46 protein-coding genes, 1 pseudogene and 2 CRISPR repeat arrays (1 of these 49 running past the window's edge) are annotated in these 57,671 nt (G+C 71.0%); of the genes and pseudogenes, 37 read left to right on the plus strand and 10 right to left on the minus strand.

Annotated elements, in window-relative coordinates; genetic code table 11:
* The 29 genes from AB0469_RS25710 to AB0469_RS25850 all read left to right on the plus strand — a co-directional run.
* The coding region (locus AB0469_RS25710; RefSeq protein WP_366453797.1) for a hypothetical protein at positions 1-1,104 on the plus strand (1,104 nt) is incomplete at its 5' end.
* 525 nt (positions 1,105-1,629) lie between these two features.
* Positions 1,630-2,523 (plus strand): hypothetical protein, encoded by an 894-nt coding sequence (locus AB0469_RS25715; protein WP_366453798.1) that lies wholly within the window; start codon positions 1,630-1,632, stop codon positions 2,521-2,523.
* A gap of 49 nt (positions 2,524-2,572) precedes the next feature.
* The gene (locus AB0469_RS25720) at positions 2,573-2,842 is read left to right on the plus strand and encodes a hypothetical protein (protein WP_366453799.1); all 270 of its coding nucleotides are present in this window, start codon (positions 2,573-2,575) and stop codon (positions 2,840-2,842) included.
* Entirely contained in the window at positions 2,839-3,951 is a 1,113-nt protein-coding gene (locus tag AB0469_RS25725) for a conjugal transfer protein (RefSeq protein ID WP_366453800.1), read from the plus strand. Before AB0469_RS25720 ends, AB0469_RS25725 begins: the two co-directional genes overlap by 4 nt.
* A 13-nt stretch (positions 3,952-3,964) precedes the next feature.
* Positions 3,965-4,249 carry a hypothetical protein gene (locus tag AB0469_RS25730; RefSeq protein WP_366453801.1) on the plus strand — a complete coding sequence of 95 codons (285 nt, stop codon included), beginning with the start codon at positions 3,965-3,967 and terminating at the stop codon, positions 4,247-4,249.
* Positions 4,246-4,881, plus strand: a complete 636-nt coding sequence (locus AB0469_RS25735) for a hypothetical protein (RefSeq protein WP_366453802.1) — start codon at positions 4,246-4,248, stop codon at positions 4,879-4,881. Before AB0469_RS25730 ends, AB0469_RS25735 begins: the two co-directional genes overlap by 4 nt.
* A 14-nt stretch (positions 4,882-4,895) precedes the next feature.
* Positions 4,896-7,439, plus strand: coding sequence for an ATP-binding protein (locus tag AB0469_RS25740; RefSeq protein ID WP_366453803.1), 2,544 nt, complete (start codon positions 4,896-4,898; stop codon positions 7,437-7,439).
* On the plus strand, positions 7,436-9,757 hold the full coding sequence (locus tag AB0469_RS25745; RefSeq protein ID WP_366453804.1) for a hypothetical protein: 2,322 nt from the start codon (positions 7,436-7,438) through the stop codon (positions 9,755-9,757). Before AB0469_RS25740 ends, AB0469_RS25745 begins: the two co-directional genes overlap by 4 nt.
* Entirely contained in the window at positions 9,754-10,914 is a 1,161-nt protein-coding gene (locus tag AB0469_RS25750) for an NlpC/P60 family protein (RefSeq protein ID WP_366453805.1), read from the plus strand. The genes AB0469_RS25745 and AB0469_RS25750 overlap by 4 nt, the downstream gene beginning before the upstream one ends.
* 202 nt (positions 10,915-11,116) lie before the next feature.
* Positions 11,117-12,277, plus strand: a complete 1,161-nt coding sequence (locus AB0469_RS25755) for a PQQ-binding-like beta-propeller repeat protein (RefSeq protein ID WP_366453806.1) — start codon at positions 11,117-11,119, stop codon at positions 12,275-12,277.
* 298 nt (positions 12,278-12,575) lie between these two features.
* A complete protein-coding gene (locus AB0469_RS25760; RefSeq protein WP_366453807.1) occupies positions 12,576-13,961 on the plus strand; it encodes a hypothetical protein in 1,386 nt (461 codons plus the stop codon).
* Positions 13,962-14,238: 277 nt separating this feature from the next.
* The gene (locus AB0469_RS25765; RefSeq protein WP_366453808.1) at positions 14,239-14,697 is read left to right on the plus strand and encodes a hypothetical protein; all 459 of its coding nucleotides are present in this window, start codon (positions 14,239-14,241) and stop codon (positions 14,695-14,697) included.
* Positions 14,694-16,868 (plus strand): ATP/GTP-binding protein, encoded by a 2,175-nt coding sequence (locus AB0469_RS25770; protein WP_366453809.1) that lies wholly within the window; start codon positions 14,694-14,696, stop codon positions 16,866-16,868. Before AB0469_RS25765 ends, AB0469_RS25770 begins: the two co-directional genes overlap by 4 nt.
* Positions 16,869-16,882: 14 nt before the next feature.
* The gene (locus AB0469_RS25775; RefSeq protein WP_366453810.1) at positions 16,883-17,824 is read left to right on the plus strand and encodes a replication-relaxation family protein; all 942 of its coding nucleotides are present in this window, start codon (positions 16,883-16,885) and stop codon (positions 17,822-17,824) included.
* A 923-nt stretch (positions 17,825-18,747) separates the two neighbouring features.
* Positions 18,748-19,452, plus strand: coding sequence for a helix-turn-helix domain-containing protein (locus tag AB0469_RS25780; protein ID WP_366453811.1), 705 nt, complete (start codon positions 18,748-18,750; stop codon positions 19,450-19,452).
* Between the two features lie 46 nt (positions 19,453-19,498).
* A complete protein-coding gene (locus AB0469_RS25785; RefSeq protein WP_366453812.1) occupies positions 19,499-19,918 on the plus strand; it encodes a hypothetical protein in 420 nt (139 codons plus the stop codon).
* A gap of 589 nt (positions 19,919-20,507) precedes the next feature.
* Entirely contained in the window at positions 20,508-21,110 is a 603-nt protein-coding gene (locus AB0469_RS25790; protein WP_366453813.1) for a hypothetical protein, read from the plus strand.
* Positions 21,111-21,490: 380 nt separating this feature from the next.
* Positions 21,491-21,976, plus strand: coding sequence for an ATP/GTP-binding protein (locus AB0469_RS25795; RefSeq protein ID WP_366453814.1), 486 nt, complete (start codon positions 21,491-21,493; stop codon positions 21,974-21,976).
* Between the two features lie 33 nt (positions 21,977-22,009).
* Positions 22,010-22,705, plus strand: coding sequence for an SAF domain-containing protein (locus tag AB0469_RS25800; RefSeq protein ID WP_366453815.1), 696 nt, complete (start codon positions 22,010-22,012; stop codon positions 22,703-22,705).
* A complete protein-coding gene (locus AB0469_RS25805) occupies positions 22,702-23,625 on the plus strand; it encodes a hypothetical protein (RefSeq protein ID WP_366453816.1) in 924 nt (307 codons plus the stop codon). Before AB0469_RS25800 ends, AB0469_RS25805 begins: the two co-directional genes overlap by 4 nt.
* The gene (locus AB0469_RS25810) at positions 23,618-25,183 is read left to right on the plus strand and encodes a CpaF/VirB11 family protein (protein ID WP_366453817.1); all 1,566 of its coding nucleotides are present in this window, start codon (positions 23,618-23,620) and stop codon (positions 25,181-25,183) included. Before AB0469_RS25805 ends, AB0469_RS25810 begins: the two co-directional genes overlap by 8 nt.
* Positions 25,180-26,100, plus strand: a complete 921-nt coding sequence (locus tag AB0469_RS25815) for a type II secretion system F family protein (RefSeq protein ID WP_366453818.1) — start codon at positions 25,180-25,182, stop codon at positions 26,098-26,100. The genes AB0469_RS25810 and AB0469_RS25815 overlap by 4 nt, the downstream gene beginning before the upstream one ends.
* Complete coding sequence (locus AB0469_RS25820) at positions 26,097-26,987, plus strand: type II secretion system F family protein (RefSeq protein ID WP_366453819.1); 891 nt, start codon at positions 26,097-26,099, stop codon at positions 26,985-26,987. The genes AB0469_RS25815 and AB0469_RS25820 overlap by 4 nt, the downstream gene beginning before the upstream one ends.
* Positions 26,988-27,004: 17 nt before the next feature.
* Positions 27,005-27,190 carry a hypothetical protein gene (locus AB0469_RS25825; protein WP_366453820.1) on the plus strand — a complete coding sequence of 62 codons (186 nt, stop codon included), beginning with the start codon at positions 27,005-27,007 and terminating at the stop codon, positions 27,188-27,190.
* A gap of 33 nt (positions 27,191-27,223) precedes the next feature.
* Positions 27,224-27,652 carry a TadE/TadG family type IV pilus assembly protein gene (locus tag AB0469_RS25830; protein ID WP_366453821.1) on the plus strand — a complete coding sequence of 143 codons (429 nt, stop codon included), beginning with the start codon at positions 27,224-27,226 and terminating at the stop codon, positions 27,650-27,652.
* Positions 27,649-28,092, plus strand: a complete 444-nt coding sequence (locus tag AB0469_RS25835; RefSeq protein WP_366453822.1) for a TadE family protein — start codon at positions 27,649-27,651, stop codon at positions 28,090-28,092. Before AB0469_RS25830 ends, AB0469_RS25835 begins: the two co-directional genes overlap by 4 nt.
* On the plus strand, positions 28,089-28,547 hold the full coding sequence (locus AB0469_RS25840) for a pilus assembly protein TadG-related protein (RefSeq protein ID WP_366453823.1): 459 nt from the start codon (positions 28,089-28,091) through the stop codon (positions 28,545-28,547). The genes AB0469_RS25835 and AB0469_RS25840 overlap by 4 nt, the downstream gene beginning before the upstream one ends.
* An 8-nt stretch (positions 28,548-28,555) precedes the next feature.
* Positions 28,556-32,113, plus strand: a complete 3,558-nt coding sequence (locus AB0469_RS25845) for a LysM peptidoglycan-binding domain-containing protein (protein ID WP_366453824.1) — start codon at positions 28,556-28,558, stop codon at positions 32,111-32,113.
* Between the two features lie 90 nt (positions 32,114-32,203).
* A complete protein-coding gene (locus AB0469_RS25850; protein ID WP_366453825.1) occupies positions 32,204-33,724 on the plus strand; it encodes a hypothetical protein in 1,521 nt (506 codons plus the stop codon).
* 1,252 nt (positions 33,725-34,976) lie between these two features.
* A CRISPR array of direct repeats spans positions 34,977-36,046; the repeat unit is 29 nt; unit sequence GGGGCGATCCCCGAACGCGCGGGGCCTAC.
* Positions 36,047-36,346: 300 nt separating this feature from the next.
* Here the strand turns inward: AB0469_RS25850 and AB0469_RS25855 are convergent.
* The 5 genes and pseudogenes from AB0469_RS25855 to casB all read right to left on the minus strand — a co-directional run.
* Positions 36,347-36,583, minus strand: a pseudogene (locus AB0469_RS25855) (exonuclease domain-containing protein); the annotation flags it as partial.
* A complete protein-coding gene (gene cas6e, locus AB0469_RS25860) occupies positions 36,487-37,641 on the minus strand; it encodes a type I-E CRISPR-associated protein Cas6/Cse3/CasE (protein WP_366453826.1) in 1,155 nt (384 codons plus the stop codon). The pseudogene AB0469_RS25855 and the gene cas6e, both read right to left, overlap by 97 nt.
* A complete protein-coding gene (cas5e, locus tag AB0469_RS25865) occupies positions 37,638-38,495 on the minus strand; it encodes a type I-E CRISPR-associated protein Cas5/CasD (protein ID WP_366453827.1) in 858 nt (285 codons plus the stop codon). Before cas5e ends, cas6e begins: the two co-directional genes overlap by 4 nt.
* On the minus strand, positions 38,492-39,919 hold the full coding sequence (locus tag AB0469_RS25870; RefSeq protein ID WP_366453828.1) for a type I-E CRISPR-associated protein Cas7/Cse4/CasC: 1,428 nt from the start codon (positions 39,917-39,919) through the stop codon (positions 38,492-38,494). The genes cas5e and AB0469_RS25870 overlap by 4 nt, the downstream gene beginning before the upstream one ends.
* Before the next feature lie 66 nt (positions 39,920-39,985).
* Positions 39,986-42,127 (minus strand): type I-E CRISPR-associated protein Cse2/CasB, encoded by a 2,142-nt coding sequence (gene casB / locus AB0469_RS25875; protein ID WP_366453829.1) that lies wholly within the window; start codon positions 42,125-42,127, stop codon positions 39,986-39,988.
* Between the two features lie 64 nt (positions 42,128-42,191).
* On the opposite strand from casB, the gene cas3 reads away from it, so the two are divergent.
* The 5 genes from cas3 to AB0469_RS25900 all read left to right on the plus strand — a co-directional run bounded on the left by cas3 (position 42,192) and on the right by AB0469_RS25900 (position 49,745).
* A complete protein-coding gene (cas3, locus tag AB0469_RS25880; protein WP_366453830.1) occupies positions 42,192-45,098 on the plus strand; it encodes a CRISPR-associated helicase Cas3' in 2,907 nt (968 codons plus the stop codon).
* 180 nt (positions 45,099-45,278) lie between these two features.
* Positions 45,279-46,222: direct repeats of the CRISPR family, unit length 27 nt; unit sequence AGGCCCCGCGCGTTCGGGGATCGCCCC.
* 314 nt (positions 46,223-46,536) lie between these two features.
* On the plus strand, positions 46,537-47,781 hold the full coding sequence (locus AB0469_RS25885) for a helix-turn-helix transcriptional regulator (protein WP_366453831.1): 1,245 nt from the start codon (positions 46,537-46,539) through the stop codon (positions 47,779-47,781).
* 119 nt (positions 47,782-47,900) lie between these two features.
* Positions 47,901-48,479 (plus strand): hypothetical protein, encoded by a 579-nt coding sequence (locus AB0469_RS25890; RefSeq protein ID WP_366453832.1) that lies wholly within the window; start codon positions 47,901-47,903, stop codon positions 48,477-48,479.
* Positions 48,476-48,979 carry a hypothetical protein gene (locus tag AB0469_RS25895; RefSeq protein ID WP_366453833.1) on the plus strand — a complete coding sequence of 168 codons (504 nt, stop codon included), beginning with the start codon at positions 48,476-48,478 and terminating at the stop codon, positions 48,977-48,979. Before AB0469_RS25890 ends, AB0469_RS25895 begins: the two co-directional genes overlap by 4 nt.
* Complete coding sequence (locus AB0469_RS25900) at positions 48,972-49,745, plus strand: hypothetical protein (RefSeq protein ID WP_366453834.1); 774 nt, start codon at positions 48,972-48,974, stop codon at positions 49,743-49,745. Before AB0469_RS25895 ends, AB0469_RS25900 begins: the two co-directional genes overlap by 8 nt.
* A gap of 182 nt (positions 49,746-49,927) precedes the next feature.
* Here the strand turns inward: AB0469_RS25900 and AB0469_RS25905 are convergent, their stop codons facing one another.
* From AB0469_RS25905 to AB0469_RS25925, 5 genes are all read right to left on the minus strand, one after another.
* Complete coding sequence (locus AB0469_RS25905) at positions 49,928-51,526, minus strand: IclR family transcriptional regulator C-terminal domain-containing protein (protein ID WP_366453835.1); 1,599 nt, start codon at positions 51,524-51,526, stop codon at positions 49,928-49,930.
* Positions 51,519-52,139 (minus strand): hypothetical protein, encoded by a 621-nt coding sequence (locus tag AB0469_RS25910; RefSeq protein ID WP_366453836.1) that lies wholly within the window; start codon positions 52,137-52,139, stop codon positions 51,519-51,521. Before AB0469_RS25910 ends, AB0469_RS25905 begins: the two co-directional genes overlap by 8 nt.
* 599 nt (positions 52,140-52,738) lie before the next feature.
* Positions 52,739-53,749: an XRE family transcriptional regulator gene (locus tag AB0469_RS25915; RefSeq protein ID WP_366453837.1), complete on the minus strand. Its 1,011-nt coding sequence runs from the start codon at positions 53,747-53,749 to the stop codon at positions 52,739-52,741.
* A 585-nt stretch (positions 53,750-54,334) separates the two neighbouring features.
* Entirely contained in the window at positions 54,335-54,568 is a 234-nt protein-coding gene (locus tag AB0469_RS25920) for a DUF397 domain-containing protein (protein WP_366453838.1), read from the minus strand.
* On the minus strand, positions 54,565-55,413 hold the full coding sequence (locus AB0469_RS25925; RefSeq protein WP_366453839.1) for a helix-turn-helix transcriptional regulator: 849 nt from the start codon (positions 55,411-55,413) through the stop codon (positions 54,565-54,567). The genes AB0469_RS25920 and AB0469_RS25925 overlap by 4 nt, the downstream gene beginning before the upstream one ends.
* A 480-nt stretch (positions 55,414-55,893) precedes the next feature.
* On the opposite strand from AB0469_RS25925, the gene AB0469_RS25930 reads away from it, so the two are divergent.
* The 3 genes from AB0469_RS25930 to AB0469_RS25940 all read left to right on the plus strand — a co-directional run.
* Positions 55,894-56,331, plus strand: a complete 438-nt coding sequence (locus AB0469_RS25930; protein WP_366453840.1) for an ATP-binding protein — start codon at positions 55,894-55,896, stop codon at positions 56,329-56,331.
* Positions 56,332-56,432: 101 nt separating this feature from the next.
* Positions 56,433-56,666 carry a hypothetical protein gene (locus tag AB0469_RS25935; protein WP_366453841.1) on the plus strand — a complete coding sequence of 78 codons (234 nt, stop codon included), beginning with the start codon at positions 56,433-56,435 and terminating at the stop codon, positions 56,664-56,666.
* 305 nt (positions 56,667-56,971) lie between these two features.
* A protein-coding gene (locus AB0469_RS25940) for a hypothetical protein (RefSeq protein WP_366453842.1) crosses the window boundary here: on the plus strand, positions 56,972-57,671 show its 5' portion. The gene runs 344 nt beyond the window's last position; only the first 700 of its 1,044 coding nucleotides appear in the window; its start codon is at positions 56,972-56,974; its stop codon lies off the right edge, out of view.

The following is a 57,671-nucleotide window of genomic DNA, read 5'->3' on the forward strand; positions in this document are numbered from 1 at the left end:
ATCTACCAGGCGCGGCTCCAGGCCCGGTACGGGCGGGCGTGGCGGCGCAAGGCACCGGTGGAGGCGCTGATGCCGCTGAGGCTGGCCCGGATCGGTGTCCCGCTCGCGCAGACTGCTTCCGCCGGCCTGACCGCAGCCGGTCTGAGCCCGGTCCTGCTCTCGCGCCCCGAGCCTGTGCTGGCGGAGGAGCCGGAGTTGACGGCAGCGCGCGGTGTGCCCGAGCTGCCTCCGACTGACCAGTCGCCCTTTGAGGAGGTTCCCGTCCCGGAAGCGGAATCTCCGACCCGCGCCGAAGACCCGGCTCCGGACGCCTGGGATGCCGTCCCCGAACCTGCCCTCGTCGACCTGACGAAGGCAGGGCGGGACTTCATCGGGCAGTACGGCGTGGTCCCGTCCGCGGAGCAGTTCGCGGCGTTCCTCGCGCGGGACTACGGCCTGACCGACCAGGACACCGGCGGCCTTCTGCCCGATGCCCTGCTGGAGCCGGTGCTCGCCGAGCTCCCGGCGGCAGATGCCGAAGCGGCCGTACTCCCGGCGCCCACACCGGCGGCCCCGGAGCCGGTGACCGACGCGCAGGCGGCTTCGGGGCTGGCGTACGAGGAGCAGCCCGGTGCGGGGGAGCCGCACCCCTTCTTCGGAGAGCAGAGCAGTGACCGCGGTCTGTCGCACCCGTCGGCCGAGCCGGTGCAGCTGCCCGTCGGAGCGGTCCCCGCGCCGACGGCTTCGGTGACCGAGGCGGGCCCGGCCGTACCCGCGGGCCGTTCCTTCGAGCAGCCTGTCCTCTCGGCGCCGGCCGAGGCGGAGGGCCGGGACTGGGTGGCCGAGGTGGCCGTGTCGGGTGAGGCGACCGCTCGGGTGCCGCGCCAGCAGGCCGATGAGGTGCCGGCCGAGGCGGACCCGATCCAGCGCGACGTCGAGCTGGTGGCCTCCTGGCTGATGGAGGCCGAGGAGGCCGGGAAGAAGCTGTCGGGGGCTGAGGTCGCCCGGCGCCTGGAGGTCTCGCCGAAGACGGGCCAGCGCCGCGTGCTCGAAGCGAAGCAGTACCTGGAGGAGCAGCGTCGGCAGCAGGGCCGGGCGCACCTCCGTTCCGTCGGCAGCAGCTGACCGATTCCGCTTCGGGCACGGTGACCGGTCACCGGCCCCCGCTCCCGGCCGCCCCGCGCAGCCGTCCCGCCGTGACCGATCCGGTGCGTGACCGATCGCGCAGCCAGTGCCGTGACCGATGGCCGAACCCGCCCGGGACCGGGCCCGTGACCGATGACCGGTCCCGCTCGTGACCGATTCCGGGCCCGGTGACCGGTGACCGATCGAGGCCCCATCGGTCACCGGTCATGACCGATCCGCGGCCATCGGTCACCCCTCCGCAGCGCCCTGCCACCCGCCCCCTGGGCAAGCCTTCACCCGGGAATCCCGAGGCTTGCCCACCCCCCAGGCAGGCTTGCCCACAGTTGCATGGACCGGTCACGAGGAGGCTTGCCCAACCCCCCACCAGGCTTGCCCAATCGGTCACGGGAGGCTTGCCCAGCTAGAGGGCAAGCCTCCCATCTGCGCTTTTAGGGCCGAGGGCAAGACTTTGGGCAAGCCGGTCTGAGGAGTGTGTACGGCACGAGATCCGAAAGGAGACGTGCCGTGCACGACGCTTCGCACCCCGCCGCCGGCGGCGGGTACTTCGACCGGCTGGACGCCGACTGGGCCGCGCTGTGCGCGGACCCGGCCCTGCGCCAGGCCGTGACCGACTGGGTGACCGATGGCCACCTGACCGACGAGCTCGCGGCCGTGACCGATTCCTGGGCCGGCTCCTGGACGCCCGAGCGGCTCCTCGCCGCGCTGCGCCCGGCAGGCGACGGCGTGACCGATGCGCTGACCGATGCCGTTCTGCGCGCCCTCCTGAAGCGGGCCGCCGGCCGTGACCGATCGGCCGTCCTCGCCGGCCGCGTCATCGTCCAGGCGATGCTCCCCGCCGTCTTCCGCATCACCCGCGGGCAGGTCCGTACGACCGGCGGCCGCACCCGCGACGCCGTCGGTCACGTGACCGTGACCGCCCTCTACGAAGTCGCCCGCGCCGGCCGCATTCACCTCCGCCCTGGCCGGCCCGCCGCCAACCTCGCGCTCGACACCCTGCGCCGGGTACTGGCCGAGCTCGCCGCCGAGCAGAGCCCGGAGGGGGAGGACCTGGCCGCCGCCGCGTACATCGCCGACCGGGCGCCGGGCCCGTACGAGATCGCCCGCGCCCGCACCGTCCGCACGGCCGCCGCCGAAGCCGGCCTCCACGCGGGCCCGGCCGACGACGCCGCGAGTGCCCCGGCCCGGCTGGAGCTCCTGGAGCTCCTCCTCGACGCGGTCCAAGGCGGCGCGCTGTCGACCGCGGACGCGCAGACGCTGGCCTGGCACCACATCAGCGGCGGCATCCCGGACGCCGAGGCCGCCGTCCGCGCCGGCACCACGGCCGGCGCCTGGCAGCGCCGCCGCTCGCGGGCCCTGGCCCGCCTCACAGCATCCCTCCAGCCCGAGGCCGCGGCATGAAGTGGACCACCGCCCCGGCCACCGTCCGCTCCCCCTTTGGAGATGCGTCTTGACCACACCCGCCGCCGCGACGTCGCTGGACGCGGACGAGGAGCGCGTCACCCGCGCCCAGCGTCTGCTCATCCACCTCGGCGCCGCCCTCGTCGCCCACCCCTTCGACACTGGCACCCACGCCAAGCTCCGCGCCTTCCTCGACGAGGACGCCGAGCCCGTCCTCGCCTCGCTCGACGTACTTCGCCGCCGGCCCGAAGCGGAACTCCGACACCGGATCGCCGAGCTGGCCGGCCACAACCTGCGCTCGGCCGGAGGCACGGCATGAGCCCCGCCCTCACCGGCCGCCGGAAGCCGGCCGCGCCGGCCAAGCCGGAGACACCGGCCGTCGAGGAAGCCGAGGCCGAACAGGACGCTGGCTGGGTCGGCGGCTGGTCGACCGGCGCCCAGGCCAACTACGCCGCCGTGCTCCGCTGGCTCGTCTGGGGCCTGATCGCACTCGGACCCCTCCTGGGCGCGCTCGCCTACCTCTCTGTCCCCGCCACGACCACGGCGCCCGCCCCGAAGAACGCGACGTCGGCCCCGGCCGCGAACGGCGGCCAGGGCGCGGCCGGCTTCGCGTCCCTTTTCGTCGCCGCCTACCTGTCCGCCGGCCGGGGCGACGAGCCCAAGCTCGCCGCCTACTACCCGCTGGCCGGCAGCCTTCAGCTCGAAGGCGTCTCTGGCCAGCGCCGCGGGGAGCAGCTGACCGTCGTCCGGCTCCGGCAGACCGACACCGCGGTCTGGTCGGTCACCGTCGCCGCCCGCGTCACCGGCGCGACGCCGACGGCCACGCCGTCCGCGCAGACGGGCGCCTCCCCGAGCCCGGCGGCCGCGACTGACGCGGTGCGCTACTTCCAGGTGCCTGTGGCCACCGGGCCCGGCGCCGGGGGAGCGACCTCGTACACCGCGCTCGCGCTGCCGGCCGAGGTGGCCGCACCCGAGCGGGCCAAGTCCCCGGAGCTGGTCTACGGCCCGATGCGCCCGGCGCTGCCGACCGACCCGCGCACCCAGGCGGTCACCAGCTTCCTGTCCGCCTACCTCACCAAGGGCGGCGCCGAACTCGACCGCTACCTCGCTCCCGGCACCCGCCTGGCCGCTCCGTCCCCGGCCCCGTACACCGGGGTCGCGGTGGACCAGCTCGCGGTCGAGGGCGAGAGCGGCGGCGAGCCGGTCGTGGCCGTCCCCGCCGACGGCACCACCCTGCGCCTGCTCGTCACCCTCCGGGCCACCGGCCAGGACGGGGCGCGCCTCCCGCTCACCTACGCCCTCACCCTCAAGGCCCGCGCCGGCCGCTGGGAGATCGCCAGCCTCGACGGCGCCCCGGCCCTCACCTCACCCACTGCCGCCCCGGCCGCCTCCGGCGCACCGCGCCCGGCCACCACCCCCACCGCATAGAAGGAGCACGCTCATGCAGGAGACCATCACCATGGCCGCGGGCTGGATCCAGACCGGCACCGGCCTCGGCAACGACATCAAAGGCCTGATCTTCGACGTCGCCATCCCGGTCCTGTGCGGGATCTTCGTGCTCGTCGTCGGCTGGAAGACCAAGGCACCCGGCCCGACGATCATGGCCGTCATCTTCGCGGCGATCGTCTGGGGCCTGTCCGCCAACATGGCCACCCTCAAGAACAAGACCAGCGAGGACATCGTCCAGTACCAGGGCGGCCCCGCAGCTTCCCGGAGTGACCAGTGACCGAGGCCTCCGCTGGGAGCGGCGGCGAGCTGGACTTCGAGCTGATCGGCCGCTGCTACACCAAGGCGCGGCGCGCACCGCTGGTCCACGGGGTGATCCGGGACGTCAACGGCGGCCGGGGGATCCGGCTGCCCGGCGGCCCCTACACCCTGACCCAGCTCGCCGGGATCATCTCCACCGTCGCCGCCCTGATCCTGACCCGCCCGCTGTGGGGCGGCCACGGCTGGCTCGACGTCGCCGTCCTCCTGGTCCTGCCCGCGGCCGTGGCGTTCGTGCTGCGCCACCTGCACGTCGACGGCCGCAACCCGGCGGCCGCCCTGTTGAGCATCGCCCTGATGCTGGCCGCGCCCCGGCGCGGCCAGCTCCGCGGCCGGCCCTACCGCCCGGCCCGGCCGACCCGCGGCGATACCCGCATCCACCTGTCCGCCGACGAACCGCTCGCCGAGCCCGCCGTCGCGGCGAGCGTCACCTGCCCTGCTCCGGCCCCCGCACCAGGCCTCCGGCGCAAACCCGCCCGGCCCGTCCCTGCGGAGCCGTCGACCCCTGCCGCCGAGCCCGTGGTATCTGCCGCTGCGGTGGCGTCGGGGGTGCAGGCCCTTCTCGCCCGCCGTGCCCCCACGAACCTTTCCTGACTGGAGACCTGACGATGCGCCTGCCGATCCGGCATGTCCAGAACAACTTGATCTTCACCACCCACGGCACGGTCTGGGCCGTCTGGCGCGTCGCCGCGACCAACTACAGCTACGCCCCGGCCGCGGTGAAGCGCCGCCGCCTCAAGGCCTTGGAGGGCCTGTTCAAGGCGATGACCGGCGAGCCGATGCTCATGTCGCTGTGCCCGCAGATCGACCCGACGGCCGTGGTCCGCGCGATGGTCGACGACATCGACTTGGCCCGGGCCCCGCGCTACGAGAGTCTTGGGCACGCGGTCCTGGACCAGCTGGAGACCATGGAGCTGACCGGTCGCACCGACTGGCTCGCGCTCCCGCTGCCCCCGCTGTCTAAGAAGGACGCGGTTCTCTCTGCGTTCCGGGCGGCGCGGGCGGAGGTCTGCCTGCAGCTCGGGCTGATGCCGGCGGCCGTCTCCGACGCGGAGGTGCGCCGACGCCTGGAGCAGGCCCAGCGGATCCAGGCCCAGTGGCCCACGGGTGTGTCGATGCGGCCGGCGTCCGAGGCGGAGATCCTGTGGATCTACGGCCACTCCGCGCGCCGGGGCCTGGCGGAGCCGTTCCTTCCGGACGGCACCGAGACGCTGGTCCGCGGCCGCGGACGGACCGTCGCGGCGCTGGGGGAGATCCTCGTCGCCGAGGGCGGCGCCGACCTCACCACCGGCCCCGCGCTGCCGGCCAACCCCTTCACGCGGCGCTTCGTCCAGGTCTCCAGCGAGTGGGGCGACTCCTACCAGGCTCTCCTGGCGTTGAGCGAGATGCCCGAGGCGTTCGCCCTCCCGGGCGCCGCCTACCTGCAGCAGCTCGACGACCTGGCCTATCCCGTCGACTGGACCGCCCGCCTGGTGATCGTGCCCGGCTCGAAGGCGGAGCCGAAGGTGCGTAAGAGGGCGCGGCACCTGAAGGCGCAGGCCGCCGAGTACGAGGGCGACCCCGCCGGGCCGCCGGCAGCCGTGGCCAACAACCAGGCCGACAACGAGGAGTACCACGAGCGGCTCACCGCGAACCGGCGCGAGGTCGAGATCCGCGCCATGGTCACCCTGGCCGTGTGGGGCGACAGCCCCGCCGACGCGATGGACCGCGCCGCCGCCCTCGCCTCCGACTTCGGGTCCACTGACTACACCTTCTCCCGGCCCGCCGGCGAACAGTCCAGCCTCTGGCAGGCGATGCTGCCCGGCTGCCGCACCCCCCGGGTCATGGCCGGCTACGCGCAGATCCTCCTCGCCCGGGACTTCGCGATGGCCATGCCCTGGTGCGGCTCCCAGCTCGGCGACGAGCGTGGCGGCCTCTACGGCCTCCAGGTCGCCTCCGGCGGCGCCCGCCCCGTCCTGATCGACCCCGCCCGCGGCCCCCGCGAAAACGCGAGCGCGTCGATGGCCTGGCTCGGCGAGCTCGGCGCCGGCAAGTCCGTGGCCATGAAGTCGGCCGTCTACAACGTCCTGGCCCGCGGCCACCAGCTCGGCCGCCCGGGCTCCCGCGGCCGCGCCGTCATCGTCGACCGCACCACCGACCAGGAATGGGCCCGCTTCGCCAAGGCCTGCCCCGGCACCACCCAGCTGATCCGCATCGACCACACCGCCGCAGTCTCCCTCGACCCCCTGCGCCTGTACGTGAAGCACAGCCCCCAGGTCGCGGCCCGCTACACCGAGTCCTTCCTGACCCTGCTGCTCGGCGTACGCCCGATGGACCTCGAAGGCGTCGCCCTGTCCGAGGCCGTCCAGACCGTCCTGTCCAGACCGGATCCCTCGATGCACGCGCTCATGGATGAGCTGAGCGCGCGCGGCCCCGGCGACGCGGCCGCCCAGGGGCTGGCACGCAAGCTCGCCTCGGTCGCCCGCAAGGACCTCGCGCGGGTCGTGTTCGACGAGACGCTGCCGGTCGTCGACACCCAGCGCGCCGACAGCGTGGTCTTCCTCGTCAGCGCGCTGCAGCTACCGAAGAAGTCCGAGCTGGCCTCCGAGCACCGCATCGAGCGCCTGGAGTTCGAGAAGGTCCTGGGCCGGGCCCTGATGTACCTGATCGCCGCCGTCTCCCGCGAGACCGCAATGCGCTCCCGCGACGAGTTCGCGGTCACGGTCTTCGACGAGTGCTGGTGGCTCACCTCCAGCGACGAAGGCCTGGAGCTGCTGCTGGAGCTGCTGCGCGATGGCCGCAAGCGCAACGCGGCCGCGTACGTCGGCTCGCACGACGCGGACGACATCGGGCCGTCCGACAGCGAGAAGGGCGTCGTCGTGCGTGGGCTTCTGCCGCACCGCTTCGTGTTCCGGCAGACCAGCCGCACCCTGGCCGCCCGCTGCCTTGAGTTCCTCGGTGTGGACCCGACCGACACCGATCTCCTGGACCTGGTGACCGGGGGTCTCTCCCCGCTCGGCCTGCCCGAGGACCAGCGCCGGGCCCGCGCGGGGGAGTGCCTCTACCGCGACCTCGTCGGCCGCATCGGCCTCATGCGCGTCCTCATCCCCCGGGACCGGGCCATCGAGAAGGTCATCCACACCACCCCTACCGCCGAGCAGGCCGCGGCATGAGGACCTCTAGCAACCCGTGGAAGCGGCTGCGCCTGCTCGGCACCGCCCGCATGCGTCTCGCCCTGCTCGTGGCGGCGCTCTGCGCGACCGCCTTCACCCTGCTGACCTCGCTGCCAGCCCTCGCTGAGCCGAGCCCGTCCCCGAGCCCGTCGGGGGCTGCGACGTCCGCTCCGGGCAGCGGACCGGCCCTCAACCCGCTCGTGCCCACCTCGCCGGGCGAGCGTACGCCCAGCCCTGAGGAGCAGGCCGAGATCGAGAAGCTCCTCGGCGAGCTCAATCAGCGGCTCTCGGACTCCATGAAGGAGGCCTACCTCAGGGCAGAGGAGGAACGCCTGCGCAAGCTGCTGCCCAATGAAGGCGGCGTCCTGGCCGTCTTCAACGTCACCGACGAGCGCAACCTGCCGATCTCCGCCTACACCGTCAAGAGCGACACAGGCGGCCTGCTGGACTGGGACCTCGGCATCGAGAACCTGATCACCGAGCTGGCCTTCATGGTCACGAAGTGGGTCATCGCCTTCTGCTGCTGGCTCATCGCCTGGGCGCTGGGCTTCGGTCTCGCCAAGCTCCTCCTGGCGCCCGTCCTGTCCGTCGCCAACTCCCTGCACATCCAGGTCATCATGCAGATGGGGCTGCCCGGTCTCTTCCTGTCGGTGTGCGCCCTGGTCGCCGTCGTCCGGATCTTCTTCGGGGACCGGGTCAAAGGGGTGGGGGACGCGGCCCTGTCCATCCTGATCGCGGCCCTCACCGCCACGCTGCTCTCCTCGCCCCCGCAGCTGCTGCTGGGGGAGAAGGACGGTGCCATCGCCGCCGCCCGCGGCCTGGCCCTCGAAGTAGCGGACATCATCCTCGACGCCAGCCCCGGCCCGAAGGAGAAGGCGCCCGACGCCGAGTCCTCCGCCAGCAGCCGCGCCCTGTCCCGGCCGCTGACCAACGCACTCACCGACGCCTTCATCGTCAAACCGGCCATGCTGCTGCAGTACGGCCAGGTCTTCGAAGGCACCTGCGCGAGGAAGTACTCGGACACCAAGATCACCCAGCTCGCCTACGACCGGGCCATGGATCAGCAATACGAGCGGCTGAAGAGGCTCAACGAGTTCCGAAGCCGCTTCGACCGCTTCGGCTCGACCGTCACCGACTGGACCATGCCCATCGCAAGGCAGTGGGCCATCGACCACTTCGGCAACCCGCCGATGCAGCGGTTCGAGAAGGACTGCGTCAAAGGCGACGTGCAGGCCGCCAAGCGGGCGTCGATGGACAAAGTCGGCGGAGCGCTCTTCCTGTTCGTCGCCGCCCTGATCGTCACCGTCCTGATCGCCGGCCTCGCCGGCAGCTTCCTCGTCGCCCAGTGTCGAATCGTCTGGGACGCCGTGCGCGCCGAGCCCGCGCTCGTCTTCGGGCTGATGCCCGGGGCCGGCCGCGGCTACCTGTGGGACTGGGCGGCATCCGTCCTGCACTCCCTCGGACAGCTCCTGGCCTCCATCATCGGCCTCGCCGTCCTCATCCTGATCATCCAGGCCGTCCTCGACCCCGCCCAGCCCGAATGGGGCAACGAACTCACCCTGCGCTTCCTGGCCGTGGACATCGTGTGCATCGGCGCGATCAAGAAGCGCAAAGCCCTCACCGTCAAGTCCAAGCAGGCCGCGGCCAAGTGGCGCGACAAGATGTCCTCCGCCCGCATCGGCGGGACCAACGGTTCCGTGCTGGCCCCCTCCTCCACCCCAGTGGCGAAGAACCAGTCGATCGCCCGCCAGGTCGGCCAGGGCATGCTCCGCACCGCGATGGTCGGCGTCTCCCTCGCCTCAGGCGACCCGATCTCCGCGCTCGGCTACGCCACCACCTCCAGCGTCAGCTCCGCCGCCCTGATGAGGCGGCTCCAGTCCGGACGCACCGGCAGCCGCGGACGGGCCCGTCCGGCAGGCCGCCCCCGTCCGGGCACCGCCGGCATCCCGGCCCAGAGTCCGCCCGTGCCACCGCAGCCCGAGCAGCCGCCCAACCCGGCCGGCGCTCCCCGCACTCCGGCGAACGAGGCTCCCGCACGGGCCGAGCAGCCCGCCGCCGACAGCAGCCAGCCGGCCACAACCCCAGATCCGTCCCAACCGCAGAGCAGGCAGGCGACAAGGCGGCAGCAGATCGCGACCCAGCCAGCCGGGTCGCCGCGCCAGCAGCAGCTGCGCCAGCGCCTGGAGCGGGGCACCCCGCGTCAGCCCCGCCCGCGCCGCGTCCCCTCCACGGCCCCGCGGCGGCCCAGCGACCAGTCCCTGCGCCGCAACGAGGAGCGCGAGTTGAACCGCCGTCGCCGCCAGCAGCGCCGCCCATGAAGAAGCACTTCAAGGGGTGGCTGGCCGGCGCCGCCGGGCTGCTCGGCCTGGCGCTCGTCCTCCTCGCCGCGATCGCAGCCCACGTCGCCGGCCTCGGCCAGGCCGAGGCCGAGGCCGCCGCTGCCTCGGCCCGCTGCCAGCCCGGCCTCGACCCCGCCACCGCAGACATCGCCCGCAAGGTCACGGCGATGCTCGCCGGAAGCGGCAACGTGGACGTGCCCGGCCTCGACGAGCCGAAGAAGCAGATCCCCAACGCGAAGGTCATCGTCGCGACCGGCATCCAGAAGCGGGTGCCGGCCCGCGGCCAGGTCATCGCCCTCGCCACCGCTCTGCAGGAATCCACCTTGATCAACCTCGACCACGGCGACCGCGACTCCCTCGGCCTGTTCCAGCAACGCCCCTCCCAGGGCTGGGGCACCCGCGAGCAGATCATGGACCCCGTCTACTCCAGCACCAAGTTCTACGACGGGCTGATGGAGATACGGGACTGGGAGCAGATGCCCGTCACCGTGGCCGCGCAGAAGGTACAGCGCTCCGGGTTCCCCGACGCCTACGCCAAGCACGAGCCGCTCGCCACCACACTCCAGCAGGCCATCGCCCCCACGCTCGGCGCAGCGCCGGCCGGGCCGATGCCGAGCCAGCCCGGTCTCGGGGGAGGCCCCGGCGTTGGAGGGTGCGCCGACCAAGGCGGCGGCGCCGGCGGCGTGGACTTCGGGGAGATCCCGCCCGGCACGCTGCCGGAGGGCTACCAGATCCCGGCCACCGCACCCACACAGGTGAAGACCGCGATCCGCTGGGCGCTCGGCCAGCTCGGCACCATGTACCAGTGGGGCGGAACCTGCACCAACCCCCACGGCAACAACCCGTCCGAGCGGTGCGACTGCTCCTCCCTGACCCAGCGCTCTTACGGAGTCGCCGGCAAGGAGATCACCCGCACCACCTACACCCAGATCTACGACGGGCGCCCCGTCCCGGCCGACGCCATCGCCCCTGGGGACCTGCTCTTCGCCCGCGGTACAGCAGATGCCCCCGAACACGTGGCCATGGCCATCGGCTACGGCTACGTCGTCCACGCGCCCCGCACCGGCCGGCCCGTCTCCGTGGTCCCTCAAAGCCAGCTGGGCCCGATCTTGGTCGTCCGGCGCATCGTGGGTTGAACCGGCCGAATGCCGATACGCCGATTCCTCACTTCGACCGTAGGGTGATCGTCTAGTGACCGAAAGAGAAGAGATGCTCGTGAACTTGCGCCGTTTCATCGGCTGTTGGGCATCTTGCGCCCTGCTCCTGACGGGGGCCGTCACAGCCTGCAGCCCCCAGCCTGAGGGATCGACGAGCACGTCCGCGAAGCCCGCTCGCGCGGTGTTCGACCCGCCGGCGAAGTTCGACGCCAAGGCCGGTGTGCCGATGCCGAAGGCGGCCACCGCCGGGCTCCTCAGCTCCAAGGGCGCCGACCTGGGGCTGCTGAGGAATCCGGTGAAGCTCTACAAGGACAAGGCCTACGTGGCCACGCAGGAGAACCTGCTGGCTGTCGACACGACCAACGGTGCCGTGACCACCATCACCCCGGAGGCGAAAGCGGTGACAGATCCACAGGACAGCGTCGGCTTCTTCTCTTTCACGCACCCGGTGGTCATCACCGAGAGCGCATCCCCGCTGGTCCTGACCTCGTTCGTCGTGAAGCAGCCGGCGGTGGGGACGCACGCCGAGCGCGTCTTCGTGGAGTTCACCGCCGTGAACGCCGCCAGCGCACAGGTCGCATGGCGGCTCCCGTTGGACATTCCCCAGTGGGCGAAGGACGCACGGGACCCTTTGACCGTTCGGGTCACCGGGAGCTCGGGCCGGGTCGCGGTGGTATCGGTTGGCGCCTTCAAACCCTCCGGCCGGATCACCTATGCCATTGACCTGGTGGAGCGCCGGGTGTTGTGGACACGCGACCTGTTCGAGGCGAAGACGATCGCGAAAGACACCGTGGCGGGTATCACAAAGGACGCGATCGACAGTCACTACGAAGCCGCTGGCGGATACGACCTGAACACGGGAGAACAACGCTGGCGCGGGGAGGACAGCGAGAACCCGAGCGTGGGCACGGGAGGACCCCGTTTCGTCAGGGTTGCCGGGCGAAGCAAGACCGGTGTCGACTTTGAACGGCTGGTAGACCCGCAGACGGGAGTGGTCCAAAGGGACCTCCCGGACATGGGTGCCGACTGCCAGTTCGATGGCAGCAGCACCCTGGTCTGCTTCCGGAACTCGAAGGGCCTCTCCGTATGGGCCTTCGACACCTCCAACGGCGAGCTCCGGTGGGCACTGCCGAACAAGGCCGCCAACCGGATTGCGCCCACAGTGACCGCCGTGTGGCATGGACGGGTCTACGGCAGAACCGACAGCGGCCCGCTGGCACTGGACGCCAGCACCGGCGAAGACCTGCCCATGCCCCCCGGCATCGCGCCCTACGCGGTCAACGAGTACGTCGGCCTGGCGCTCAAGGGAACGGACGCCATGGCCTACCCGGCCAGCGGCTGACCGAGGCCGGCCATGGGGCGCCGCAGCGGAGAGCCGGAACCGGCTACGAGCGCCCGAGGACGATCAGACGCCCCTGACCACGTGGCCATGGCCATCGGCTACGGCTACGTCGTCCACGCGCCCCGCACCGGCCGACCCATCTCCGTGGTCCCTCAAAGCCAGCTCGGCCCGATCCTGGTCGTCCGGCGCATCGTCGGCAATCTCCGCCCGAGCCGGCGCTTCGGAGGATCTTGCTACTGTCCAGGCCGACAACACCACAGCGTCCACGGAGGGCACGACAATGCGAACGGCACACGCCATGACCGCGGTTTCTCTGGTGGCCCTGTTAGCCACCGGTTGCTCCAGCGGTGCCGGCAGCGCGGAGAACAAGCCGCTCGGGTGGCCGGACGGTGTCGCGGCCGCGCCGCCGCTCAAGAAGCTGAGTGTGCCGTCCTCTTTCGATGCCTCGAAGGGGTGGGACGAGGGCCTCTCGTGGCTGCCGCAGCATGTCGCCACGCTGCCGGTGGCGGTGGTACCGCGGTCGCGGACCGTCGCGTTCATGCAGGCCGCGTCCAACGGCTACACCATCACCGCACGCTCCGGCGACGGCAAGCTGGCCTGGCGCTCCGCACCCTGGTCCGCGCCCGCCCCGGTAGCCGGAGCCCAGTCGAACCTCAGGGGTGTGGCGGAGATCCCAGACCTGAAGGGCGTCGACATCGACGGCCGCGCCTACGTCGTGGCCTACGCCCACGGTCTGCGGGGCAAGGACCAGCTGCACGAGGGCACCGAGATCGTGCGCCTCGCGGTCTTCCCGGCGGACGCGCAGGGCGAGTCGGTCAAGCCCCTGCGGGAGATCGACGTGCCCGTCTCCACCGGTCCCGGCACGATCCGCGTCCAAGCCTCGGGCGGTCGGCTGCTCGTGGCCTGGGGAAATGCCGGGCAGTTCCCGGAGCAGGGCGCGATTGTCAATGTGACCAGCGGCGAAGTGGCGGTCCAGCAGGACGCCGACCGGCTGCTGCCACCGTGCAAGTCCGCGACCGTGTGCAACATCAGCCGCGTCGTCGCCGCCACCGCGGACGGCCCCCTCGTCGCCATGAACGGCGGCGGTTTCGGTATCCCCGGACGCTACTTCAGCGAGACCCTGGCCCCCGAAGGCATCAACGCCAAGGGCGGGTCGCTGTACGACCGGAACGGCAGCGTCTACGGCATCGCGGCCGGATACGCCCTCATCAGCTGGCAGCCCGAGTCGTACGGCGGCACCCCCGTCTGGTCGGTCCACGACCTGCACACCGGAGCGCCCCAGGCCCGACTCGTCTGCGGCCAGGAGGGAGCCCCCGACAGCGCCGACCGAGAGTTCCCGATGGTCTCCTCGCCCGCAGGCCAGTACCTGGCTGGCGGCTCCGTGGTGTTCGACCTCAAGAACAAGAGGGGCATCTGCCTGCGGGGTGACGGCAACCGCAAGACGATCGTGGTGGCTTCGATCCAGGACAACGGCACCGCGTACGGCGTAACGCAAGAAAAGCCAGCGCGCGACACGAAGGTGCTCACGCAGCTGGACCTGAGCAGCCCGAGCGGAAACGCGAAGCCCCTTGAAGCGGGAACGGACGTCCCGCTCTTCCTTACCGAAGACGGGGCGGGCGTGTTCTTCAGCCGCAATGAGGATGACAGCCTTGTCCTGTCGGTACGCAGGCCGGCCCACTCCTGAACGGACACGCCGAATCGAGCCGCCCAGGCCGTGACGGTCGGCCCGAGCGGCTTCGCCTGCCATGGGCGGCAACGCGGATCGCGGTGTGGGCTACTGCGTGAGAACCGGCAGATCCTGACCGCAGCATCCTCAACAGTCAAGTGATGGCAAAGGGTTCGGGCGCGGTGTCTGGATCGGCCTTGGATTCGTACTTGGTCCAGGTGAAGGGCTTCCTTCCACCACCTGGAGGATTCGTGCGCCACACCACCCCACCCCCGTCGTGCCCGGGCCGGTTGGCATGATCCCGGATCTGGCGATCGACGACCTCTTGGTCCAGCTCCAGAGGACGCTGGGCACGGCCGCGCCGTACCTGGGCGCCGTCGGCGTTCTCGGGGCGGCGGTGTGGGTCTGGTGGACGATCCGGCGCACCGCGCTCGTGCGGGAGGCCCTGACCGACCGTGTCCAGGTTGAGGCCATCCCGACGGCCACGTTTGACCCGGGTGAGGCGGAGGTGGGCCGCTGGGCCCGCCAGCTCGGCCGGGTGCACTACGCCGCCGACGGTGTTCCCGCCCGCGGATCGGCGGTGCGCCTTCGATACACCGCCGTGGACGGCAAGATGCGCTGCTACATCGAAGGCCCGGCCGCCGCGGCCGCGATCCTGCACATGCCCGGCTTCGCCGAGGTCGAGATCCGCACCCCGAACGGCCAGGCCGACATCCACCCGGTCCGCTTCACCGGCCCGGCGGGTTCGCCGTGACCGCGGTCGTCTCCCTCGCCAAGCCGACGCGGGCGGCCACCGCCCAGGCGAACGGGCGCCGGTATGTGCAGCGTGCCGAGCTCGCTCTCGGCCTGCCCGACTACAAGGCCCTGGCCTCCCTCGGCCTGAGCCCCGACCCCCTTCAGCAGCTGGCCGCGGCCATGGCCTCCGTCCGTACCGAGGACGGGGAGACGGCGGAGGCCGTCTTCGACCTGGTACCGGTCTCCGAGCAGCGCCTGGCCCGCCGCCGACGCCGCCTGATGGCCCGCGCTGCCCGGCGGGGCCCGTCCGCGTACGGCGAGCGCCTCACCGGAGGCCTCGGCGGCGGCGGATTTTGGGGATCTGCCACCGCGGCCTGGTCCGGTGGTGCCGGCGCCTCCAGCCGCTCCGAGCGGATCCCGCGGCAGACCGACCTGCGCGACGGAGTCGGCAAGCTCGAACCCAGCGCGGGCGCCGTGTTCGCGGTGCAGATCCTGCTGCGCACCGAGGCCGCCCACCCGCAGCTGGCCCTGGCCCGCATGCACCAGCTCATCGCCGCGCTGTCGATGACCTCGGGGGAGAACTACCTCAAGGCCCACCGGCCCCGCCGCTGGGCGATCGGCAGGTTCGAGCGCCGGTTCGCGAGCGGGGAGTTCGCGCCGCGCCGTCGGCAGTGGCTGACGGTGCCCGAGCTCGCGGGGTGGCTCAAGCCGCCGACGGTGAAGTGCACCGCCTCCAGCGTGGTCCGCTCCGGCGGCCTTGTTCCGCCGGCCCCGGCGGACCTCCCCGTCTACACCGGGCAGCGGGACCTGATCCCGCTCGGCGCCGTCGTCTACCCCGACGGCCGCGAGCGGATCGCCGGCGCCCGCGTCCAGGACCTGCTCTTCGGCCTCCAGCTCGGCAAGGCAGGCCACGGCAAGACCGAGGAGGCCCTCGTGCAGTGCATCGCGATGGCCCACTCCGGCTACGGCACCTGGTTCCTCGACCCGCACGGCGAGGGCTGGATGAGGGCGAAGCCGTACCTCGCGCACCCGGAGATCGCCGACCGGCTCTGGGAAATCAACCTGGCCAAGGCCGACCCGGACCAGCCAGTCGTCTCCTGGAACCCCCTGTCGATGGAAGGGCGCAGCCTCCCCGACGTCCAGGACATCGTCCGCTCCGTCACCGAGGGCATCGCCGCAGCGCAGGACTGGGGCGACAACGCCCCCCGCGCCCGGACGATCCTGGCCCGCGCCTCACAGGCCCTGGCCCTGCTCAACCTCCAGGCCGTCCAGGCCGGCCACCCCGAGGCGCAGTGCACCCTGTTCCAGATCAGAACCTGGCTCACCGAGGAGGAGTGGCGCGAGCAGCTCCTGCCCAAGCTCCCGCCGCGCGCTCGCGCGTACTGGGAGACCACGTTCCCCAAGCTGGGCCCGGACGCGGTGCCGACCGTCACGTACGCCATCGACCGCCTCGACACCAGCCAGTCCCTTCAGGGCTTCTTCGGCAGCCCCCGCTCCGCGTACGACGTCCGGCACGCCATGGACACCAGCAAGGTGGTGTTCGTCTGCCCCTCCGGCAGCGAGAGCGACGCCCTGGTCAGCTGCCTGCTCATCTACGACCTCCACCGCGCGGGCCTCTCACGCCAGGACACCCCGCGCGAACGGCGGGCCACCTTCTGGGCCTGGGGCGACGAGCTCACCGCCCTGGACAGCAGCAGCAAGGGCTTCCTCGCCGCCATCGCCGAGCAGCTGCGCAAGTACGAGGTGCGCTTCATCGGCATGACCCAGATGGCGCTGCGCCTTTCCGCCATCACCCGCCAGGCCCTGCTCCAGAACCAGAGCTGGCTGAGCACCTGCGCCGCGGACTACGACGAGGCCGCCTTCGTCGCGAAGCGCTGGAACGGACACGTCAGCCCGGAGACGATCACCGAACTCCCGAAGTACCACTACGTGATGTCCGTGAACCTCAACGGCACCCGCACCACACCCTTCCGGGTCCGCGGCCTGCCCGTGGACGAGGTCTTCGCCCACTACGACAACCCGGCCGGCGTCCCCGCCCTCGACCACGCGATCGACAACAACCTCAACCGCCGCCCACTGGGCGACATCCTCGCCGACCTGGAAGAGCTCGACGCTGTCGTCCTCGCCCACCACACCGGCCGACGCCCCGGCGGCCCCAGCTCCGGCGACCCCACCAGCGTCATCGACTAGAAGGCGAGCACCCCATGCCCTACCCGAACTCCGCCCCCACTGGGCTCGGCTCAGTCGCCCAGCAGGCCGCCCAGGTCCTCTACCAGCACCGTCTGGTCTCAACGATGCAACTCCACCGCCTCATCACCCCGCACCACACCCGCTCCGAGTTCCTGCGCCGCCAGCTCCACACCCTCCGCCAGGCCGGCTTCGCCGGGGTCGTAGGACGGCGCAGCGCCGGCCAGACCCAGCTGCTGTGGTGGCTGACGGAGAAGGGGGCCCAGACCGTCGAAGCCGTGGGCCTGCTCCAGCCGCGCCCGTACCGAATGAGCCAGGAGGCCGCCCTCGGCCCACTCCAGGAACACACCCTCGCGGTCGTGGAAAGCGGAGCGGCCTTCGTCGAGCATGCCCGGCGCCTCGGCCACGAGTGCGGGCCCCTAGATTGGTCGCCGGAGATCGCCCACTACTACCGCTCCGAAGCACGGCCAGGGGAGGAGCTGTGCCTCGTCCCGGACGCCGTCCTCAACTACGTCCACACCCAGGGCAAGCAGCGCACCCTGCTCACCTTCTTCGTAGAGGTCGACCGCACCCAGATGACGATCGCCCGCCTCGCCCAGAAGCTCCACGCCTACGCCGCGTACCACGAGTACGCGCCCCAGTCCCAGACCGCCAAGGGCGCCCGTGGACCCCGGCGCCAGGCCGCGATGCCGGCCTGGCGATACCGGTACCCGGTGTTCCCCCGGCTCCTGCTTGTTCTGACGGGAGCCTCCGAGGAGCGCCTCGCCCGCCGGATCGCCGACCTGCGCAGCCTCGCAGCCAGCGACCCCGCACTCGCGACCAGCCCACTCCGGGCTGGCGTCACCACCCTCGATCAACTCCGCACCCGTGGCCCCTTCGACGCCATCTTCACTCCGATTCTCGGCGCATCTGAGCCGGTTGATGGCTGGCTCAGCACATCACGGGCTCTCGCAGCCTGACGAGACAACCCCAACAGGGCATCTTGTCCGGGTGAAGCCCCTCGCCCGTCTACGCCTAAGAGCGGTAGCTCCTCAGCCCTGGCGGGCTTGCGGTGCCCCGCCGGGGCGCTGACCTACGCTGGCGACTGCTGACGCACGGTGCTTCGAATCAAGTGGAGTGGCTGAGGTATGACGTGGTGCAGGTGGCCACTGCTGCAGTCGTTCGTCGAACACACAGCTGTGGCTTGCCTTCTGTGGTGGCGGTATGAGCGGGGTGTACGAGGCCTGCAACCGTGGAACAGGAAACAGCAGAAGGGCCGGAGGAGTCAGTCTTCGGGGTGCTCGTGAAGGCCTGCTTGCTGCGTCGTTTTGAGCGACCTCTTGTTTAAGAGAGCGCGCCATCTCTAAGCCTCTGACCTGCATCTTTGCAGATTTTGGTGTTTCTGGCGAACACACTTGAGGGGCAGATGTGTTAACGCAGCGGCGACACATCACCTCAGAACTTAACGCGATGGAAAGTTTGGAACTGGGCTCAAGGCTGGAGAGAAGCTGCAGGTCACAGCGGCGAGAAGCCTCCATGCAGCGCTCCAAAAGGCGTTACGCGACAGATTGCTGTATCGGCATGTGTGCCGCCCAGACCAGCAGAACTTAACTCCATGGCAAGTTCTGAGTGTCATTCGGCAACGGAAGTTTCGCTCAGGGAAAGTTCCGTTGCGTGCGTTCGAGTAGGCAACGAGAAGCCCCCAGGTGGGGCTGCCAGACTTAACCGCAAGGAAAGTTTGATGAGTGCCGGTGTGTCCGGAACTTTCCCTCACGGAAACTTCCGGCGCCCGTCTGTGGGTCCGCGCGCGAGCAACTCCGCCAGACGACGCGCCGTCAAAACTTAAGCTAGCGGAAACTTTTGAGATAGGCTCCCCTCTGCCTGAACAGCAGAGGAGGGCTCAGTGACGCCTGAACCGCCGGCGCGAGCGCAGCGCCGGCCCAGCCAGACCACACCCGCCGAGGTGCCGCGCAACGGGGATGACGTCCTCGACGACATCGTCAGCCTGTTGGCCGGTCACCTCGGGCAGACGACCAGCGTCGTCCCCCGTCCGGCAGCGAGGAGCAGGGCAACTCGCGGCGGCCCCAAGGTCCAGATCAACATCGACTACAGCGACACCGACCCTCGCAGCATCCACCTCATGGCCGGTCAGCTCGGATACAGCATCACCTCCAACTGGTTCGCCCAGTGGATGGCCAAGCTGCTCATCGCCGGAGTCCTGTCCCGATCGCAGGCCGGTGTGTTCCTGTTCGTGGCCGGAGGCCAGAAGAAGGGGACCGGCATCGCCTCGTACACACAGCAGCAGATCACCGACGGGCTGAACGAGCTGGCCTCGGCGAAGAAGATCACCCGGCCAACCGTGAACAAGGCCGTCAAGACGCTCATCGACTGGGGCTGGCTGGAGAGCGCTGGCTACGGCCGCATTCGGCTCAACGTCACCCTCTGGTTCGCGGGCAACAGCGGCGAGCAGAAGAACGTCCTCGAAGAGATCGCCTCCGACCACGGATACGAACCCGACGCCTTCCCCCATAAGGTCGGTCCGAAGGACCTCCCAGGCCAGCAGATGCTTGACTTTGAAGAAGCACCCGTCAGGGGAGCGACAGGGTGAGTGCCGCCCGCATACCTCGACGCCACGACCAAGGAGACGCCACCCGATGCCCACTGTGATGTCCCCACTGGTGACCGAACGGATCTGGGCACTTCCGATCGGGGCCGCCGCGGTGAAGTTCCTGTCCTACCTCGTTTTCCGCAGTGAGATGGGGACAGGAAATCTTCCCTCCCAGCAGGCGATGTCCGCCGAGTACAAGGTGAGCCCGGCCGCTGTGAGCAAGCTCCTGGACCCCCTGTTCGAGCTGAACGTGGTGCTGCGCACGCCCAGCGAGCGCAGTCGGCGCGCCAACAGCTACACCCTGCACCCGCTCGCCGCTCGCTATGAGAGCTCCGAGGCCATGGAAGAAGCCTTCGCGCAGGCCCTGGATGACATGCGGTCCGGCAGGCTTCCGGTCCTGCAGCTGCCCGAGTACCAGGCAGTCCCTCCCTCCCAGGGACCTCGGAAGCTTCGCAGCGTCGCCTAGCCTGCCGCAATGGAAGAAGGCCCCCGCCTCTCGGCGGGGGCCTTCTTCTGCCTGAACAACAGATTGTCACCAGCATACGGTGACCAGCCTTGTCCCGTACAGCGCCCACCGCCAGAGCCGCAGGTGCAGGAGCGGCAGACCACCCGTTGCGCTGCTGCTCGACAGGAGTGCGGGGTGCGAGGGGTTCAATCTGGCGGCGGTGCCTCGACGAGTTCAGCAGGAACAGTTGCGGCATTTTTCAGCCATTTCGAATCAATATTGAGCCAATGCCGAGACCCTGCATGATGTGCAGATGAATCGACATTCTGGGTGGTCGAGAAGTGGTGATGAGCGGCCGTTCCGGTTCTTGACCCCTCTCATGTCGGACTGAATTCCGAGAAGGTCCCGCGAGGGTGTGGAAAACATCCGTTTTGCACCGGCAGCGTGGCCCTGAACTGCACTAACGGCTTTCGAAGTTGACCGCCTTTGCGTAACGTATGTGAGGGTCCGGTCTCTTGGGGCGGTTGTGGTTCGGCCGTCAGAAAACAGGCTGCAAAGGTCTGCACCGGACGCGAGGGCTTTCTGGGTCTACGGGGAGGCAGCGAAACCTATGGCACGACGCGATCAGCTTGGCTGGAACGGCAGCCGGGCCATCCCGGCATTCCTGCTCACCGTCTGCGTGGCCCTCACCGCAGCCTGTACATCGTCAAGCGAGTCGGACAACGCCAAGGACAAGACCGCGATGCCCACGCTGTCAGCGGCTCCGAGCAAGCTGGCGTCGCTCGATCCGACCGAGGCTGCGAAGGAGCAGGCGCTTGCCGCGTACAAGGGATATTGGGCGGAACTGCCCAAGGTCTACGCAATGCCTGCCATCGAGGGAACCGAGATCAAGCGGTACGCCGCGGCCGAAGCGCTGAGTCAGGCGGAAGCCAGTGTGAAGAACCTCAGCACGACGAAGTCAGTCATGACAGGTCTGCCGATCCTGACGAATCCCACCATCACCGATGCGGCCCTCGACAAGAAGACCCCGAGCGTGACCATCTCCAGCTGCCTGGATGTGGTGCAGTGGAAGATCGTCAACAAGGCGAGCGGCGAACCAGCGGCTATGCCCAGCAACAGGGTGACCAAGTACGTGGTCGTTGCCTTGGTTGAGCGCTGGGAGGACGGGTGGAAGGTACTCAAGGCCACGCCCAAGGCAGATCAGCCGTGCTGATCAAGGCAAGCGGAGCCTTGGCTGTCGGGTTCGCGCTGTTGCTCCTCACGCCAGCGCAAGCCATGGCTGCGGGAACTGACAAGTGTCAGGTGGGCTGGGTCTGCACAATCGTCGAAATGCCTGGAGACCCAGGCGACACACACCCGCCCGCAGGCGGCGGAGGCGGCAGCGGAGATGAGGGCACTGGCGCAGTCAGCAGCCGATATAGCTGCACCTACACGCTCGGCGACCCGCAGCCGTCGGACGACAGCGCCATGTGGGGTTCGGGCGGCCGACAGCCCGGGGTGTCCATGTACATCGAGGACTGCCTAGACAACGAGACCGGGATGCACGAGGTGAAGAACATCTTCACTGCAGCCCCACCCGGCGGTGGCGGTTTGGTGATTGACCCTGCGGTCGTGGCGCGGCAGGCCGTGGACAAGATGCGGCTGCGGCCGCCGGCGATCGGGATCACGCCGAAGCCGGGAGGCAAGGGCGTGGTCGGCATGCCGGTCTACATGTGGACCGAGACCGGTCCCGAGACGTACGGCCCGAACGTGGCCTCGGCGTCGATCGGTCCGGTTTCGGTGATGGCCACCGCCCGGGTGTCGAAGATCGTCTGGGACATGGGCGACGGCCGCACCGTCACCTGCACCACCGCTGGCACCCCCTACAAGGCGGAGTACGGCAAGAAGCCGTCCCCGGACTGCGGCCACCGCTACGACAAGCCGTCCTCCACCACAGGGTCCGGCACATATCACGTCACCGCGACGTCCACCTGGTCGATCGACTGGCAGGTCACCGGCGGTGCCCAGGGCGGCCAGCTGACCGAGATCCGCACGAGCGCCGTGGACATCAACGTCGCCGAGGTCCAGGTCCTCAACTAGAGCGCGCGCACTTCCCCGAGAGGCAGTACCCGAATGGAATCCCCCGCCGCCCCGCCGGTGCCGCGTCCCGCCGGCCCGCGCACCGAACTCCCCATCACCACCACGGCCCCCGTGAAGAAGCAGCGCCGCTACGCCGCGGCCGCCCTGAGCACCGTGCTGGCCGTCGCGGCCGCGCTCGGCGCGGCCGCAGCCGTGTCCGCCGTCGGTGACCGGACGAAGGTCCTGGCGATCGCGAACGACGTCCCGGCCGGGCAGCCGCTGACAGACGCGGACGTCGTCGTTGCGGAGGTCTCCGCCGACGCAGCCCTGACCCCGATGCCGGCCGCTGACCGTGCTGCAGTGGTGGGCAAGCGCCCTGCCGTGGACCTGCGCAAGGGCAGCCTGCTGGTCGCCGCACAGCTTCAGCCCGGCACGGGCCTGGGTGACGACAAGCAGCAGGTCGGCGTCCAGGTAAAGCGCGGCCAGGCCCCGGCTGGCTCCCTCGTCCCGGGTGACAAGGTCCTCGCGGTGACCGTCCCTGCTCAGGGAGATCAGCAGCCGACAGGCAAGGACGCGGCGGAAGCGCCGCCCACCTCCGTCAAGGCGGTCGTCGTCTCCGTCAGCCGACCGGACGCCTCCGGCGCCGTAGTCGTCAACCTCGCGGTGGCGCCGTCGGACGGACCGCTGCTGGCCACCCGAGCCTCGTCTGGCCGGGTGGCCCTGGTTCGTGACGTGCGGAGCGGATCGTGACCGTCATCGCGCTGGCGAGCGCAAAATCCTCTGGTGTCACCACCAGCGCCCTTGCCATGGCGCTGTCCTCCGCGCGCCCCTCGCTTCTGGCTGAGTGCGACCCGGCCGGCGGGACCATTCGCGCGGGGTACTTCCAGGCGCAGATCACGGCCGGGACCGGCCTCTACCACCTTGCTGTCGCCGAGCGCGCCGGTGAGGACGCGCTCGCGCAGGCCTTCGCCAGCCACCTGGTCCGCCTCGACGAGAGTGGCAACCGCCAGGTTCTTCCCGGCCTGACCGACCCAGCCCAGGCCCCTGCCCTCGCACGGACGTGGCCCGCCTTGGCGCAGGTCATGCGGGTGCTCTCCGACGAGGGAGGCTACGACGTCATCATCGACGCCGGCCGCCTGGCCCTGGACTCCGGCCGCCTCCACCCCACCCTCACCCCCGCACCTCTTCTCCACGGCGCCGACCTGGTCCTGCTCGTCGTACGCGCGACCGACCAGTCCCTCGCCCTCGCCCGGCACCTGACCGAACCGCTGCGCAACGAGCTCACCGACCGCGGCACCGGCGCCGACGCCCTGGGCGTACTCCTCATCGAGGACGGTCCCCGCCGCGCTCACGAGGTCTCCGACGCGCTGCGCCTGCCGGTGATGGCCGCGCTGCCCTGGGAGCCGGACACCGCCGCCTACCTCACCGACAGCGGCCGGGCCCCGCGCGTACGGAGGAAGTCCGCGTTGCTCGGCGCAGCCCGCACCGCGCTCGGGCACTTCCAAGCGGCCGCGTCCCGCCGGACGCTGCACCAGCAGTACCCGACCGCTCCGCCGGCACTGCCCGTGCAGCCGACACCGGCTCCGGCTCAGCTGCCCGCACCGGCCGCTCCGCAGGTCGCCGGAGTACTCCAGCGCCTGGGCCAGGGACGGGTGGACCCCCGTGTCTGATACCCAGCACCGCCCCGACGCCCCGACCACGCACGGCCCCGCCGACATCGCAGGCCTGCTGACCGGCCGCATCGGCATGACCCGCGTACCCCAGCCCGCGACCGCACCCGTACCGGCGCCCGCTCTGCCTGCTCCCGCCCGCCCGGCGGTGGCCGCCAGCCCGAGCGATGTCCCGAAGCTGGCCGGGCTGCCCGGGCAGCTGCCGGTCGGCTGGGAGGTGATCGAGGCGCTCCAGGCGGAGGTGTCCGCCGAGCTGGCCTCCCACGATCCCGGCCGCCTGCTGGAGGAAGACGACCGCCGGGCCCAGGCCCGCTCCATGGTGACGAAGGCCGTCGCGAGCTGGGCCACGAAGTACTCACACGGCAACCCCGGCCTTTCTGCGGCCGAGGAACACGCCGTCGGGAGCGCGGTGTTCGACGCGATGTTCCGCGGCGGCCGCCTCCAGGGCCTCCTGGACGAGCCGGGCGTCGAGGACGTCATGGTCGACGGGGTCCGCGCGCACATCGAGTACTACGACCGGCCCCGCCGCACCATCGAGCGGGTCGCCGACTCGCACGAGGAGCTGATCACCTGGGTCAACCGGATGGCGGGCCTGTCCGGGCACGGCGAGCGCGCCCTGACCCAGGCCACCCCCAACGTGGGCTTCCGCATGCCCGACGGGTCCCGCGTCACCGCCAGCCTGCTCACCACCCGCCCGTCGGTGGTCATCCGAAAGCACCGCATCCGCCAGCACGGCATCGACGAGCTCGTCCGCTGGGGCTCGATCAACCCGCTGCTGCGGGCCTTCCTCCTGGCGTGCGTCCAGGCGAAGCTCAACGTCCTGGTCGTCGGCGACATGGGCGCCGGCAAGACCTCGCTGCTGCGCGCGCTGGGGCGGGAGATTCCGCCGGGGGAGCGGATCGCCACCCTGGAGTCCGACCGCGAGCTCTACCTGGATGAACCCGGGCCGGCAGGCAAGCCGGGTCCGCTCACGTTCGCGTTCGAGGCCCGCCAGTCCAACGGCGAAGTTCGCGTCGGTAGCGCCTCAGGCGCGGTCACCATCGGCGACATGTTCCCCACCGCCCTGCGCTACAACGTCAACCGGGTGATCGTCGGCGAGGTCCGCTCCACCGAGGTCCTGCCCATGCTCCAGGCCATGTCCGCGGGCGGCTCCGGGTCGATGTGCACCCTGCACGTCCGCCGCCCGCACGCGATCATCTCCCGCCTGGTCCAGCTGTGCACCGAGGCCGGCATGCAGACCGAGGCCGCGAACCACCTGATCGCCTCCGCGATCGACGTCGTCGTCTACCTCACCTACCTCGACGAGACCGCGATCGGCGGCCGCAAGCACCGCTTCGTCTCCCACATCTACGAAGTCCACGACATCGTCGGCGAAGGCGGCCGCCCCACCACCAGCGAAATCTTCGCCCCCCACGGCAACGAACCCCGCGCCGTCTACCGCAACATGCCCTCCTTCATAGACGTCCTGGAACGCACCGGCACCTTCGACCGCCGGTGGCTGGCCCACAACCCCGCCGACGCCTGGGGCCCGGCCCTGCAGGTGGTGAAGCCCCGATGAACTCTGCCCAGCTCGCCCTCGTCGCCGCGCTGTGCGCGCTCTTCACGGTCCTCGCCGGACTCCTCGCCGTCCGAGAATGGCGCGGCCGCCTCATCGACCCGGCCAAGCCCGCCTCCCGGCGCGCGAGCCGGATCCGCGCGGCGAAGGCCAGCCTGCCCGAGGCCTGGCAGCGCCGCTGGCGCGCCCTGGTCACCACCTCCGCCATCACCGTCCTCGCCGTGTGGGCGTGGACCGGGTGGCCCGTCCACGGGCTCCTCGCCGGCGCCGCGGTCCTCGGCTTCCCCTTCCTCCTCAACCCCGGCACCGCCGCCGAGCAGCGCATCGACCGCCTGGAGGCGATCGGGCAGTGGCTCAACGGCCTGGCCGGCATCCACACCGCCGGCATCAGCCTCGTGCAGACCATCCGCGCCAGCGCCCGCAACGCTCCCGCGCCCATCGCCGCCAACGTCCGCACGCTCGACGAGCGGCTGCGCTCGGGCATGGACGCCAAGCAGGCCTTCGCCCTGTTCGCGGACGAGCTGGCCGACGGCGTGGTCGACCACGTGGCGCTGCTGTTCCAGTCGCACGCGGCGAACATGGGGCCGGGCCTGAGCTCGGCGCTGGAGGCGCTCGCGGTGACGATCCACCAGCAGGCCGCCGATGCCCGCGACATCGAGTCCGACCGCGCCAAGATCCGCAAGTCCAGCCGGATCGTGTCGATCGTGATCTGCGTCGTGTTCGTCGGCTGCATGCTCAACGAAGCCTGGTCCGCCTGGTACCAGTCCGCGGCCGGGCAACTGGCCCTGGCCGTCCTCGGCGGGCTCTTCGCCTGGACGCTGGCCTGGCTGCGCCGGGCCGCCGCCACCAAGCCCGACCCCCGCCTCCTCAACCCGCTGACCCCGGCCGAGCCGGCCACCGCGACGGGAGCCGCCCGATGATCCCCATGTCAGCGGTCCTGCCCGCCGCGGCCGCCGGAGCCCTCATCGGCGTCGCCATCCGCGCCCTGTGGCCGGCCCGGCCCGACGTCGTCTCCGTCATGAACGCCCTCGACGCCGACCACACCGCCCGCCAGTCCCGAACCACCGCCGCCGGCACCGGCTCCCTGCCCGAGAAGGTCGGCACCCGCCTCCTGGCGGGCTTCGGCGAGCGGATCACCCTGCCCGTCCGCGACCTCAACCTCCTGCGGATCAGCCCCGCCGAACACCTCGGCAAACGCGCCCTCTTCGCCGTGTACGGGCTGGTCCTGCCCCAGCTCGCCGGCGCACTGATGGCGATGCTGGGGGTGAGCCTGCCGTTCGTGATCCCCGCCGGCGCCGGCCTCGGCCTGGGCGCCCTGTTCTGGCTGTGGCCCGGCCAGGAGGTCAGGAAGGAAGCCGCCAGCGCCCGCCTGGTCGTACGGCACGCCGCCGCCTCCTACCTCGACCGCGTCGCCCTGGCACGCATCGCCAACTCCGGCGCCGCCCAGGCCCTGACCGACACGGCAGACGTCGGCGACGGCTGGATCTTCGAACGGATGCGGCAGGCTTTCTACGAAGCCGACCTCGCCGGCGTCACCGTCTGGGACGCCCTCAAGCAGCTCGGCGAGGAGCTCGACATCCCCGAACTCACCCGGCCCGCCGACACCCTCGCCCTCGCCGGCGACGGCGCCGCCGTCTACACCACCCTCCAGGCCCAGGCCCGCCAACTGCGCGTCGCGATCCTCGCCGACGCCAAAGCCCAGGCCAACGAAGCCTCGACCTCCATGGTCCTGCCGGTCACCTTCGCCGTGCTGCTCATGCTGGTCTTCGTCGTCCTGCCCCCCGTTGTCACGATGTTCAACGGCTGAAACCCACGGGAGAACTGATGCACCTGCGCACCCTGACCACCCTGCTTGCCGCCCGCTGGGAGCGGCTGAAGAACGCCGACGACGCTGGCCAGACCTCCGCCGAGCTCGCCGTCATCGTCGGCGTGATCATCGCCCTCGCCATCGGCGTCGCCGCGGCGATCAAGACGTTCGTCGACGGGAAGATCCCGCTCATCAGCGGCTGAACCCACGCGCACGGACCAGACAAGGGGAGCGGAGTGAAAGACCAGGCCAGCCGCCACTGGCGGCGCCTACGCGAACGCCTGCGCAACCAAGGCGACCGCGACCGCGGCTCGGGCAGCGTCGAGCTGGCCGTCCTCGCGACCGTCGTGCTGTTCCTGGTCTTCGCCGCCATCCAGATCGGCCTGTACTTCCACGCCCGCTCCGTCGCCCGCTCCGCCGCCACCCAGGGGGTGGAGGCCGGACGCCAGCTCGGCTCCGGCCCCGGCGACGGCGTCGCCCAGGCCGAGGCGCTCCTGGCCAAGTACGGCAGCGTCCGCGGGGCATCGGTGTCCGCTGACGGCAGCGGGGCGGAGCAGATCCGCATCACCGTCCGCGGCACGGTGGCCACCCTCGTCCCCGGGTTGGAGCTGGACGTCGTGCAGAGCGCCGAGGCTCCGGTGGAGCGCTGGGTGGAGGCCCAGTGAGGCGGCCCTGGCGCTGCAGCTGGCGTGAGGACCGTGGCAGCTACTCGGTGGAGACGGTCATCCTGGCCCCGGTCGTCATCGCCCTCATGCTGCTGATGATCGCCTTCGGCCGGATCACCGACGCCTCCGGCGCCGTGGACACCGCCGCCCGCGCGGCGGCCCGGGCCGCCTCCCTCGAACGGGAAGCCGGCGCCGCGCAGGCCGCCGGAGCGGCGGCCGCCAACCGCAGCCTCACCGGCGAGGGCATCCGCTGCGCCTCCTCCAGCGTCGCGGTCGACACCTCCGGGTACGGCCTCGACCTCGGGCAGGCGGCCACCGTCCGCGTCACCGTGGCCTGCACCGCACCGCTCGGCGAGATCGGCCTGCCCGGACTGCCCGGATCCCGCACCCTCCGATCGTCGTGGACCAGTCCGATCGACTCCTACCGAGGCCGCCAGTGATCACCGCTCTCACCCGCCGCATCGCCGGCCTCCGCAACCGGATCCGCACCGGCGCAGACCGAGGGTCGCTGTCGCCGTTCTTTGCGGTGTCCGCCCTCGGCATCATCATGATCATGGGGCTCCTCGTCGACGGCGGCGGCGCGCTGAACGCGACGAACAAGGCCACCGGCCTCGCGCAGGAGGCCGCCCGCGCGGCTGGCCAGCAGCTCAACGTCCCCGCCGCCATCCAGGGCACCGCGATCACCGTGGACCCGGACGCCGCCGTCGCCGCGGCCCAGGACTACCTCGCCGCCCAGAACGTCTCGGGCACCGTGACCGTCACCGACGGCGGCCAGCGCCTCGAAGTCACCGTCCACGACACCTACACCACCTACTTCGCCCAGTTCGTGGGTAGGTCGACGATCAGCGTGTCCGGCACGGCACACGCCCGACTGCACACCCAAGCCGGAGGCTGAACCAGCCCATGAGCACCTTCGTACGCCTGCTCCGCGCCCTGCTCGGCCTCGCCGTCCTGGCCGCACTCATCGCCGGCATCCCCCTCGTCCTGCTGGCCATCGGCCACCAGCCCACCGAGCTGGCCGGCGGATGGGACCTGCTGACCCACCAGGACGACGGCCAGCTGTTCTACACGGTGCTCACCACCATCGGCTGGATCGGCTGGGCCGCCTTCACCCTCTCCGCCCTCGTCGAGATCGTCGCCCTCCTCCGCGGCCGCAAGGCCCGGCGGATCAAGGGCCTCGGCGGGATGCAGTCCGTCGCCGGCCTCCTCATCGGCGGCCTCGTCCTCCTCGCTCCCACCGCCGCCTCGGCCGCGACCACCAGCCCGGCCGTCGCCGCCACCGCCGTACAGGCCGCGGGCACCAGCAGCGCGGCGACCACCGAAGCGGCGGCCGCGGCGGAACAGGAGGCCTGGCCCACCCACACGGTCACCGGGGATTCCGAACTTCCCTGGGACCTGGCCGAGCAGTACCTGGGCAGCGGCCCGCGCTGGAAGGACATCGCCGCCCTCAACCCCTCCATCCCCCAGCTCGCGGCCGGAGACCAGTTCCTGCCCAAGGGCACCGTCCTCCGGCTCCCCGCCGACGCCAACATCGCCAAGCCGGCCTCCCCGGCTCCAGCCCCCGCACAGGCCGCACCGGCCCAGGCCGCGCCGCAGACGGCCGTGCCCTCGCAACAGCCTGCGCAGGCTGCCCCCGCGGACGCGAAGCCCGCCGCGGCCGAGACCAAGCACGTCGTCAAGACCGATGAGAACCTGTGGGGCATCGCCGGCCAGCACGGCAACCCCGAGGACTGGCCCAAGATCTTCGAAGCCAACCGCGGAATGCCGCTGCCCGGCGGCGGCACGTTCGACAACCCCGACCTGATCGTCCCCGGCCAGGAACTCACCCTCCCCACGGAAACCGCCCCGGCCCCCGACAGCCGACCTGCCCCGGGCATCACGACGCCCCCGAAACCGGACACCGCGAAGAACACCCCTACACCCGCGGCACCCACACCCGCAAAGCCCGCCACCCCGGCTCCAGCCGCCTCAACTCCCAGCACCGCACCCACCACTGTTGCTCCCACGCCCGCGCAGGACGGCCACAAGGCGGACACCGCCCCACAGGCACAGGACGCAGACGAGGCCCTGGCGCCCGCTGCCGTCTGGATGGGCGCAGGCGCACTGGCCGCCGCCCTCATCGGCACGCTCGCCACCCGCCGCATCCTCCAGCAGCGCCGCCGCCGACCCGGCCGCCGCATCCCCATGCCCACCGGCAGCGCCGCCGCCACCGAGCAAGGCCTGCGCTCCGTCCAGCACCCCACCGGATTCGACCTCCTCGACGCCGCCCTGCGCACACTGGCCCTCAACCTCGCCGCGGCGGAGCGCGAACTGCCAGTGGTCACCGCCGTCGTCCTGCACGAGCAGAAAGTCGAACTCCACCTCGACCAGGACACCGCGCCCATGAAACCCTTCTCGGGCGCCGATGGCCGCACGGACCTGTGGACCTGCCCGGCCTCCAGCCCCGACCTCGCCGAACCTGACGCCCTCCAGGGCGCCGACGCGCCCTACCCGGCCCTGGTCTCCCTGGGCTGGGACAGCGCCGGCCACCTAGTCCTCGCCGACCTGGAACACGTCGGCGTGCTGCACCTGGACGGCGACGCCGACCACGCCCGCCACGTCCTGCAAGCCATCGCGGTCGAGCTCGCCAGCACACCCCTGCCCGGACACCTGGAGATCACCGCCCTGGCCCACACCACACCCGGCCTCGACGACGCAGCACCCGAACGCGTCGCCCGCACCAACACCCTCGCCGACGCGATCGCCGAACTGACCAGCCACACAGCCGACCAACGACGCGCCCTGGCCGCGCTCGGCGCACCCACCCTCCGCGCGGCCCGCCTCCAGGACGACGCCGGCGGCTCCTGGACACCCCACATCCTCCTCGCCGCCGAGCTCCCCGAAGGGGCCCAGACCGACGCGCTGCTCGACGCGATCACGGCCCAGCCACGGGTCGCCGGCGCGGTCGTCACGGCCAGCGAGAACGGCAACCTGGAGCCGGCGGAAGGCTGGACCCTGCACTGCGCAGGCCCCGACGAGACCAGCGTCCTGCCCGGCTCCGGCCTGCCCATCAAGCTCCAGGGCCTGTCGGACCAGCACTTCGCCGACGCGATCGAACTGCTCACTCTGTCCGCCAGCACCGACGACGTGCCCGCCCGGGATGAGTGGCTCGAAGGCCTCCTCGATGACGAGGACCAGGCGGAAGAGGGCCGGGAGGACGCGGACGATCAGGCAGACGCGTACCAGGAAGATGCCTCAAAGAACCCCGACCAGGCCGGCGACGACGAGGAGGGGCTGGTGCCAACCCCCGGTGCCGACGAGGACGGCATGCCGGACGAGTACGCGGACATCGAGCAAGAGGAGCTGGAGACCACGCCCCAGGCCGACGCCGAAGCGCCGGAAGCGCCTGTGACCGATGACGATGACCCTGACACCGGCGAGGCACCCATCCAGCCCCCAGCCCACACGGCGGAGGCATCCGATGAGCAAGCCGGGCACGGCATCAACGGCCCCACCCCTGCCGGCCCCTTCGATCCGCCCGCCGTACCCCCGCCCGCAGCCGCCCCTTCTACTGCCACGCACGACCTCGTGCCGACCGCCCCTGTGCTGACGAAGCAGGAGCGAGGCCAGGCCGAGGCGCCCCCTGCGGCCGCCCCCCGTCCGGCTCCTCTCCCCGTTCCCTCCCCGGCGCCTGCGGCCGACAACGCAGAGCCGCCGAACGGGAGCGCGCCGACGGTGCTCCTGCTGGGGCGGGTCCTCGTCGAAGGCGCTGCGGGCCGCATCGACTCGAACAGGCAGAGCGCCGCCGTCGAGCTCGTCTCCTACCTTGCGCTCAACCCCGGCGCCGACCACCACGCGATCGACGACGCCCTCTGGCCGGGCCGCCTGGTCAACAAGCAGATGCGCAACGCCGTCATCAGCCGCACCCGCTCATGGCTCGGCAAGAACGCGGACGGCGAGGCCTACTTCCCCCGGGTCCAGGACACAGGCGACAGCCGATACCGCCTCGCCTCTGCCGTCGGCTGTGACTGGCGGAACTTCCAGAACCTCGCCCGCACCGGCCTCGCCCGCCACGACGAGGACGGCGACCTTGCCCTGCGCTGGGCCCTCGGACTCGTCCGCGGCCGCCCCTTCGCCGCCATCGACCCCCAGCGCTACGCCTGGGCCGAGCCAGCCATCCAGGAGATGGTCTCGGCCATCGCCGACGTCGCCTACGAGCTGTCCACCCGCCGCCGGGAAGCAGGCGATTGTGCCGGCGCTCTCTGGGCCGCGCACCAGGGCCTCCTGGCCGCCGAGGAGAACGAGCTTCTCCACCGGCAGGTCTTCCTGGCCCACCACGCCGCCGGGGACGTGGAGGCCCTGCGTGAAGCCGCCGCGCGGCTTGCCCGTATCAACGAGGGCCTCGGCGGGGGAGTCGACATGGAAGCGGAGACCGCCCAGCTGCTGAGCACACTGCTACCGCGTACGACGGTCGCCCGGTAGAAGACGCTGGGCGGGAGCGCGTTGCGAGCGCCGAACGGCGGGAGAGGAGAGCCGGGCTCAGCCCGGCTCTCCCATGAGGGAGGGTTCACGATGAGGAAGGTCTACCGGGCAGAGCATCTCCTGCCGGGCGATTACGTGCGGACCGGATTCGCGCGATTCAGTGCCGACGGCCCACGGGAGGGCGAGTACTACGCCCGCATCGAGCAAGTCGAGCACATCGAGCGTCCCGCCTTCGTCATCTCCGGTGACGGCTTCGGCCTTGACCGCACGGTAAAGCGGCTGGTGGGGCTCCGCATCCAGGGCATGCCCGGCCCGGTTCTCCTGCGCGCGGGAGACCACCACGCTGCCGCAGCCATCGACGAGGAACGGCAGAAGTGGGATCAGCTCAATCCGACATGGCCGACGGTGTTCACCGCCATGTTTGCCGGAGGAAAGGTGGCGACGGCGCCCGCCTGGGCCCGGGATGAACCTCCGGGACCTGAAGCGATCAGAGCGGACCGTGGCAGCGAGATCGGACGCAGGCCGATGTCCTTCGAGAAGCCAGCCAGTGCTCTGTGCGTCGGTGACTACCTGCAGACACAGGCCTGCAGGTTCCCCGCCAGCGACATGGGCTTCGATGAGGGCTTCTGGCGGGTGGAGTGGATCGCCCACATCGAAGGCAACGCCCTGCAGGCCCTCCTCGCTGACCCCGACTGGGCCAGAGGCAGGGTCACGCTCGCCAACGTCTACGGCATCTCAGGCGTACTGGTCATCCCAGAGACCACCGTGAAGGTGCTGGTCGTTCCGAACCCCGAACGGCTCCGCAACGACCTCGACGGGCCCTGGCACGAGAAGCCGTACTTTCAGTTCGAGGGCGCTACCGTGCCCGACGAAGAGGACCAACTCCGCAAGGACGCCGCCCTGCGCCCTCCTGCTCCGGCGGACGAAGCGGACCTGTACCCGAGCAGCTTCTCCAGCACCTCGGACCGTGCCCTCTTCCTCGACGGTGTGACGGGAATACGCCCCGTGCCGGTCTCGCGCCTGCCGTGGCCCCACCGCCTGTCCAAGTGCCGCCACTTCAAGCGGGTCGAAGCGATCGAAAAGACCTACCCGGCCGACTGGTACGCCGGACAAGTGGCCCATGCGGAGCTTTTCACCCGCCTCACGCCACAGGACTTCGCCGCCTGCCCCTACCATCAAGTGAACTGGACCGCGATCGCCGAAGCCGCAACCGAACTCGCGGCCGCCGAGCTGGACGAGGACCCTGAGCGCGGCCGAGCAGCCTACGCCATGGAACACCTCGAAGAGGCCGACCGCGAATGGGCCCGGGCTCTGGTACACGATCCCATCTGCTGGGACGACAACCACGACGCCCTCACGAACGGCCAACACCGAACCTGCGCCCTCCGAGCGGCCGGCGTCGCCTACCTGCCAGTCGAAGGAAGACACCTGCCCGACACTTCCACGTCCGACACCGTGGACGCGCGTACCCACGCGCAACAGACCGTCCGGAAGGCGTGGCGCGACATCCTCACCGCCATCCTCGGACCCACGCATCCACTGGTAGAAGCAGCGCCTCTACTAGCGCGATTTCCAGCCCTGAGACGACTGCTGTCCTCAGCGAAAAGGTAGGTCGAGACGACGCCGGCGGGCCCGCCAGGGAGCCGAGGCAGGAGGTGATGACGCTTTCAGAGTGATCCCCAAGCGCGCGGGGAGGACGTGCGGCCGTCCCTCTCGGCCGGGGGGTGGCCGGGTGGATCCCCGGGCGCGCGGGGAGGACTCGCCCTTCCGGAAGATCGCCGTGTCCTCAGTGGGCTGATCCCCGGGCGCGCGGGGCAGACTCGTCCTCCGCCGACTTCTTGGCGAGCTGCGACGGCTGATCCCCGAGCGTGCGGGGCCGACGCCGAGTGCAGCCGGACTCGGGCCTCGATGGGCTGATTCCCGGGCAGGGGACTCGGTACTCGGCCAGTCCCCATAGATCGAGTAGGGCTGATCCCCGGGCGTGCGGGGTGCACTTCCTCTTCGCGGACATGAAGGCCGACCCCCAGGGCTGATTCCCGGCCGTGCGGGGTGGACAACTCACGCAGCGCGCGCGGCTGTTCCATCGGGGGCTGATTCTCGGGCTTGCAAGGCGGACATGAGCGGTACCGCCCTGAGCGGCCGCGAGGACGGCTGACCCCCCGGCGCGGGCAGGGCTCATTGAGAGCCAGGGTAACGGCGGAGGCACCTGGGGCTGATCCCCGAACGTGCGGGAAGGACGCGATCCAGGTCCTCGACCATCCCAACGCGCCTCGCTGATCCCCGGCCGCGCAGGGAAGACCGAGGGCTGGCTCAACCTCCTGCATCCGGAGCCAGACGGATCCTCGGGCGCCCAGGGCTCGTCCAGGGCTGCGTCGCTCAGGTCCTGCAAGGGTGGACCCCCGGGCACGCGGGGCGGACCGCGTCGCGGGCGCCCTCGGGCATGAGGTCAGTGGGCTGATCCCGGGCATGTGGGGCAACGACAGCTCGTTGCTCACGTTCGTCAGCTGGAACTGGGACTGATCCCCTGTCCGGGGCGGACATTGCGCCGACGACCACGACCGTCTGACCCGAGGGCTGATTCCCGGGCGTACGGGGCGGACGGCCAGGGCACCAGCCGGCCGGTGACCGAGGTGGGCTGATCCCCGGGCGTGCGGGGCTTACGCCGCGCCGATGGTGACGACGAAGGCACCGCAGGGGCGATCCCCGAGCGCGCAGGGGCACCTCCGCGATGTTCGGACGAGCCGTGTTTGATTCCCCGGGCGGGCACGAACACGCCGAGGCCGTGTGCAACGGGGCCAGCGTACGGCCGATCCTCGACCTCCGGGGCAGACGACGTGTCGGTCAAGCGCGGCGACATCGTCCTGGGTTGATTCTCGGGCGCGCGGGGCGGACACGCGGAGGACGCTGTAGCCGATCCCGGCGTGGCGCTGATCCCCGGGAGTGCGGGGCTGACGCGCCGTGTCTGGACGAGCCCCGGAACGAGCGAGGGCTGATCCCCAGACGCCTGGGGCTTACGCCACCGACGTAGTCCTGGCCGCCGGGCCCGTGGGGCGATCCCCGAACGCGCGGGGCCTACAGGTATGAAGCCACCATCGGGAAGGACGCGCTGGAGCGATCCCCGAACGCGCCGGGCCTACTCCTTGTAGAAGAGCGGCTGTATCAGGCGCCGGGGGCGATCCCCGAACGCGCGGGGCCTACCCGGTCACCCCGGTGATCAGCAAATGGGTCGAGGGGCGATCCCCGAACGCGCGGGGCCTACTCGGGGGTACGGACGTGGATCTCGGCCTGGTAGGGGCGATCCCCGAACACGCGAGGCCTACAACGCCCACTGCCGGAGGGTCGACCCCGAGGCGGGGCGATCCCCGAACGCGCGGGGCCTACCCGGTCAGGCGCATGCCGCAGACTACGACCCGGGGGCGATCCCCGAACGCGCGGGGCCTACATCAGCGCGGCCGTCACGATGAGTCGGTGGCAGGGGCGATCCCCGAACGCGCGGGGCCTACCCCAGAAACGCCGAGAACCCCGGCCGATCCGCAGGGGCGATCCCCGAACGCGCGGGGCCTACCGTGGACCTGGACCCGCAGGCGAACCTGACCTCGGGGCGATCCCCGAACGCGCGGGGCCTACCCGTTCTTGCCGGACTGGTGCGTGGACTGGCGGGGGCGATCCCCGAACGCGCGGGGCCTACAGCTCCACGCAGTTCACGGGCTTCGCCCCGTCGGGGCGATCCCCGAACGCGCGGGGCCTACGACACCTGCTTGTGGGTCTTGCTCTGTGCCACGGGGCGATCCCCGAACGCGCGGGGCCTACCCAGCACATAGCCCCAGAGCATGCATCCGCCGCGGGGCGATCCCCGAACGCGCGGGGCCTACACGTCGCCCATGAGGCCGGCGCCCGCCCACGCGGGGCGATCCCCGAACGCGCGGGGCCTACCCTTCGTGACCTGCGGGCTTGCCTACCCGTGCCCCTGGTTTTGCGTACTTCCCTGGCATGGGTGCTGCGACGCTGCCCAGTGCTGACTTGCTGCAGTTGGTGCAGGAGGGCCTCGCATTTTGATCTTGTTTCGTGGAATCCATGTAGGCGCTGCATGCGGTAGGCGTTGTGCCGCGCTGACCAGAAGCCGGCCCAGTGGGCCACTGGGTTCATGGCGTCCGCCCACTCGGCGGCAATCGGCGGGAGCCTGCTCAGGCGAGCGAGCTCGTGCTCCAGTACTTGCTGGAGGAAGGACACGTTGTAGGCGACGCAGCGGCGTCCACGGAGTGTGTCGCTGAGGCGAGGGAGGACGTCACCGAATAGGGGGGCGTTGCGCAGGGTGTGTTGCGTGTGGTGGTGGAGGCGGGCCGCTGCGGGTTCGATTGGGCGGCAGGGGTTGATCAGGGTGTCGAGGAGGACGCTGTCTGGGGTGCAGGCAGCGACCTGGATGGTTCGGGGGTCGTGCAGCCCGGTGGTCTGGATGTTGATGACGCACATGCCGGGGGTGTTGAGGGTGTCGTGTGCCCATTGGGCTGCGCGGGCACGGGCGGTTGGCCAGGTGGCGGGGCGGCGTAGGGCGCGGATGGCGTCGTCGAGGCTGTGGTGGTGTTCGCGGGCGCGCTGGAGATACCAGCCGGTGCCGGGGTGGTGGTGGAGGGTTCCGAGGTAGTGCTGGTGCTGGTAGACGGCCCAGGTGGGACGAGAGGTGTCGGCGGGGCGGACGCAGTGGACGGGGACGGTGTCGACGAGGTGGGTGAATTGGTGGGGGAGGTCTTCTGGGTGTTCTGCTCGGGGAGGACGGGGTGCCGGGTGTGGCATGGCTGCTGTTCCGTGGGGGCGGCGTGCCGGGGGGCGGGGAGGGGCTGGACGAGGAGGAGGCCGCAGCCGTAGGCGCGTTGGCGTCCGAGGCCTTGGGTGAGGGTGCGTGCGAACGCTGCTGGGTCGGTGACGGTGAGGCGGCCCTGGATCTCGGAGCGGGCGACGACGACGGTCTGGCCTGGCTTGTGCCCTGTGAGGGTGGGCAGCTGGCGGGCCTTGAGGTCTTCGCGGCGGGTGTCGGCGCCGATGAGGGGGTGGCGGTCGTAGTCGACGGCGGGGTCGGGCTGGAGCCGCTGGGTGAACCAGGTGAGGGCGGCCGCGGGTGAAGTGTCGGTGGGCCGGTCTCGGGTGCGGCGGCCGTTGTGGGGGCCGTAGACGGCGGGGGTGACGGTCGTGCGGAACAGGTATTGCTGGCCGGCCTTGACCGTGAGGGTGACGATCCGGCTCTGCGCCGGTGCGGCGAGCATGTGTCTGGGGAGAGCGTGGGTGTCCGGTGGGACTTGGGACTGCACGATGAGGGTCAGCGTGCGCTGCGCCAGGTCGACGGCGCTGGTGTGGAGGACGCCCATGAGGGCCCGGGCGTTGGGGGTCCCGTCGGTGACCCAGTGGCGGAACATGCTGCTCATCACCAGGCGGTGGAGCTCGTGGGCGTCGGCCAGGACGCGTGCGGTACGTGGATGGTTGAGGTCGAGCTCGATGAGGGTGTGGTGGACGACGACGCGGACGGGGGCGGTCACCGGGTCTCCTGGGGAGGGGTCAGGGACAGGCGCTGTTCCCAGCGCAGTGCCCGGGTCCGGCTGTGGGTGGCGAAGCTGATGGGCTGGTCGTTGATGGCCGACGCCCCGGGGGAGCCGGGGTCGACCTCGATCCAGGCAGTGGTGGGGGCTGGCCGGGAGCGGGGGAGCAGCGGCGTTGTGGCGAGGGCTTCGTGGAGGCTGCCGGGGTGGATGCCGTGGGGAAGGGGTTGGGTGGGGGCGCACTGTTTGCGGCCGAGCCACAGCAGCCGGCGGGGGGTGTGGAGGCGGTCGGCGAGGCGGCGCAGGAGTGCGGTGTCGGTGGATTCGACGGCGGCGAGGAACGCGGCGTCGGCGAGGTACCAGCGGCGGGAGATCTGGGGGTGGCGTTTGCTGTTGGTGGCGGTGAGTGTGTGGGTGGCGGGGTGGGGGGCGATGTTTTTGGGGGCGCTGTACCAGTCGGCGAGGGTGGGGCCGGCGACGTGCCCGAAGCTGTCGCCTTGGTCCTCGGCGAGTGCCGCGGCCGCCCGGTCGGCCCTCAGGGGGTCGGTGATGACGTCGCGGGGGCGCAGGGGGTAGGCTCCGCCGCCGCTGGTCTGGAAGTCGCAGGTCAGGCGGCCGGGGCGGTCGGCGCGGACGCCGAAGCGCAGGGCGGCGAGTTCGGCCAGGGGCAGGAAGTCGTCCCCGGGGTGGCGGTGTTCGTCGCGGTCGTGTCCGTCGGCGGCGGCGAGCAGGCCGATGACGCCGCTTTTGGTGGGCCGGGTGAGGGTGTCGCGGTCGTTGTAGGGGGAGCGGATGCCCCAGGACTGCAGGACCGCTTCCAGCCGGATGAGCAGGGTGTGGGGTGTCGGCGTCATGCGGGCTGTCCGGCGGGGCAGTACGGGCTCAGCTCGGCCGGGTGCTCCACTTCGTTGGGCCCGAGCATGCCGGCGTCACGCAGGCTGTCGAGGAATTCGATGGTGGCGATGTCGTAGCTGAGGACGGCGCCCGGTTCAACCCGCTGCTTCTTGGTGATCATGGCGTGGTGCTTGAGGAGCCGCTGGGCGGCGATCAGGCTCGGGACGCCCTCCTCACGGTGGATGGACTTCTCGAACACGGCGGCATAGTTGTACGGCCGGGGGCCGCCGTGGGCCAGGACCAGCTTGGGAAGCGTGCCGGGGGCGGCAGTGGTGTTCTTCTTCGCGCTGGGCACGGCGTTGACGAAGGCGTTGACGAAGGCGAGCTCGGCGTCCCGTGCGGCGCGCTCGACGTCCTCGGGGTTCATCCCGCCGTTGGCGAGGTTGCGGCGCAGCTGGACACGGTCGAGGACGCTGTGGGCGTAGAAGGTGCCGTTGAAGAAGTTCTGCTGACCGGTCATGCCTGCTCCGCGTTCATCGAGCGCGTAGCCGCTCGGAGTCTGCTCGCCGGCTGCCATGTCGAAGGGGGATGCGGCGTTCAGCCTGGCGAGGGCGTCGGTGAAGTTGGTGCCCGCCCGCTGCCGGGCGATCTTGAAATCATCGGCGCTGGAGAAGAAGTCCCTGATGATCGCAGCCGGCGAGACACTGAATGCCGCCGTGGTCTGGATCGCGCCGTCGACGTTGCCGGCCCCGGCGACCTCGGCGAGGAACCGCCCGTACAGGGCGATGTCGATGGCGTCGGCGGGGGCCAGCCCGGTGATCAGCCGCGCCTTGATCCGACTCGGCATCGGGGGCGCCTTCTCCTCCCCAGCCGCTGCCTCGTCCTCGGCCTCAGTGTCCTCTTCCTCATCGGCCGGTGCCGCCGTCTTGCCCTTGCCCTTGGTCTTCTTCTTCCTCTCCGCCGAGGCTGCGGCCTCGGCCACCAGGGCGACCCAGGCCTCCAGCTCGGCCCGGTGCTCCTCGATGATCCGGGCCAGTGCCGTGCCGGTCGCCTCGGGGGCGAAGACCATCACCTTGGTCAGGAAGGCCGTGTTCGGCGTGGAACCGAAGTTCAGGCCGACGCCCCGCAGCGTGGCCCGAGCCATCTCCAGCGCCGCCTGCGCCTCCCAGCCGTGCTCGTCGCGCAGCGCCTCGGCGACCCGCAGCCCCCATTCCCGCGTCCGCACCCCCCAGGCGTGCGAGGCGAGGGGGCCGGTGCCGAGGTTGGCTTCGTCGCGAATGTGCATGCGGTCGGCGCGGCGCTGCGTCTGGGGGCTGAGGATCACCCGTTCGGCGTCTCCGTACACGGAGGTCTTGGGCTCGCCGGCATCGTCGCGGACGAGGAGCACGTGGCTGAACGTGGTGAGTGAGTGGAGGCTCAGGTACCGCGCGGTGTCGAGGATCATGGGATTCTCCTTCGAGGTGGAGGGATGCAGGGTGCGGTTGGCTGCTTGGAGGTGGAACAGGTCGCTCTACCGCGCCACGGCGCTCTTGCGGCGGGCTTGGGCGGCGGGGGTGTAGAAGCTCTCGCCCCAGCGCTCGCGGACCTCACCGGTGTGGGACCAGGCGGCGAGGTCGTCGGCGAGGGTCGCCCAGTGGGGAGGCACGGCGTCGACAGCGCGCAGGCGTTCGACGGCTCGGAACAGGTGGCTCTCGTCGACCTGGCTGCTGGTCATGACGAGCAGCCGGAAGATCCGGTCCACGCCCGGGTCTCGGGCGCCGCGCTCGCGGCCGGCGCCGATCCGGCGGCATGCCGCCCCGAGGTCGCCCGCGCCGAAGACGCGCACCGGATCCGTGGTGGGCAGAGAGCGGTGGTAGCGGGCGAAGAGCCGGGCGGTCAGCAGATGAGTGGGCTTGACCGCGTCCGTCTCGGCGAATTGTGTGGCCGAAACCTCGGCTTCCACCTTGTAGAGGTGCTCGGCGACGGTCAGGGCCTTGAGCAGGGTGTGGTTGCGTGAGCTGACCAGGCCGGCCAACCACCCGGCCAGCGCCCGGCTCCCTTCTGTGGCTGTGGCTGGTGACACGCTGGCGGTGGGCATGGTGGCCTCCAGGAACTCGGGTGGAAACGCGCGGGGGTTGGTCAGGGCTGCGTCGAGCCGGGCCATGGCCAGCAGCCGCGCCTCGAAGCCGGTGCCCGACTCGGGCAGACAGCTCAGCGACTCCCGCATCGAGGCGCGCGTGGTGGTGACCAGCCCGGCAGCGAAGCGGGCTCTCGCGGCCTGCCCGCATCCACCGGAGGCGACGTCCTGCAGCAGCTGGTGGAAGAGCTCCTCGTAGCGGGCCCACAGCAGGGGCGCGGACAGCAGGCGCGCCGCGAGCTTCTTGCGCTCATCGGGCCGGGCCCGGGGGAAGGCGGCATCCCGGGCCACCAGTGCGGCACCGGCAGCGGCCCGCTCGGCCTTCTCGCACCACCGCGCGCCGTCCGTCGCCGCGAGATACAGCTCCTCGCGCAGCGCACCGACGAAGGGGAACGTCTCGCTCACCCAGCCCACGAAGCTGCTCTTGGAGGAGAGCAGCCCGACCGACAAGATCTCCACCCGCCGGCCCAGACCCTCCAGCCGGGAGAACAGGTCGGACCCGCCCTTCGCGTTGCCCGGGTCGGTCCCCGCGTATAGGGCAGAGGAGGTACGCCACAGGGCCCGGTCTGTGCGGGCCTGCTGGGGCCGCCCGGCGACCAGTACCGCATCCTGCAGCAGCTGCGGAGGCAGCGGCGTCATCAGCTCGCCGGCGCCGACCAGCACCCTGTCGACGACGATCTCGCCGTCCGCCTGCCGTGCCGGAGCCAGCGCCACGGAGCGGCCCAGCCAGCTGTGCAGATCCGCGGGCCCGTCCACCGGCCGGGCCCGGCCCGCAGCCGGGCCGGTGAACACCCGCCGGTCCGGCCGCGGGTCGGTCCAGGAGAAGTTGAACCTCCCGGCGGCCGAGCGTGCCACTGGCGTGATGTTCAGACGCAGGGTGTCGGCCAGGCTCCTTCCCAGGGCCAGGTTGCGGACCCGCAGCGCGTTGGGGCCAAACGCCCCGTACGTGAACGCCCGCCCCAGCCAGTCGTTTTGCGCCATCATCCGACCGCCGGTGTCGTACCCGTGCAGGACCAGCATGGCCGCCAGTGCCTCGTGAGCCGGCGGGCGGCGCTCGTGGTGCAGGTGGACATGCTCGGCGAGCTGGGAGCCGTCCCCGGCCCGTTCGATATCGAGCTGAGCGGGTCCGTAGCCGTGCATGGGCAGGAACCTCAGCAGGCCGGCGTTCTGCCCGAACGGCCGTTCGGGATGGAACAGGTCCAGCAGGCCATCGAACTCGCTTCCCGCGAGCACCTTGGCGACCTCGTCCAGCGGGCGGCAGTCCTCCACCCACTCCCGCCACTCCCGCTCGGTGCGGGGAAAGACGCCGGCCGCGTACATGAGACCGAGCAGGAAGTGATGGAGAGAGGTGAACGCTCCGGGACTGCGGTGCGCCAGCGCGATGTCCTCGGACTCCTCGAAGGTCTCCAGCAAAGGCAGCAGGCGGAGGCGTTTGTCCTGGTCAGGCCGGATTGTCAGTGCCGGGATACACACTTTGTCCCGCAGGTCGTACGCAATGCGCTCAGACGGGACTCTTATGGTCAGAAACGACGTCATGAGGAGCTACGCCCCTTCTCTGGGAGATGGGGCACAGCTTGGCGGGCAACGAACTGGTGAACTGGTGAGCGACGCGCGGGAATCCCCCGTTCAGCCGCTACTCCTGATGTGCCTGTGGCTGTGGGGCAAGACCGACCTTCACGGCCTCAGCCGGCAGCGAGGCGGCCCCGCCTGGAACAGCCTCCTCGCACACTGCCTCGACACCGCCGCTGCCTGCGGGGAGCTCATCGACCACTACCTGTCCGCCCCCGTACAGACCCGTCTCGCCGACGCCTTCGGCGCCGGCCACCTGGCCACGGCACGCCGAGTCCTGATGCTGCTGGCCGCCCTGCACGACATGCCGGGCAAGGCGATCGCCTCCTTCCAGATGCTCTTCGCCGTCCCGCGGACCCGAGACGCCGAACTTGCCGAAGCCGGAAGGCTCTGGGCCCAGGCTGCAGCCCGCGCCGGCCTGCCCCTGAACGCACAGCCGGGCGATGCGCGACCGCACGCCCACGTCACCGCCCGGTACCTGCCCGCCCTGCTTGGCTGCACATGCCCGCGCTGCCAGAACACCGACGGCCGCAACCCGCACGACCTGCCACTGCACGACATCGCAGCCGTACTCGGCGGACACCACGGCGACATCCCCAACAACACGACGATCCGCGCGGCCGGCCTCCGGCTCGATCCGCTCTGGCACGCTCTGCACCGCGCACTCGTGACAGAACTCGCCCGGCTCCTGGACGTCGATCTCCAGCGCCTACCCGGCCTGATCAGTCTCGAACGCCCCTGCATTCCCGTGCTCTTCGCCGGTCTGGTAGTCCACAGCGACTGGATCGCCTCCAACGAGAACCTGTTCACCTACCGCACCCCAGACACCGCCGGCACCGACACCAGCGCCTGGTGGCAGGCCAGCCAGCAGCAGGCCGCAGCCGCCATCACCACCCTGCGCCTCCACCGCTGGAACCCCCGACCCATGACCTGGGCCGAACAGATGCCCAGCACCCCCCGCCCACGCCCCACCCAACAGGCGATCATCGACCACCCACCCACCGACCAGAGCCTGGTCGTCATCGAAGACACCACCGGCGGCGGAAAGACCGAAACCGCCCAGTACCTCACCCACCACCTCGCCCGCACCTGCGGCTACCACGGCTCCTACACCGCCCTGCCCCTGCGCGCCGCCGGCGACCAGATCGCCGACCGCACGGCCGCCTACCTCGCCACCGTCCTCGGCGACCGCGAACTCGCCCACCTCGCCCTCGTCCACGGCAACGCCTTCGCCCACGGCACCACCAGCCACCTCGCGCTCACCGACAGCGTCATCACCATGGCCGCCAACATCACCTGCGACGACCACAAGGTCCACCACAACGCCCCGGCCGTCATCCTCGACCACTGGTACCTCGCGCGAACCCGCGGCCTGCTCTCCTGCTTCGGCGTCGGAACCATCGACCAGATCATCCTCGCCGCCCAGCACGGCAAGCACTGGTTCCTGCGCCTGTACGCCCTCGCAGGCAAAACCGTCGTGATCGACGAAGCCCACGCCTACGACCTCTACCAGCAACGACTCCTCGCCGCGGCCATCGCCTGGCTCGCCGACGCCGGCGCCAGCATCGTGGTGCTCTCCGCCACCCTCCCCGCACCCATCCGCAACGACCTCGTCAACGCCTGGCGCCGCGGCCACAACAGCAACCCCGAGAACACCCCACCCACGGGCCCGATCACCATCGTCGACAGCAACGGCCACTGCCGCACCCACACCCCAGCCCGCTCACGCCGCACCCGCTACCGCACCCGCATCAAACTCCTGCCCGACCCCGGCCCACACGAACTCGCCCACCACCTCCTCAGCCGCCACCCCCACGGCATCACCACCGTCATCCGCAACTCCGTCACCCGCGCCGAAGACCTCCACTGCGCCCTGCGCGACATCGCCCGCCACTACGGCTGGAAGCCCGAAGAGATCCAGCTCCTGCACTCCCGCTACCAAGAACGCCACCGCTCCCACCACCAGCACCACATCGAAACCCGGCTCGGACCCCACCCTGACCCCGAACTCCGCACCGAACACCCCAACCCCCAGCGCCCGCACCGCCTCCTGCTCATCGGGACCCAAGTCCTGGAACAGAGCCTCGACTACGACACCGACCACCTCTACACCGACCTCGCCCCCCTCGACCTCCTCCTGCAGCGACGCGGCCGCCAATGGCGCCACCCCATCAACAGGCCCCACCTGCGCCACGGCACCCCCCTCACCCACGTCCTGTGGACCCCCCGCCCCGACGGGCTGCCCCAACTCCTCCCACCCACACCCCACGCCGTCTACGACCCCTACATCCTGGCCGCCACCTGGCACGCCCTCACCGACCGCGCCCCCACCCACGCCCCCCTCACCCTCAACCACCCCCACCACACCCAGCTGCTCCTCGACACCGTCTACGCCGACCATCCCCCCGCCGGAGACCAGCCCATCCACCAACTCCTCGCCGAACTCCACCCCCACTGGATCCGCCGCCTCCAAGAAGAGGCCACCCAGGCAGGCCACCGCGCCCTGTGGCCCTACGACGATGAAGGCAACCCCACCACCGTGGCGAAACTCGCCTCCAGCCCCCTCGACGACACCTTCGCCCGCTCCCGACTCGGCACACCGTCAACCGACCTCATCGCCCTCTACCAGCACGAAGACGGCCGCCTCACCTGGCAGCCCACAGACCCGGAACCAGCCGACCTCACCCCCCACCACCCCATCCGCCACACCGAACCCCACCGACGCCAGCGCCTGGAAATCCACCGAAACACCATCCCAGCCCCCGCACACTGGTTCACCGGACGCACCCCCCTGCCCGACCCCACCACCTGGACCATCCCCAACGCCGGCACACTCATGGACCGTCCCGTCCTGCTGCTACGCCCCGACGGCCAGCCGGTCGACCCGCGCCTCGAATGTCTGAGCTATCACCTGGACACCGGCCTGTCCCTGCGGTGATGACTCAGACGACATACGCTCGAAGCCTCGGAAACGAGGATCAACCTGGGCGAAGCTCACCATGGCCCAGACACTCCCTCACGCCAGGGAACACACAACAGCTCACCAACAAGTGAGTGAGAACGGACCCGCCTGTAGGGATCAGCCCGTCGAACATGGAAGCCGCCGCGAACCCGACCCGTCCTCCCCGCGCGCCTGGGGATCAGCCCTCTGGGAGCTACGCTCATACGACCAGGCCGTGGTCCTCCCCGCGCGCCTGGGGATCAGCCCGACGTGGTGAGCCTCGCTTCCCTTGACAAGGACGTCCTCCCCGCGCGTCCGGGGATCGCCCCTCCGACCACGGCACCCGCTTCCCGGCCGAAGGGTAGGCCCCGCGCGTTCGGGGATCGCCCCGCCTCCGCGCGCACACTGCTGGACCCCCGAGTGCAGGCCCCGCGCGTTCGGGGATCGCCCCGTGGCCCAGTGCTCCGCGCCGTAGAGCTGGTAGGTAGGCCCCGCGCGTTCGGGGATCGCCCCAGCTCTTCTTCGGTGGGCATAGGGCACCTCCGGTAGGCCCCGCGCGTTTGGGGATCGCCCCGTTGCGGCGGCGCGCCTGTACATGGGCCGGTAGTAGGCCCCGCGCGTTCGGGGATCGCCCCCGCGCGAACTTCGAGCTGCCCGGGGTGGTCTTGTAGGCCCCGCGCGCCTGGGGATCAGCCCCAGCTGCTGGTCAGGCCGAGGGCGCTGTGGCGGTCCTCCCCGCGCGCCCGGGGGATCAGCCGGCGATCCTGGCCTGGGCCGACGCCGACCAGACGTCCTCCCCGCACGCCCGGGGGTCAGCCCGTTCTCCACTGGGCGCACAAGATCCTTGTGCCGTCCTCCCCGTGTGCTTGGGGATCAGTCGGTCAGGGCCCAGACCGTGCCCTCCAGCATCGCGTCTTCCCCGCGCGCCCGGGGATCAGCCGCTTCCGCTCGCCGTGCCGACAGACCCGGTCAAGCCCCCCCCGCCCGGGGATCAGCCCCGCATGGACGAGGCGCAGCGAGAACTCTGGGAGTCCTCCCCCGTGTGCCCGGGGATCAGCCCAGGACCGGCATCAGCCCGTGCCAGAACACCCGGTCCGCCCCGCTCTCCCAGGGATCAGCTCTCCCAGGTTGTGGCGGTCTCCTCCGCCCCCATGTCCGCCTCGTACGCCCGGGGGGCGTCGGCTCGCCGCCCACCGAGCCGAGCTGGAGGCCACGTCTGCCCTGAGGGGCCGGGGGTCGTCCGCAGCCGTCGGTAGGGTGGGTCGGGCGAGGACGTCCTCCCCCGTGCGCCTTGGGGATTTCCTGCGATTTGGGCGTGCAGCGCCTCGAACGGTGTGGTCAGGGGCGCGCCCCCGGGCAGCAACTCGCACTGTACGGGGGCGCGTTCCGGAGTACCGTCCTGAGTGTCTAGGTCAGCACGGAGTACGGAGCCAGTATGCCCCTGAACGAGACCGAGCACATCGGGACGCGTGTCCGCATCGCGCGGAACGCCGCCGGCCTTACCCAGACCGAGGTCGCTGACCACATCGGCCGTACGGAGAGCTGGATGGCCAACGTGGAGTCGGGACGCCAGCCTCTCGACCGCTACAGCGTCATCACCGCGATCGCCGAGCGCTGCGACGTTGACGTGGTCTGGCTGCTGGGACAGCCCTACCGCCTCCAGACCAGCGGCGGAAACCTTGCCCACGCTCATATCCCCGCCCTGCGAACGGCACTGCGGCGAGCGGGCCTCATCCTCAGCGGCCACCCCGGACTCTCCCCGCAGGGCCCGCCCGTCAAGCTGGCCGATGTCCGGAAGCGGACCCGGAAGGCGAACACCGCGCGGCAGGCCGCGAACCTGCCAGAGGTGGCCACGATCCTGCCGCCCCTGGTGGAAGATCTGAACACGGCGGTGCTCACCTGGGCGGACAGCGCCCGCGAGGATGCGCTGCGGCTGCTTGCCGATGCGGCTCGCACCGCGCGGATGTGCCTGAACCAGCTCGGCTACCCGGACCTGGCGTGGTCGGCGGCCGAGGTGGCCGCTGCGGCAGCGGCGCGCCTTGACGACCCGGTCGTCAAGGCGGCCGTGGCCTGGGACCGGTGTGGGGCGCTGCTGCACCAGGCGTCCCTGCGGGAGACGGTCGCGGTCGCCGAGGCGGCGATGCGGGACCTGGAGCCGTACGCCGCCGGCGCGCAGGCGGTTTCGGCCGCGGTGTCGCTGCGGGGGGCTCTGCACCTGCGGTGCTCGATCGCGCACGCCCGCGGCGGGCAGAAGAGCGATGCCTGGGGACGGATCGAGGCCGCTCTGGAGGACGCCGACCGTCTGGGCCCGTCCTGGTACGACCTGGACGCGCACACCGTGTTCGGACGCGGCACGGTCGCCGTCCACGCGGCGGAAGCCGGCGTCGAGGTCGACCAGCCGGATGCCGGCCTGAAGAAGGTCCCCGCAGTGAACATCGCGGAGGTGCCGAGCAAGGAGCGCCGCACCCATTACCTGATTGACGAGGCGCGGGCGCTTCACCGGATGGGCAGGAGCCCTTCGGCGGTGGTCAAGCTCCGCGAGGCGGCTGCGGCCGCGCCGTACTACGTGTACGCGGACCCCATGAGCCGCGCGCTGGTGTCGACCCTGGCCCGGGACGGCGTCCCGTCGCAGGCCTCCGCCCTCTCCGGCCTGATCCGGAGCATGGAGCTGGCCAGCTGACCTTGGGCCGGGTCGAACTGCTGCGCCCCCTAGATTTCCTAGGGGGCGCACGCGTGGGGAGACGTCACCCTCGGATGGTCACTGCCCGTCTTGAAGTGATCATCAGGGAGTAAACGGCGATGGAGCCGATCGACACCCGCGACCCCGCCGCCGCGGCCGGCGCCTACACCAGGATTTTGAACTGGCCACTCACGGTCGGATACCGCTACCGCCCCCGGCAGGGCTGCACCTGCGGAAACCCCCGCTGCCCCACTCCCGGAGCCCACCCCGTCCCGGGCCCGCCGAACCTGCGCGACCAGCACGAGATGATCCGGGAGTTGGAGGCCGCGCCCGGAGCCGGACTCATCATCTGGACCACGCGCTTCGACGCCGTCATCGTGCCCCGCGCCGTCGGCATGGCCGCCATGGTCGCCCTCGACCACCTCGCCCACGTTCCCTGCCTCGTCACCGAAGCCCACGCCACGCTCTTGGTCCTGCCCGCCACGGGCCGCTACGCCCAGCGCGGCGAGACCTCGGCACAGGTCCGGTCCGGCTCCTGCCAGTGGATCGCCGCACCGCCCACGCACGGCGTCCGCTGGGACGCACCGCCCTGGCTGGAAGGAACCTCCACACCCGCCGCCCTTCTCCACGGCGGTGACGTCGGGCTGCGCCTGCGTGACGCCTACAAGACGGTACGCATTACGGAGGCCCGGCCGTGACGACGCGCCACACCACCAACCCCGACACCGGCGCCCAGGGCGCCGTCGCGCAGTGGCTCCGCGCGGCTGCGGCGGGACGATCGGGGGAGGGGAACGTGTGGCGGGAGCGAGGCTTTCTCCTGCTGCCGTGCGGCGTCCTCTTCTCGGCGGTACGCCTGTCCGCCGAGCTCGTCCAGGCGGCCGCCGCCAGCACCGACACCGCGGTCATCGACCTCTACCTCGCCGGCGCACTGGACGACGGCCCCGTCATCTGCGACCGCCACGCCGGCTGGTACTACGCGCTCGTCCCCGCCAGCACCGCGCACCGCTGGGCCGTCCCCGGGACCGTCTGCCTCGGCGGGAACTCCAGCCTGGGCGTACCGCACCCCAGCGTCAACGGCACGGCCGGGGAACGCCTCTACTGGTCGGTGCCGATGGCTTCGCCCGGCCTGCTCTGCCCGCCCCACGCGGTCGCGCAGCTCGTCGAGGCCGCCCGCACCCAGGCGGTGAGCCATGCATGACCCCCTGCCTATCGACACCCAGACCATCCGCAGCACCGGCGCCCGGGCCGACGCCATCGCGACGCGAGCGCTCAGCGCGCACTGGACGCCCCCGCAGACCGAGCCTGTGAACAGCGCGAACGAAGTACCCGTCGACCGCCCGGTGCCGGACGGCAGCGCCCCTGAGCAGCCGGTGCCCCGGCTGCAATCCGTCGCGCTCACCGGCTCCTTCTTCATCACGACCGGCCCAGAGAACCGCGTCCTGCTTCTGCGGCTGACGGAGGAGGAGAGGTGGATCCTCCCAAAGGACGCGATGGGCCCCCACGACAGGACGCCCTTCGCCGCCGCACGAAGGATCCTGGCGGCCTGGACACGCCTGCCCGGCCCGCCCCTGCCACGTCTCCTGCTCATCGACTACCTGGAGCCCGCCGACGGCCGGGTCTTCCCGGTGACGCACCTCATCTACGACGGCGGCCACATCTCCGAGAAGACCTTCCGCGCGATCCGGACCCCGGAGCGCTTCCAGGAAGCAAAAGCCGTTTCTCCGGCTTATCTCCGCTCTACGACGGGCCTAGCCCCGGAAACCGCCGACCACCTGGAGCTGTGCGCGAGGGCACGCTTCACCGGACGGATCGCCTACCTCCACAACGGCCGCAAGGTCTCCTACGGGGACCACGGGCGCAACGTGAAGCCGTGGGACGCCGACTGCGCGGCCACGGACCTGCACGTCACCGAGAACACCGACGTCGGCAAGGGCATGCCCCTGGGATGGCGGAAAGCCCTCTGAGGGACCATCGCCGTGCTGCGGAACCGGTCATGTGCGACGGCGAGTTCGGACAGTTTCCAGGACGAAACCGGGCATGCCGGGGCATCCGACTTCGCCCAGGGCCTCGCGCGATGCTGGCAAAACGTGAAGGCCCCGCCCGCCACCCGACTGCGCGGTGACGGACGGGGCCCAGGCCCGGTGGGCTACATCGCGGCGGCGTAGGTGTCGCCGATCGGTGTGAGAGGAACACCCCGCCGGGTGAGGTCGGCCACGACGCTCGGCCAGTCCGGCGCCGTGCTCCCGGCAGCCCGCTCCGCGCCGGTCCCGGCCGAGCCGCCTCCCACGTCCCGTTCCGGCCGGGCCGGTGTCAGGCCGGTGCGGACGGTGATCGCCGACGGGCGGGTGAGCAGTCCTCCGGTCGGGGGGACGACGGCGATCTCGTGCTGCTGCGGAGCGTTGGGCTCCACCGGCGGGTTGCCGGACAGCAGGAGGCTGAGCAGCACGGTGGCGGACTCGTCGGTGAGGATCTGGGCCGCCTTCTTCAGCCGGTGCCGCTGGCTGGCCGGCAGCGACAGGGCGAGAGCTTCGGCCGGGCCGACGCTGAGCGGGACCGCGACACACACCTCCCGGGGGGAGTACTCGTGCCAGTCGAACTGCGCCGACCGGGGACCGTGCTCGTCGATGGTCTGGAACAGATGGCCCATGTTCGTGATGGTCCGCGAGGTGAGGCGGACGGGCCGGTAGCGGGACAGATGGTCCATTCGGGCGTCGAACGGCAACTGCTGCAGCAGGCTCTTGCCCACCGCGCTGGCATGCGCGGCGAACCGGAAGTCCACCCACTCATAGACCTTCGGCGCCTCCGGGCTGTCAGAGAGCCGGGAGATCTGCACCTCACCCTCCGTGTAGCTGCTGACGTAGACCGCGGCCCCCACCGCATCCCGCAGCGTGCCCAGGGTCCGCTGCAGAGCGGTTTCCGCCGACCCGCCGAACGGCTGGGCCAAGGCCAGCAGATCCGGGCCCGGCGTGTAGCCGCCGTCGGCGAGCCCGTCCGCCATGCCTCTCTGGCACAGCCACGGCAGCATCCGCTCCACCACCGCCTTCGACACCCGCGACCGCTTGGCGAGCTGCGCCGGACTCAGCGCCACCGACGACCCCAGCAGCACATGCAACATCCGCAGTGCCTTCTCCACTGCCTTCCACTGCCCAGGCGCGGAACCCCTGCCCGGAACCTGCCGCGCCGCGACCGTCAGCCGCGGCGCCCGCAACGGTGAGGAGGAGAACTGCTCGCTGCGCCCGGGCACGGTGGCGCCGGCCGCGGCCAGGAGCGCGGCGCACACCTCTTCGGAGAACTCGATGTCCTCGACGGCCTGGCCATCGGCCGGGAAGGCGCCGGGGTCATCCCGTAGCGCCAGGGCGTCGCCGTGGCCGAGCTGAGCGGCCGCGCGCACCAGCTCCGCGATGTCCGAGCCGACATCGGGCCCGCCGAGGCGTGCGGCGATCACGGCCAGGCGGAAGACGGCCCCGGGATGGCCGTGCTCGGCGGCCTCGCCCAGCCACCGCTCGGCGGCATCCAGGTCGTCGTGCCGCAACGCCCTGGAGCCCAGCCGGTAGAAGGAGTTCACATCTGCTGGATCCACCACGCCAGCGCCGGTGTCGCTTCCTTGGCCCGTGCGGGCGGCCCAGCTGCCGTCCGGCCGGTCCCAGAAGTCGGCAGGTCCCCGCAGGCGTGACATCAGGGAGGCGAGCCTGTCGGCGGTCTCCGGCTTGGTACCGCGAGTTCCACCCGCTGTTACGTCACTCACCTGAGTCCCTTTCCCCGCGTTGCCGCTTGTGCCCCTCTTTGAGACGGATCAGTTTGCGCAGTTTTTGGCGCAGCTCCCTGATAGCCCGAACCCGCTGGACTTGTACCTGCTGGCGCGGAATGCCCAGAGCCGTCGCGATCGCCGTGTCGTCCGCACCGCAGCTCTGCATCTCCACCACTGAACGGCGCTGGCTCGGCCGCATCCTGCGGATCTCCGGGATGACCACCGTCCGCAGCAGCAACGCGTCCTCGCGCTCGACCTGGCTTTGAAGAACCCAGGGTTGCGCGCCGGGCTCCAGCTTTCCAGGCTCCTGAGGTATCGCTATCGGCCTGCCGCCGCGCGCCAAGTCGATCGCCAGATTCCGGACCACAGTGAGGTAGTACGCCAGCAGGTTCCGCGCGGCCAGCTCCGGATCGGCCAGCCACCGAGTCGCGGTCCGCTCGAAGGCCTCCTCGGCGATCCACTCCCGCCACGTCGGCGGAACGGACGGATACCTGCGCGCGAGCCACTTCCCACCCACCCGCATGCACGTCCCGTAGGCGTTCACCAGGAGCTCGGCAGGGTCGCCGCCCGCCTCGGACTCGCCCTCGGAGGACGCCCCATCGGCTACCACGGCCCATGCTCCTCGCCCCGCCCCGCCGCCGCGCGAGCGGGCCCAACCGTCCAGACGGTCAGCACACCTCCGTCCGCGGCTTCGTACCGGACGACCTGCCACACCGGGGCATCTCCCGATGCCGACGGCCGGCCAGGCGGCTTCCGCCGCACCAGACCCCTCAGCGCGCGCAGAGCGCCAACGGTACTCACGACCGTGGGGGCGTACGCGATCACTTCCAGGAGCGTCATTCCAAGCTCCACACGCTCGTAGTTGCACCGGCGCGCTCCGCGCCGCTCATCCTGTCCTACGTAGCGAAGGCCCCGGAACTAACACGCGAACGAAACTGTTTCCCGATGCTCGATCACAAGGCTTGCGCGATCGATTCCGATCTCTGCGACACCGGAATCTGAAGCGGCGTGGCGCCATGGCTGCGGAGCAGACTCACCGGCGGCCCTTAACGTGCAGCGCCCCAGGCAACGATCCGGGGCCAGCCGCTCGCCCTGCAGTTTCGATTCGCCGGTGAATCACGGTCCCCGAGCGGGTGAACCAGGCTCCGGGAACCTGTTGCCGCCCCCGCGGTCTGCGGATGCCTGCGGCCTCCCTGGCCCAGGTGGCAGTTATCCGAGGATGGCGGTGGTGCGCTGGGCGAAGGTGGTGGTGGCGAGGCTGGGGTGTTCTCGGGTGAGGGCGGTGGCGATGCCGGAGAGGCGATGGTGGAGGCGGGGCGACGAGACGTTCTTGGCGGCGGCGAGCACGGATTCCCCTGTCGTCAGCGCGCTGGTGACGTCGCCTTCGAGGCGCTGGATGTCGACGAGGTCGAGTGCGGCGACGAGCCGGTCGCGAGGGTAGTCATCGCTGTCGGCCTCAAGCCGTGACGCTAGGTACTCACGCGCGTTCCCGGGCCTCTTGAGAGCGAGCCAGGCGCGGCCGGTCGCGGAGTCGATGGCGGAGGTGGTGAGCCACTGGGTCCACCATGGGTCGTCGGCGCTGCGGCGCCCGAGCTGCTCGTGCGCTTCGTCGCGTGCGGAGCGGACGCCATCGGGGTCGTGGCTGCGGCCGGCAACGACGATGAGCCGGTCGGCGAGGATGGCCTTGACGCCGGGGCTCAGTCCGGGGCGGCGACCGGCGACGGAAATCAGGGTTTTTGCCTCGTGATGTTGGCCCAGGTGTGAGCACTGATAGGCCATGGACGCCAGGAGGTTGGCGGTGGCGTCCGCGGTGCCGCTGCCGGCCTCGGCTTCGCGGGCCAGGGAGAGCCCCGTCTGGTAGACGCGCTGGGCCGCTTCGTGACGGTCGGAGTCGAACAGCATCCATCCGTACTGCTCGCTCAGGCAGATGAAGGTGGTGTGGAGCCGCGCTCGCAACGCAGCGGTCGCCGGGGACCCGGTGATGATCTCCGCCGTGCTGCGCCACATGCCGTCGGTCCAGGTCAGGGCGTGTTCACTGCCCTGGGTGTCGTCCAGGGCGCGGATCTGGCGCACGGAGTCCTCGATCTGGCGGAGGACGCCTTCGATGAGCGGGCCGCCGCCGTGGGGGCCGGCGTAGGCGGGTGTGCCGTCGAGGAGTTGTTCGAGGGCGGGGGCCGTGACGGCTGTGCCACTCAGCAGGAGGAAGGTTCGGCGGTGCATCGGCGCTCCCTGTGTGGCGAGGAGGAGGTCCGCCGCACGCCGGTAGTCGTACGGGCTGTCAAGCGGGCCGGCGGTGTGCTGACTGCGTGAATCAGCGTCCCAGCCGAGGTCCGGCGGTGACAAGGGGCCGCCCCAGCCGTGCTGAGAGGGTGGCCAGCGCGTCGGCCTGCCCAGCCCCCAGGGACTTGCCCTGGGGGCACACCCCCGGTTGGGAGCGAGCCGCTACGCCTGGGGCCGAGCCGTCCGTCCAGGAGATGGTCTCGGCGATCACCGGAGTTGCCTACGAGCTGTCCACCCGCTGCCAGGAAGCCGCCGACTACGCCGGCGTGCTCTGGCCGCATACCAGGGCCTCGTCGCCACCGATGAGAGCGGAACTCCTGCACCGGCAGGTCTTCCTGGCCCACCACGCCGCCGGCGACGTGGACGCCCTCCGCGAAGCCGCCGCTCGGCTGGCCCGGATCAACGGGCCCAAAGCCGGTCATACGGCACTGACGGCCTGCCGACGGGGTATCGCCATACAGGTAATGCCCGGATTCCCCCCGCTGTGGGCTGGGGGAATCCGGGCCTTGGCCGTTCAGCGACTGGTCAGGCGGTTGGGGCCTGACCGCCGGTCGCGTGCGGGAGGAACGCGGTGAAGGCGGCCTGAGTGAAGGTGATGGCCGGTCCCGCCGGACTCTTCGAGTCGCGGATGGCGATGAAGCCGCGGGTGGGCCGGACGTCGGCGATCTCGACGCACTGCTCGCCGGCGTCGCTGAACGACGACTTATGCCATTGCGCTTCGGTTAGGTCGGTGGCGTACAGCCTGGTCGTGTCGGTCATGACTTCTCCATGGTGGATTTGATCTTCTCCCGTGAGTCGTCGACGGGGAGTGCTGCGGCCACGATCCGCTCGAAGGCGGCCTCGTAGACCTTCACGTCGTCGGTGCCCTCGGCGAAGGACCCACCGCGCAGGGTCTCCAGACTGATCACGGTGGGCCAGGGGTGGGGGAACCTGACGATGTGGAACGGGCCCGCCATCCCGGGGTGAGGGGTGGCGAGTATCGGCATCACCTGGAGGGTGATGTTGGGCAGGTCGGCCATGTCGAGCAGGTGCCGCAGCTGCTCGCGCATCAGCGAGGGGTGGGTCGCCGACCGGTAGTGCAGGGTCGATTCGTGGATGACGGCCCACAGCTTGAGAGGTCCGCCCGGCCGGTGGGTGTCGGTGAGGATGGCCTGGCGCTTCTTGCGCATCTCCACGAGCACGGAGACCTCGTCCGCGGTCCGGGTGATGGCGGTTGCGGTGATGATCTCGCGGGCGTACTGCGGGATCTGCAGCAGGCCGGGGAGCACCTCGGGGCGGTAGATCCGGGTGTCCTCCGCGTCCTCCTCCAGGCCGATGTAGTCCTTGTAGTTGGTCTCGGGCAGGTCGCCGTAGTTGCTCCACCAGCCGACCTTGTTGGCGTCGCGGGCCAGCTCCTCCATCGCGGTCACCACGGTCTCGTCGGTGACCCCGTAGGCCTTCAGGAGCGGCTTGACGTCCTTGATGGGCAGGTGGGCTTTGGCGTTCTCGATCCGGTTGATCTTGCTGGCGTCCCAGCCGACGGCCTGAGCGGCGCTGTCGGAGGTGTTGAAGCCGGCGTTCTTCCTGAAGGTTCGCAGCGCGCTGCCGAGACGGCGTCTGCGCACGGTCTGCACAAGCGGCGGTGTGGGCACGGGAAGTTGGACCTCTCTGCGGGCTGGCAGGTCGATACAGGGGCGGATCTTCCCCTTCCGGGGGTGCGGCTTCCTCTTGCCGGGTCAGTCTGCCCGTCCCGGGGATCGGAAGTCGATCGAACATCCCTCCAATCGTTGGGAGTTTGGTTGCAATGGTTGCAGGCATCGCGTCATCGGGTGCATTCTTCCAATGTGACGCCGTGACCAAGTGTCAGCAGATGATCACGCTGAGGTTGTAGGTCGCGGTCCCAGAACGGCCGGGTTCGAGCATGGCCCGGCCCGCCGGCCTCGTGTCCCCGCCCCCCGTCGGGGACACGAGGCCACGCACCCCACCCCCGCTCCCAACTCGCCGAGGCCACCCATGAGCCAGAGCACCACTCGCACACCCCGCACCCACAGGCCGGCCCTCACCGCCCGCGCCATACAGGGCCCCAAGGCCGGCAGGGCCGCCCGGTGACCGGCGCCCTGGCGGAAGACGTGAAAGCAGCCCCCACCGGCCCCCAGCGCTACAGCGACGGCTACACGCCCCGCGACACCGCCCCGGCCCGCGCCCGACGAGACGTCACCCTCTGCCTGCGCACCTGGGGCCTCGATGCCCTGGTCGACGACGCACGGCTGATCGTCTCCGAGCTCGTCGCGAACGCGGTCCAGCACACCGCGTCCCGCCGGATCGGCGTCTCCGTCACCCGACACCCCGACCACGTGAGGATCGTCGTCACCGACACCAGCCGCACCCTCCCCGACCCCGCGACCCACACCCTCGGAGGCGAGGCCGAGTCCGGCCGCGGACTCCAGCTCGTCGACCAGTTCGCCACCCGGTGGGGCAGCAAGCGGTTCCGGACCGGCAAACAGGTCTGGGCCGAACTCACCACCGGCAAGACGGCGTCGTGAGCACCGGCGACTGGGGCGAGTTACACGGCCCCACACACCTGACCCCGCCCAGGAAGCGTCGGCACGCCCGACCGGACGGGAACGTGGTCGCAGGACTGCTGATGACGACAGGCAACGTGCTCGGCCTGGCCGTCCTCGCACTCTCCTGCGCCCACCAGGCCGACGGCGCCACCCCCGGCCCCTCGATCACCGTTCCGGACCAGACACCCGCCGAAGCACAGCCGACCCGCAGGCCGGCCATCGACACGGCGCACACCGTCACCCCGCGACCGGCGGCCCGCACCACAGACACACGGGCCTGCCGCTGCGGATCCCGCACCCGCCCCACCCTGTGAACTCCGGTGGCAGCGCGGCGCCTCCCGGCCCGCGCCGTCACCGGCCAGAACCCCGGCCCGGCACCCCGAACGATGACACCGCCGGACCGGGCACCGTCCCCGGCTGAACAACCCTGGACAGGTCGAGCAGCCGGGGACGGGCACCACCGCGCACCGGTCGGCCATCCTCGCCACGGCCCCTTGCCCGCAGGCAACCGAGGCTGCACCGTACGGAAGTTCATCGCGTCCGTCCCCTGACCGGATGGAGGGCCCCTGTGCCTGCCACCACACCGCGTGAATCCCACACCGCCACCGACTTAGACGGCATGGCCGCCCTCGCCGCCCGCCACGGCGTACCCGTCGAGGACGCGCTCCTGATCGCGATCAACCTGCACGGCATCCGATCCCCGCAGAACCGCCATCGCGCCCGGGTCCTGATCCGCCTTGCGTCGGCACCCTCGGTGCCGTGGCAGGTGATCGTCCCGCTCAACGCGGCCGCCTCACCGTTCGTTCTCGACGAGGACACCCTTCTCCTGGCCGGAATCCCCGTCGCCACAGTGACGCGGATCGACGCCGACGAGGCAGTGGGCGGCTACTTCCGCAACGACGGCCGTGCCGCCACCCTCAACCCCAACGCCCGCAGCCGCTGCGTCGGCTGCGCGTTCTGCCCCAACACCCTGGAAGCCGCCGCCGACCCCCGCCTGTCCGAGCAGCGCGCGGTCCGCGAGCTCCTCGACGCCATGGCCCAGCAGCACCCGGCCGGCACCCTGACCGGACTGGAAGAGGTCACGGTCTCCACCGGCTGCTTCGAACGCGAACAGGCCGCCGTCGACCACCTCGGCGACCTCCGCGCGGTGATGACCGAGGCCGGCATCACCGCGCGGATCGGGTTCCTCACCTCGGTGCTTCGCACTCAGGCGGCCTTCGACACCCTGGCCCGCACCGCCGGTCCGTTCGTCCTGCGGATGACCGCCGAGTGCTTCACCCGCCGCGACCTGCTGCTGAAGGCCTCCAAGGCGGAGCTCA

Origin of the sequence: Streptomyces sp. NPDC093801 (assembly GCF_040701585.1) — a bacterium.
Classification (GTDB): domain Bacteria; phylum Actinomycetota; class Actinomycetes; order Streptomycetales; family Streptomycetaceae; genus Streptomyces.

Bases quoted from the DNA above. Each gene is read 5' to 3' on its own strand.
- AB0469_RS25725 (WP_366453800.1), top strand. From the start codon at position 2,839: ATGAGCCCCGCCCTCACCGGCCGCCGGAAGCCGGCCGCGCCGGCCAAG.
- AB0469_RS25730 (WP_366453801.1), top strand. From the start codon at position 3,965: ATGCAGGAGACCATCACCATGGCCGCGGGCTGGATCCAGACCGGCACC.
- AB0469_RS25740 (WP_366453803.1), top strand. From the start codon at position 4,896: ATGCGCCTGCCGATCCGGCATGTCCAGAACAACTTGATCTTCACCACC.
- AB0469_RS25745 (WP_366453804.1), top strand. From the start codon at position 7,436: ATGAGGACCTCTAGCAACCCGTGGAAGCGGCTGCGCCTGCTCGGCACC.
- AB0469_RS25750 (WP_366453805.1), top strand. From the start codon at position 9,754: ATGAAGAAGCACTTCAAGGGGTGGCTGGCCGGCGCCGCCGGGCTGCTC.
- AB0469_RS25760 (WP_366453807.1), top strand. From the start codon at position 12,576: ATGACCGCGGTTTCTCTGGTGGCCCTGTTAGCCACCGGTTGCTCCAGC.
- AB0469_RS25765 (WP_366453808.1), top strand. From the start codon at position 14,239: ATGATCCCGGATCTGGCGATCGACGACCTCTTGGTCCAGCTCCAGAGG.
- AB0469_RS25775 (WP_366453810.1), top strand. From the start codon at position 16,883: ATGCCCTACCCGAACTCCGCCCCCACTGGGCTCGGCTCAGTCGCCCAG.
- AB0469_RS25785 (WP_366453812.1), top strand. From the start codon at position 19,499: ATGCCCACTGTGATGTCCCCACTGGTGACCGAACGGATCTGGGCACTT.
- AB0469_RS25790 (WP_366453813.1), top strand. From the start codon at position 20,508: ATGGCACGACGCGATCAGCTTGGCTGGAACGGCAGCCGGGCCATCCCG.
- AB0469_RS25800 (WP_366453815.1), top strand. From the start codon at position 22,010: ATGGAATCCCCCGCCGCCCCGCCGGTGCCGCGTCCCGCCGGCCCGCGC.
- AB0469_RS25815 (WP_366453818.1), top strand. From the start codon at position 25,180: ATGAACTCTGCCCAGCTCGCCCTCGTCGCCGCGCTGTGCGCGCTCTTC.
- AB0469_RS25820 (WP_366453819.1), top strand. From the start codon at position 26,097: ATGATCCCCATGTCAGCGGTCCTGCCCGCCGCGGCCGCCGGAGCCCTC.
- AB0469_RS25825 (WP_366453820.1), top strand. From the start codon at position 27,005: ATGCACCTGCGCACCCTGACCACCCTGCTTGCCGCCCGCTGGGAGCGG.
- AB0469_RS25845 (WP_366453824.1), top strand. From the start codon at position 28,556: ATGAGCACCTTCGTACGCCTGCTCCGCGCCCTGCTCGGCCTCGCCGTC.
- AB0469_RS25850 (WP_366453825.1), top strand. From the start codon at position 32,204: ATGAGGAAGGTCTACCGGGCAGAGCATCTCCTGCCGGGCGATTACGTG.
- cas5e (WP_366453827.1), bottom strand. From the start codon at position 38,495: ATGACGCCGACACCCCACACCCTGCTCATCCGGCTGGAAGCGGTCCTG.
- AB0469_RS25870 (WP_366453828.1), bottom strand. From the start codon at position 39,919: ATGATCCTCGACACCGCGCGGTACCTGAGCCTCCACTCACTCACCACG.
- casB (WP_366453829.1), bottom strand. From the start codon at position 42,127: ATGACGTCGTTTCTGACCATAAGAGTCCCGTCTGAGCGCATTGCGTAC.
- AB0469_RS25885 (WP_366453831.1), top strand. From the start codon at position 46,537: ATGCCCCTGAACGAGACCGAGCACATCGGGACGCGTGTCCGCATCGCG.
- AB0469_RS25890 (WP_366453832.1), top strand. From the start codon at position 47,901: ATGGAGCCGATCGACACCCGCGACCCCGCCGCCGCGGCCGGCGCCTAC.
- AB0469_RS25900 (WP_366453834.1), top strand. From the start codon at position 48,972: ATGCATGACCCCCTGCCTATCGACACCCAGACCATCCGCAGCACCGGC.
- AB0469_RS25915 (WP_366453837.1), bottom strand. From the start codon at position 53,749: ATGCACCGCCGAACCTTCCTCCTGCTGAGTGGCACAGCCGTCACGGCC.
- AB0469_RS25920 (WP_366453838.1), bottom strand. From the start codon at position 54,568: ATGACCGACACGACCAGGCTGTACGCCACCGACCTAACCGAAGCGCAA.
- AB0469_RS25935 (WP_366453841.1), top strand. From the start codon at position 56,433: ATGACGACAGGCAACGTGCTCGGCCTGGCCGTCCTCGCACTCTCCTGC.